General features: G+C 75.5%; 52 protein-coding genes (1 of these 52 only partly in view). 24 read left to right on the top strand and 28 right to left on the bottom strand.

Annotation, left to right across the window (positions count from 1 at the left end):
- From EYB28_RS02945 to EYB28_RS02935, 3 genes are all read left to right on the top strand, one after another.
- On the top strand, positions 1–292 hold the 3' portion of the coding sequence (locus tag EYB28_RS02945; protein WP_205710827.1) for a BCCT family transporter. It extends 1,433 nt beyond the left edge of the window; 292 of the gene's 1,725 nt are visible here — the last part of the coding sequence; the start codon falls outside the window, past its left edge; it ends in the stop codon at positions 290–292.
- A gap of 157 nt (positions 293–449) precedes the next feature.
- Complete coding sequence (locus EYB28_RS02940) at positions 450–1,028, top strand: small multidrug efflux protein (protein ID WP_166844703.1); 579 nt, start codon at positions 450–452, stop codon at positions 1,026–1,028.
- Between the two features lie 96 nt (positions 1,029–1,124).
- Positions 1,125–1,550 (top strand): Hsp20/alpha crystallin family protein, encoded by a 426-nt coding sequence (locus tag EYB28_RS02935; RefSeq protein WP_166844702.1) that lies wholly within the window; start codon positions 1,125–1,127, stop codon positions 1,548–1,550.
- A gap of 68 nt (positions 1,551–1,618) precedes the next feature.
- Here EYB28_RS02935 and EYB28_RS02930 read toward each other — a convergent pair whose 3' ends face one another.
- Complete coding sequence (locus EYB28_RS02930; RefSeq protein WP_166844700.1) at positions 1,619–2,521, bottom strand: LysR family transcriptional regulator; 903 nt, start codon at positions 2,519–2,521, stop codon at positions 1,619–1,621.
- Positions 2,522–2,562: 41 nt separating this feature from the next.
- On the opposite strand from EYB28_RS02930, the gene EYB28_RS02925 reads away from it, so the two are divergent.
- From EYB28_RS02925 to EYB28_RS02915, 3 genes are read left to right on the top strand one after another with little or no spacing between them, the layout of a single operon-like run.
- Positions 2,563–3,462 (top strand): oxidoreductase, encoded by a 900-nt coding sequence (locus tag EYB28_RS02925; RefSeq protein WP_205710826.1) that lies wholly within the window; start codon positions 2,563–2,565, stop codon positions 3,460–3,462.
- A gap of 55 nt (positions 3,463–3,517) precedes the next feature.
- Positions 3,518–4,942, top strand: a complete 1,425-nt coding sequence (locus tag EYB28_RS02920) for an MFS transporter (protein ID WP_166851593.1) — start codon at positions 3,518–3,520, stop codon at positions 4,940–4,942.
- A gap of 22 nt (positions 4,943–4,964) precedes the next feature.
- Positions 4,965–6,173: an NAD(P)/FAD-dependent oxidoreductase gene (locus tag EYB28_RS02915; protein WP_240930363.1), complete on the top strand. Its 1,209-nt coding sequence runs from the start codon at positions 4,965–4,967 to the stop codon at positions 6,171–6,173.
- Between the two features lie 88 nt (positions 6,174–6,261).
- Here EYB28_RS02915 and EYB28_RS02910 read toward each other — a convergent pair whose 3' ends face one another.
- Entirely contained in the window at positions 6,262–7,602 is a 1,341-nt protein-coding gene (locus tag EYB28_RS02910) for a M20 family metallopeptidase (RefSeq protein WP_166844698.1), read from the bottom strand.
- Positions 7,603–7,766: 164 nt separating this feature from the next.
- Between EYB28_RS02910 and EYB28_RS02905 the strand changes: the two genes are divergently transcribed.
- Positions 7,767–8,525, top strand: coding sequence for a class I SAM-dependent methyltransferase (locus EYB28_RS02905; RefSeq protein ID WP_166844696.1), 759 nt, complete (start codon positions 7,767–7,769; stop codon positions 8,523–8,525).
- A gap of 3 nt (positions 8,526–8,528) precedes the next feature.
- On the opposite strand, the gene EYB28_RS02900 is transcribed toward EYB28_RS02905, so the two are convergent.
- Positions 8,529–9,407 (bottom strand): VOC family protein, encoded by an 879-nt coding sequence (locus tag EYB28_RS02900; protein ID WP_166844694.1) that lies wholly within the window; start codon positions 9,405–9,407, stop codon positions 8,529–8,531.
- 150 nt (positions 9,408–9,557) lie between these two features.
- On the opposite strand from EYB28_RS02900, the gene EYB28_RS02895 reads away from it, so the two are divergent.
- Genes EYB28_RS02895 through EYB28_RS02885 form a run of 3 tightly spaced genes read left to right on the top strand, consistent with a single transcriptional unit; the run spans position 9,558 to position 13,369 of the window.
- Positions 9,558–10,157, top strand: coding sequence for a PadR family transcriptional regulator (locus EYB28_RS02895; RefSeq protein ID WP_166844693.1), 600 nt, complete (start codon positions 9,558–9,560; stop codon positions 10,155–10,157).
- A gap of 49 nt (positions 10,158–10,206) precedes the next feature.
- Positions 10,207–11,967, top strand: coding sequence for a sulfatase (locus tag EYB28_RS02890; RefSeq protein WP_166844691.1), 1,761 nt, complete (start codon positions 10,207–10,209; stop codon positions 11,965–11,967).
- 49 nt (positions 11,968–12,016) lie between these two features.
- The gene (locus EYB28_RS02885) at positions 12,017–13,369 is read left to right on the top strand and encodes an MFS transporter (RefSeq protein WP_166844689.1); all 1,353 of its coding nucleotides are present in this window, start codon (positions 12,017–12,019) and stop codon (positions 13,367–13,369) included.
- Between the two features lie 21 nt (positions 13,370–13,390).
- On the opposite strand, the gene EYB28_RS02880 is transcribed toward EYB28_RS02885, so the two are convergent.
- Complete coding sequence (locus tag EYB28_RS02880) at positions 13,391–14,332, bottom strand: ribokinase (RefSeq protein ID WP_370459432.1); 942 nt, start codon at positions 14,330–14,332, stop codon at positions 13,391–13,393.
- Positions 14,329–15,345 carry a LacI family DNA-binding transcriptional regulator gene (locus EYB28_RS02875; protein ID WP_166844687.1) on the bottom strand — a complete coding sequence of 339 codons (1,017 nt, stop codon included), beginning with the start codon at positions 15,343–15,345 and terminating at the stop codon, positions 14,329–14,331. Before EYB28_RS02875 ends, EYB28_RS02880 begins: the two co-directional genes overlap by 4 nt.
- A gap of 149 nt (positions 15,346–15,494) precedes the next feature.
- Between EYB28_RS02875 and EYB28_RS02870 the strand changes: the two genes are divergently transcribed.
- Complete coding sequence (locus EYB28_RS02870; RefSeq protein WP_205710824.1) at positions 15,495–16,736, top strand: endonuclease/exonuclease/phosphatase family protein; 1,242 nt, start codon at positions 15,495–15,497, stop codon at positions 16,734–16,736.
- Positions 16,737–16,788: 52 nt separating this feature from the next.
- Here EYB28_RS02870 and EYB28_RS02865 read toward each other — a convergent pair whose 3' ends face one another.
- From EYB28_RS02865 to EYB28_RS02855, 3 genes are read right to left on the bottom strand one after another with little or no spacing between them, the layout of a single operon-like run.
- On the bottom strand, positions 16,789–17,796 hold the full coding sequence (locus EYB28_RS02865; RefSeq protein WP_166844685.1) for an NAD(P)-dependent oxidoreductase: 1,008 nt from the start codon (positions 17,794–17,796) through the stop codon (positions 16,789–16,791).
- Positions 17,793–20,669, bottom strand: a complete 2,877-nt coding sequence (locus EYB28_RS02860; protein ID WP_240930362.1) for an alpha/beta fold hydrolase — start codon at positions 20,667–20,669, stop codon at positions 17,793–17,795. The genes EYB28_RS02865 and EYB28_RS02860 overlap by 4 nt, the downstream gene beginning before the upstream one ends.
- Entirely contained in the window at positions 20,666–21,688 is a 1,023-nt protein-coding gene (locus EYB28_RS02855; protein WP_166844683.1) for a 3-oxoacyl-ACP synthase III, read from the bottom strand. Before EYB28_RS02855 ends, EYB28_RS02860 begins: the two co-directional genes overlap by 4 nt.
- 250 nt (positions 21,689–21,938) lie before the next feature.
- Between EYB28_RS02855 and EYB28_RS02850 the strand changes: the two genes are divergently transcribed.
- Positions 21,939–23,084 carry a low specificity L-threonine aldolase gene (locus EYB28_RS02850; RefSeq protein WP_166844681.1) on the top strand — a complete coding sequence of 382 codons (1,146 nt, stop codon included), beginning with the start codon at positions 21,939–21,941 and terminating at the stop codon, positions 23,082–23,084.
- On the opposite strand, the gene EYB28_RS02845 is transcribed toward EYB28_RS02850, so the two are convergent.
- Positions 23,077–23,547 (bottom strand): DUF4870 domain-containing protein, encoded by a 471-nt coding sequence (locus EYB28_RS02845; RefSeq protein WP_166844679.1) that lies wholly within the window; start codon positions 23,545–23,547, stop codon positions 23,077–23,079. The two genes, EYB28_RS02850 and EYB28_RS02845, sit on opposite strands and share 8 nt — an antisense overlap.
- A 389-nt stretch (positions 23,548–23,936) precedes the next feature.
- On the opposite strand from EYB28_RS02845, the gene EYB28_RS02840 reads away from it, so the two are divergent.
- The 4 genes from EYB28_RS02840 (at position 23,937) to EYB28_RS02825 (ending at position 27,483) form a co-directional block, all read left to right on the top strand.
- Positions 23,937–24,392, top strand: coding sequence for an SRPBCC domain-containing protein (locus tag EYB28_RS02840; RefSeq protein WP_166844677.1), 456 nt, complete (start codon positions 23,937–23,939; stop codon positions 24,390–24,392).
- Positions 24,389–25,699, top strand: a complete 1,311-nt coding sequence (locus tag EYB28_RS02835; protein ID WP_166844675.1) for a glycoside hydrolase family 3 protein — start codon at positions 24,389–24,391, stop codon at positions 25,697–25,699. The genes EYB28_RS02840 and EYB28_RS02835 overlap by 4 nt, the downstream gene beginning before the upstream one ends.
- A 69-nt stretch (positions 25,700–25,768) precedes the next feature.
- Positions 25,769–26,572, top strand: a complete 804-nt coding sequence (locus tag EYB28_RS02830) for a bifunctional 2-polyprenyl-6-hydroxyphenol methylase/3-demethylubiquinol 3-O-methyltransferase UbiG (protein ID WP_166844673.1) — start codon at positions 25,769–25,771, stop codon at positions 26,570–26,572.
- Between the two features lie 47 nt (positions 26,573–26,619).
- The gene (locus EYB28_RS02825; protein ID WP_166844672.1) at positions 26,620–27,483 is read left to right on the top strand and encodes a CHAD domain-containing protein; all 864 of its coding nucleotides are present in this window, start codon (positions 26,620–26,622) and stop codon (positions 27,481–27,483) included.
- 17 nt (positions 27,484–27,500) lie between these two features.
- Here the strand turns inward: EYB28_RS02825 and EYB28_RS02820 are convergent, their stop codons facing one another.
- From EYB28_RS02820 to EYB28_RS02800, 5 genes are all read right to left on the bottom strand, one after another.
- Positions 27,501–27,803, bottom strand: coding sequence for a hypothetical protein (locus EYB28_RS02820; RefSeq protein WP_166844670.1), 303 nt, complete (start codon positions 27,801–27,803; stop codon positions 27,501–27,503).
- Entirely contained in the window at positions 27,800–28,969 is a 1,170-nt protein-coding gene (locus EYB28_RS02815; protein ID WP_166844668.1) for an inorganic phosphate transporter, read from the bottom strand. The genes EYB28_RS02820 and EYB28_RS02815 overlap by 4 nt, the downstream gene beginning before the upstream one ends.
- 107 nt (positions 28,970–29,076) lie before the next feature.
- Positions 29,077–30,123: a class I SAM-dependent methyltransferase gene (locus EYB28_RS02810; protein ID WP_166844666.1), complete on the bottom strand. Its 1,047-nt coding sequence runs from the start codon at positions 30,121–30,123 to the stop codon at positions 29,077–29,079.
- A gap of 49 nt (positions 30,124–30,172) precedes the next feature.
- A complete protein-coding gene (locus EYB28_RS02805; protein ID WP_166844664.1) occupies positions 30,173–31,885 on the bottom strand; it encodes a helix-turn-helix transcriptional regulator in 1,713 nt (570 codons plus the stop codon).
- A 54-nt stretch (positions 31,886–31,939) separates the two neighbouring features.
- The gene (locus EYB28_RS02800; RefSeq protein ID WP_166844661.1) at positions 31,940–34,168 is read right to left on the bottom strand and encodes a S9 family peptidase; all 2,229 of its coding nucleotides are present in this window, start codon (positions 34,166–34,168) and stop codon (positions 31,940–31,942) included.
- A gap of 448 nt (positions 34,169–34,616) precedes the next feature.
- On the opposite strand from EYB28_RS02800, the gene EYB28_RS02795 reads away from it, so the two are divergent.
- Positions 34,617–34,820, top strand: coding sequence for a cold-shock protein (locus tag EYB28_RS02795; protein WP_166844659.1), 204 nt, complete (start codon positions 34,617–34,619; stop codon positions 34,818–34,820).
- Positions 34,821–35,007: 187 nt separating this feature from the next.
- Positions 35,008–35,751 carry a hypothetical protein gene (locus EYB28_RS02790; RefSeq protein ID WP_166844657.1) on the top strand — a complete coding sequence of 248 codons (744 nt, stop codon included), beginning with the start codon at positions 35,008–35,010 and terminating at the stop codon, positions 35,749–35,751.
- An 8-nt stretch (positions 35,752–35,759) separates the two neighbouring features.
- Here the strand turns inward: EYB28_RS02790 and EYB28_RS02785 are convergent, their stop codons facing one another.
- Positions 35,760–39,539 carry a TM0106 family RecB-like putative nuclease gene (locus EYB28_RS02785; RefSeq protein WP_166844655.1) on the bottom strand — a complete coding sequence of 1,260 codons (3,780 nt, stop codon included), beginning with the start codon at positions 39,537–39,539 and terminating at the stop codon, positions 35,760–35,762.
- Positions 39,540–39,671: 132 nt separating this feature from the next.
- On the opposite strand from EYB28_RS02785, the gene EYB28_RS02780 reads away from it, so the two are divergent.
- The 3 genes from EYB28_RS02780 to EYB28_RS20520 all read left to right on the top strand — a co-directional run bounded on the left by EYB28_RS02780 (position 39,672) and on the right by EYB28_RS20520 (position 42,627).
- Positions 39,672–40,631, top strand: coding sequence for an excalibur calcium-binding domain-containing protein (locus EYB28_RS02780; RefSeq protein WP_166844653.1), 960 nt, complete (start codon positions 39,672–39,674; stop codon positions 40,629–40,631).
- A 185-nt stretch (positions 40,632–40,816) separates the two neighbouring features.
- The gene (locus EYB28_RS02775) at positions 40,817–41,563 is read left to right on the top strand and encodes a response regulator transcription factor (protein ID WP_166844651.1); all 747 of its coding nucleotides are present in this window, start codon (positions 40,817–40,819) and stop codon (positions 41,561–41,563) included.
- Positions 41,560–42,627, top strand: coding sequence for a cell wall metabolism sensor histidine kinase WalK (locus EYB28_RS20520; RefSeq protein WP_205710823.1), 1,068 nt, complete (start codon positions 41,560–41,562; stop codon positions 42,625–42,627). The genes EYB28_RS02775 and EYB28_RS20520 overlap by 4 nt, the downstream gene beginning before the upstream one ends.
- Positions 42,628–42,633: 6 nt before the next feature.
- On the opposite strand, the gene EYB28_RS02765 is transcribed toward EYB28_RS20520, so the two are convergent.
- Together EYB28_RS02765 and EYB28_RS02760 are read right to left on the bottom strand one after the other, a co-directional pair.
- A complete protein-coding gene (locus EYB28_RS02765) occupies positions 42,634–43,470 on the bottom strand; it encodes a hypothetical protein (protein ID WP_166844649.1) in 837 nt (278 codons plus the stop codon).
- Positions 43,467–44,000: an RNA polymerase sigma factor gene (locus EYB28_RS02760; protein ID WP_166844647.1), complete on the bottom strand. Its 534-nt coding sequence runs from the start codon at positions 43,998–44,000 to the stop codon at positions 43,467–43,469. Before EYB28_RS02760 ends, EYB28_RS02765 begins: the two co-directional genes overlap by 4 nt.
- 458 nt (positions 44,001–44,458) lie before the next feature.
- On the opposite strand from EYB28_RS02760, the gene EYB28_RS02755 reads away from it, so the two are divergent.
- A complete protein-coding gene (locus tag EYB28_RS02755) occupies positions 44,459–45,196 on the top strand; it encodes a hypothetical protein (protein WP_166844646.1) in 738 nt (245 codons plus the stop codon).
- 84 nt (positions 45,197–45,280) lie between these two features.
- On the opposite strand, the gene EYB28_RS02750 is transcribed toward EYB28_RS02755, so the two are convergent.
- The 4 genes from EYB28_RS02750 to EYB28_RS02735 all read right to left on the bottom strand — a co-directional run bounded on the left by EYB28_RS02750 (position 45,281) and on the right by EYB28_RS02735 (position 48,555).
- Positions 45,281–46,048, bottom strand: coding sequence for an amino acid ABC transporter ATP-binding protein (locus EYB28_RS02750; protein ID WP_166851581.1), 768 nt, complete (start codon positions 46,046–46,048; stop codon positions 45,281–45,283).
- Positions 46,049–46,095: 47 nt separating this feature from the next.
- Positions 46,096–47,085 (bottom strand): amino acid ABC transporter permease, encoded by a 990-nt coding sequence (locus EYB28_RS02745; protein WP_166844644.1) that lies wholly within the window; start codon positions 47,083–47,085, stop codon positions 46,096–46,098.
- Between the two features lie 13 nt (positions 47,086–47,098).
- On the bottom strand, positions 47,099–48,028 hold the full coding sequence (locus tag EYB28_RS02740) for an ABC transporter substrate-binding protein (RefSeq protein WP_166844642.1): 930 nt from the start codon (positions 48,026–48,028) through the stop codon (positions 47,099–47,101).
- A 137-nt stretch (positions 48,029–48,165) separates the two neighbouring features.
- Complete coding sequence (locus EYB28_RS02735) at positions 48,166–48,555, bottom strand: DUF4440 domain-containing protein (RefSeq protein ID WP_166844640.1); 390 nt, start codon at positions 48,553–48,555, stop codon at positions 48,166–48,168.
- Between the two features lie 64 nt (positions 48,556–48,619).
- Here EYB28_RS02735 and EYB28_RS02730 point away from each other — a divergent pair, with 64 nt between their 5' ends.
- A complete protein-coding gene (locus EYB28_RS02730; RefSeq protein ID WP_166844639.1) occupies positions 48,620–49,051 on the top strand; it encodes a hypothetical protein in 432 nt (143 codons plus the stop codon).
- A 66-nt stretch (positions 49,052–49,117) separates the two neighbouring features.
- Positions 49,118–49,504 (top strand): hypothetical protein, encoded by a 387-nt coding sequence (locus EYB28_RS02725; RefSeq protein WP_166844637.1) that lies wholly within the window; start codon positions 49,118–49,120, stop codon positions 49,502–49,504.
- Positions 49,505–49,538: 34 nt separating this feature from the next.
- On the opposite strand, the gene EYB28_RS02720 is transcribed toward EYB28_RS02725, so the two are convergent.
- From EYB28_RS02720 to EYB28_RS02690, 7 genes are all read right to left on the bottom strand, one after another.
- Positions 49,539–49,706, bottom strand: coding sequence for a methionine/alanine import family NSS transporter small subunit (locus EYB28_RS02720; protein ID WP_166844635.1), 168 nt, complete (start codon positions 49,704–49,706; stop codon positions 49,539–49,541).
- The gene (locus EYB28_RS02715; protein WP_166844633.1) at positions 49,703–51,286 is read right to left on the bottom strand and encodes a sodium-dependent transporter; all 1,584 of its coding nucleotides are present in this window, start codon (positions 51,284–51,286) and stop codon (positions 49,703–49,705) included. The genes EYB28_RS02720 and EYB28_RS02715 overlap by 4 nt, the downstream gene beginning before the upstream one ends.
- Before the next feature lie 127 nt (positions 51,287–51,413).
- A complete protein-coding gene (locus EYB28_RS02710; RefSeq protein WP_166844631.1) occupies positions 51,414–52,679 on the bottom strand; it encodes an FAD-binding protein in 1,266 nt (421 codons plus the stop codon).
- Positions 52,680–52,746: 67 nt separating this feature from the next.
- Positions 52,747–53,979 (bottom strand): winged helix DNA-binding domain-containing protein, encoded by a 1,233-nt coding sequence (locus EYB28_RS02705; RefSeq protein WP_166844629.1) that lies wholly within the window; start codon positions 53,977–53,979, stop codon positions 52,747–52,749.
- The gene (locus tag EYB28_RS02700) at positions 53,976–54,344 is read right to left on the bottom strand and encodes an STAS domain-containing protein (RefSeq protein ID WP_166844627.1); all 369 of its coding nucleotides are present in this window, start codon (positions 54,342–54,344) and stop codon (positions 53,976–53,978) included. Before EYB28_RS02700 ends, EYB28_RS02705 begins: the two co-directional genes overlap by 4 nt.
- 103 nt (positions 54,345–54,447) lie before the next feature.
- Positions 54,448–55,002 (bottom strand): aminoacyl-tRNA deacylase, encoded by a 555-nt coding sequence (locus EYB28_RS02695; protein WP_166844625.1) that lies wholly within the window; start codon positions 55,000–55,002, stop codon positions 54,448–54,450.
- A partial coding sequence (locus EYB28_RS02690) for a hypothetical protein (RefSeq protein WP_205710822.1) occupies positions 54,999–55,541 on the bottom strand: 543 nt, incomplete at its 5' end. The genes EYB28_RS02690 and EYB28_RS02695, both read right to left, overlap by 4 nt.

Here is a 55,541-nt window from a genome sequence, read left to right as displayed (position 1 = left end):
CCTCGGCGGGCTCACCGGCAGGGACGGGCTCGCCGCCCTGCAGCAGGTGATCACCGTCATCGGGCTCCCCATCTTCGCCCTCGTGTTCCTCATGATGTTCGCCCTGATCAAGGCGTTGAGCGCGGAACGCCGTGCCGCGATCGAGGCGCAGTTCGCCGGTGTCCTCGCCAAGCAGGAGAGCGGCCGCGGGCGCCCGAAGGTCGCCGGGCTCCGTCGCAACAGGGACGTCTCCCCGGTGTCGTCACCGGCCGCGCCACCGGCCGAGGAGGAGCAGCCGACTGCCGAGCGGTGAGGGTCGCCGCCCGCCGGGGGCATGACACCTGTCACGGCTGCACCGTGCGAGAGCGACGGAAAGCGGTGACAGGGCACACTTCCGCGCCGCCCGCCCGCACGGTGGACTGGGGTCAGCACCGGGAGAGCCCCTCGTGCCCCACGGACAGGAGCACCGCATGACCGTCGTCGACACCATCCAGAACGTCGTGGCGCAGGTCCCCGACCTCGTGCAGCCGGTCGTCGTCGCCGCGGCGGGCGCGATCCCCTTCGTCGAGGGCGAGGGGGCCGTGGCGATCGGCGTCATCGGCGGCATCGACCCGGTTCTCGCCGGCGTCGCCGCGGTGGTGGGCAACTTCCTGTGCGTGGCCGCGCTCGTCCTGCTCGGCTCCGGCGCCCACCAGGCCGTCTTGACGCGCCGCCAGGCGAGGACCGAGGCGCGGGAGCCCGTCACGGTCGGCGGCGCGTCCGGCTCGCACGCGCCGGTCGACGGCGCCGGGCCGGTCGGCGACGAGCGCCCCGAGGACAGCAGGAAGAGCGCGCGCAGAGCGAAGTTCCAGCAGGCTTACGAGCGCTACGGAGTGCCGGGCGTGAGCCTGCTCGGCCCCCTGCTGCTGCCCACCCAGGTCACGGCCACGATGCTCGCCGCCTCCGGCGTCGGCAAGGGCCGCGTCCTCGTCTGGCAGGCGGTCGCGATCGTCGGGTGGACGACGTTCACCGCGCTCGTGGTCACCGGCGTGATCCAGGTCGTCGGCTGAGGCGCGGGCACGACGTCCGCCCACGGCGAACCCGGAAATTGAGTCGGGGTGGCTCAAGTTGTACCGGTCAGCAGTACTCACCCACAGGAGGACAGCATGACCACCACCCTGACCCGCACCCCGTTCGCCGACGCCTGGTTCCGCGACCTGTGGACCCCGCGTGCCGTCACGCCGGCCGACCAGCGCCCCGTGCCCGCCGCGGACGTCTACCGCGACGGCGAGGACCTCGTCGCCCGCCTCGACCTGCCGGGCGTCGACCCGGCCGAGGACGTCACCGTCGAGGTCGAGGGCCGCCGGCTCGTCGTGCGCGGCGAGCGCAAGGACCAGCGCGACGCCGAGGCCGAGGGCCGACGCATCTCGGAGGTCCGCTTCGGCGCCTTCCGCCGCGTCGTCACCCTGCCCAAGGCCGTGGACGGCGACGCCGTCACCGCGTCCTACGACGCGGGCGTCCTGACCGTCACCGTGGCCGGCGTCTTCGCCGGCACGACGCCGCAGCGCATCGAGGTCACCACCGCCGCATGAGGCGGAGCCCCGACGACGCCCGGCCGCTCCTCGTGGCCGGGCGTCGTCGTGCGTCCGCTGCCGTCTCGTCAGGACATGCTCGTCCCCGCGGCGTCCGCACAGGCGCGGGCGTAGTCCAGCACGAGGGGACGGCGCTCGCCCGCGCGCCAGGCGAGGGCGAACCGGCTCGGTTCGATGCCGCGGACCGGGCGGGTGACGACGCCGCCGAGGCTGATGAGCGGCGCGTTGCCCGCGGCCAGAAGGCAGACGCCGCGACCGTCGACGAGCGCCTCGTAGGTCTCCTCGGTGCTGGCGACCTCCGCCCCGACGCGCGGCGGCCGGCCGTCGCGGGCGTCGAGGGCGAGCCAGTAGTCGCGGAGCGGGCCCGCGGTCCGCGGCAGGGCGAGGAACGGCTCGTCCATCAGGTCGGCGAACTCCACGCTCTCGCGACGTGCCAGGGGGTGCGTCTCGGGCATCCCGACGTGGCGGGGCTCCTCGGCGACGACCACCCAGCGGAACCGGTCGGAGTCCGGGAGCGGCAGCCAGGCGAACGCCGCGTCGCTGCTGCCGTCGGCGAGCCCGGCGGTGGCGTCGTCCCATCCCACCTGGCGCAGCCGGACGGTGACCGCCGGCCGTCGCGCGCTGAAGCGTGAGCGGATCGCCGGCAGCAGTCCGCCGCGTCCGGGGCTGGTGCTCATCCCCACCACGAGGGTGGCCTCCTGCTCCGCCTTGGCCCGCTCGGTCGCGTCGAGGGCGACGGACCACGCGTCGAGGACCTGCCGGGCGTGCGGCAGGAGCGCCTCGCCCACGGCGGTCAGCCGCACCTCGCGCCGGTCCCGTTCGAACAGCGGCGCGCCGAGCCGGGACTCCAGCATCCGGATCTGCTTGCTCAGCGCGGGCTGGGAGACGTACAGGCGCTCGGCGGCGCGCGTGAAGTGCAGCTCGTCGGCCACGGCGACGAAGTACCGGAGATCCCTACCGTGCACATCCATGTCCAACGGTTATCACACCAGGTCTTGGACGTCCTCCGGCGATGCGCGGCAGCCTGCTGGTGCACGGCCCGACCGCCCGGGTGGGGCCCGAGGAGAGGACGCACGTCATGCACAAGGTCTGGCTGATCACCGGCGCCACGAGCGGCTTCGGCCGCGCCATCGCCGAGGCGGCGGTCGCCGCGGGCGACGTCGTCGTCGGCGCTGCCCGGCGCCCGGCGGGCCTCGACGACCTGGTCGCCGCCCACCCCGACCAGGTCGAGGCGATCCGCCTGGACGTCGCCGACACCACCGCCGCCGAGGAGGTCGTGCGCGACGTGGTCGCACGCCACGGACGGATCGACGTCCTCGTCAACAACGCCGGCCGTGGCATGGTCGGCGCCGTCGAGGAGGCCACCGACGCCGAGCTGCGCCAGCTCATGGACCTGCACTTCTTCGGACCGGCGGCCCTCACCCGCGCGGTCCTGCCGCACATGCGCGAGCGCCGGTCGGGCGCCGTCGTCCAGCTGACGAGCATGGGCGGCCGGTTCGCCTTCGCGGGAGTCGGGGCCTACTGCGCGACGAAGTTCGCCCTGGAGGGGCTGTCGGAGGCGCTCGCGGCCGAGGTCGCGCCCCTGGGGATCAAGGTCCTGATCGTCGAGCCGGGCGCGTTCCGCACGGGGTTCGCGGGCGCGGGCGCGCTGATGCGGTCCGAGGCGCTGCCGGCCTACGACGAGTCCGTCGGCCCTGTCCGGGCCGGCCTGTCCGACAGTGACGGCGCACAGCCCGGCGACCCCGCCAAGGCCGCCGACGCCATCCTCACCGCGCTCGAGGCGCCCGACACCCCGTTGCGGCTGCCGCTGGGGAGCGACGCCGCCGACGCCGTCGGGGCGCACCTGGAGGGCCTGCGCAAGGAGCTGGCCGCCTGGGAGGGCCTCACACGCTCGACCGATTTCGACGCCTGACCGGCCGCGCCGGCGACCGTCAGGACCCGTACCCGCACCGGAGGCCTTCGTGTCCATGCCCACCGACGCACGGCGGGACCGCCCCGCTCGGTCCGAGGCCCCGCAGCGCGGGGCCCGCACCGTCGTGGCGGTCGCCTGTCTCGCGTTCTTCCTCATCACCCTGGACGTCAACGTCGTCAACGTGGCGCTGCCGACCATCGCGGGCCGCTTGGGTGTCGACGCGGCCGGGCTCCCGTGGATCGTCGACGCGTACGCCGTGCTGTTCGCCGGGCTGCTGCTGACGGCGGGCGCGGTGGTGGACCGGGCCGGAGCGAGCCGCGCCATGGCCGTCGGGATGGCGGGCTTCGTCGCGGCGTCGGCGGCCTGCGGGCTGGCACCGTCGGGAGGCGCGCTGATCGCGGCCAGGGTCGTCCAGGGGTGCGCGGCGGCGCTCATGTTGCCCGCGTCGCTGTCCCTGGTCCGCCGGGCCTACCCCGACCCGGTGCGCCGCGGCCGCGGGGTCGCCCTGTGGACGGCGGCGGGCGGCGCCGCCGCGGCGGCGGGTCCGGTCGCCGGTGGCGTCCTGACCGCGACGCTGGGGTGGCGCGCGGTCTTCTTCGTGAACGTGCCTCTGGGTGTGGCGGCGCTCGCCGGGCTGCGCGCCGCGCCCCGCACGCCGGGCCGCCCTGCACCGCTCGACCTGCCGGGCCAGGTCACGGCGGTCGTCGCCCTGTGCGCCCTGGTCGCCGCCGTGATCGAGGGCGGGGCGCACGGCGTCACGGCCCCGGTCACGCTCCTGTGCGCCGCAGTGGCCGTCTGCGCCGGGGCCGCGTTCGTCGCCGCCGAGCTGCGCTCGCCGCACCCGGCCGTCCCGCCGCGGCTCGTCCTGGCGCGCGGCATCGCCGTGCCCACCGTCATCGGCTTCGCGCTCAACCTCGTCTTCTACGGGGTCGTCTTCGTCCTCACCCTCGGCTTCCAGGTCGAGCGCGGCGCGTCGGCGCTGGTCACGGGCCTGATGTTCCTGCCGATGACCGGCCTGGTCACGGGGGTCAACGTGCTCGGTGGGCGCCTCGGCGCCCGGTTCGGGCCACGGATGCCGCTCGTCGTGGGGCAGGTCGTCCTGGCGTCCGGTCTCGTCGCGCTGCTGGTCACCGGCGCCGGATCCTCCACCGCCCTCCTGCTGCTGGCCACGGTCCCGGTCGGCGTCGGGGCCGGGCTGGCAGTCCCCGCGCTGACGTCCGCGGTGCTCGATGCCGTCCCCGCCGAGCGGTCGGGCCTCGCCGGCGGGATCCTCAGCTCGGCCCGGCAGGTCGGCAGCGCGATGGGCGTGGCGGTCTTCGGGGCGCTCGTCGCCGGACCGGCCGGGTTCTCCTCCGGGATGCGTCTGGCCCTCGTGGCCGGCGTCCTGCTGCTGGTCGTCACGACCACGGGGACGGCGACGCTCCCCCGGGCCGCCCGCTCGGGGCCCGTCACGCATCGCGTCCCCGCCTCGTCGGCATGACGAACCCACGGAACGAGGAGGCATGATGTCGGACGCAACGCAGGTCGTGGTGGTCGGCGGCGGGTACGCCGGCGTGTTGGCGGCCAACCGGATGACCAAGCGGGACGACGTCGCGGTGACCCTGGTGAACCCGCGGCCGGTGTTCGTCGAGCGGATCCGCCTGCACCAGCGGGTCGCGGGCACGCACGACGCGGTCGTCGACCTGCGCGGCTTGCTGGCCGACCGGGTGCGGCTGGTGGTGGACGCCGTCGAGCGGATCGACGCCGCCGGGCGCACCCTGGCGCTGGCGTCGGGCGGCACGCTCGGCTACGACCACCTGGTCTACGCCGTCGGCAGCGGCAGCGCGGACCCGAGCGTCCCCGGGGCGGCGGAGCACGCGTTCCCGCTCGCGAGCCTGGAGGAGGCCGAGCGCCTCGCCCCGGTGCTGGACGGTGCGGGGCGTGCGGCCGTGGTGACCGTCGTCGGGGCAGGCCCGACCGGCATCGAGACGGCAGCCGAGCTCGCGGAGCGGGGCCGGTCGGTGCGGCTCGTGTGTGGCGGCGACCTCGGACCGTATCTGCACCCGAAGGGCCGCCGGATCGTGGCGGAGCAGCTCGCCCGCCTGGGCGTCGACGTCGTGGCGGGCCCGGGCTCCCTGGTCACCGAGGTCACGGCCGACGCCGTGGTGCTCGCCGACGGGCGCGACCTGCCCAGCGGCGTCACCGTCTGGACCGCGGGGTTCGGGGTGCCGGACCTCGCGCGCCGCAGCGGGCTGACCACCGACGCCGTAGGTCGCCTGCTCACCGACGAGACGCTGACCAGCGTGGACGACGACCGGATCGTCGCGGCGGGCGACTCGGCGGCGCCGTCGGACCTGCCGTTCCGGATGAGCTGCCAGGCCGCCGGCCAGCTCGGCGGCTTCGCCGCCGACACGGTGCTGAGCCGCCTGGCGGGCACCGCGCCGGCGCCGGTGGCCGTGGGCTTCCTCGGCCAGTGCCTCAGCCTGGGCCGCCGGGTGGGTGTCTTCCAGTTCTCGCACCGGGACGACGTCGCCAAGGGCTCCGTCCTGCGGGGCCGGGCCGGCGGACGGCTCAAGGAGCTGGTCTGCTGGAGCACCGTCCAGCAGATGGTCTGGGAGGCGCGCCGGCCGGGCCTCGTCACGTACCCCCGCGCCATGGGCGACCCGACCCGCGCGCGGCGGATCGCCGACCGGTCCGCGCCGGAGGCGGCCGGGGCCACGCAGCCGGCATGACGAGGGCCTCCGGCACGGGCCGAGCAGGCGGTCGACGTCGCGGACGGCGAGCTTCGCGACCATGGCGACGTCGACCGCCCGTTCGGCGTCAGTCGAAGTATGCCGGCACGTCGATCGGTCCACCGGCGGCGGCGAACTCGGCGGCGACGGCGTCCCGCAGGCCGGGGTCGCACAGGTAGTCCAACGCGGTGAGCGCCAGGCCGGCGGCGCCGTCGTCGGCGGCGGTCACGGCCCGCGGGCCGCCGGCGGCCGCGGCGAACCCGGGCGTGTGGAGCGCGACCCCCGGGTCCGAGACCTGGATGAGCGGGTGCATGCCGGGAACGCGGAAGCTGACGTTGCCGAAGTCGGTGGACGCCGCCAGCGTCTCGGACACGACGCCGCCGGGCAGCACGTCCCTCCCCCGCCGCCGCTGGGCCGCCACCCAGCGACGGGTCAGCGCCTGGTTCGTGCGCACCGGGAGCGACGGGTGCGCGCCGTCGTCCCAGTCGATCCGCACCTCGGTGCCGGTCATGAGGGCGGCGCCGCGGGCGAGGTCGTCGAGCCGGCGCGACAGGTCCTTGAGGGTGTCCGGGTACTTGGACCGCGCGTAGAGACGCACCACGGCGCGCTCGGTGATGACGCTGGGCCGGGTGCCGCCCTCCATGATCGTGGCGTGCACGCGGTCGGACGGCGGCATCTGCTGGCGCAGCAGGCCGATGCCCTGGTAGGCGAGGGTCGCGGCGTCCAGCGCGTTGCGACCCATGAACGGCTGGGCCGACGCGTGCGCCGACCGGCCGGTGAACGTCCAGGTCAGGAGCCTGCGACCGAGCCACACCTGGTCGGCGACGTCCGCCGGGTACGGGTGCACCATGATCGCGGCGTCGACGTCGTCGAACGCCCCGCGGCGCGCCAGCACCTCCTTGCCGCTGTGCCCCTCCTCGGCGGGCGTGCCGAGGAGCACCACGCGGCCGGCCGGCGCGCCGGCGGCGGCGAGCGCCGGCTGCAGCGCGAGGAAGGCGCCCACCCCGGCGGCGGCGATGACGTTGTGCCCGCACGCGTGGCCGATCTCCGGCAGGGCGTCGTACTCGGCGCAGATCGCGACGGTCGGGCCGTCTCCGCCGATCTCGGCGCGGAACGCCGTCCCGACGTCGAACGCGCCGGCCTCGGCCCGGACGCCGTGCCGCGCGAGCACGTCGGTGAGCAGGCGGGCGCTGTCGTGCTCCTCGAACGCCGTCTCCGGGTGCGCGTGCAGCGTCGTGACGATCTCGGTGAGCTCCGGCCCGAGGCCCTCGACGGCGCGGTCCACGACGTCGCGCAGACCGTCCGGCGCACCGGCGAACAGCTCGTCGGGCGCTCGCACGCCCTCGACGGCACGCCGCCGCACGTCGGTCTCGGCGGCGACGTGCTCGAGGTAGGCGGTGCTGGGCGGGGGCGGACCGGCGTCGGGCATGCCGCCATCGTACGGACGCCCTTCCTCGTCCAGCCCGGGACGGCGGTCCACCGCTTCTGCCGAGCATGCCCTCCTTCGGTGCCGAGCATGTGGTTGATCCGGGAATGGCGGCCCCATTCCCGGATCAACCACATGTTCGGCAGCAGCGGGCGTAGCGTGCGGGCATGACGGACAACTCCCCGACGGGTCCCGCGCGGGGCGTGCGCCTGTTCGACGACGTCCGCGCGGACGAGGCCGACCGGGCGTACCTGCCCGGGATGAGCCGCGCCTGGCTGATGCCCTGGTACGACGTCCAGAGCCGGCTGCGCCGCGCGGACCGCCTGCACCGCACGACGGTCGAGCTGGCCGGGATCTCCCCGGGGCAGCACGTGCTCGACGTCGGGTGCGGGACCGGCAACCTGCTGCTCGCCGTCCTACGGGCCACGCCGGACGTCGTCGCGACCGGGCTGGACCCCGACGGCGCGGCGCTGCGGCGCGCGGCGCGCAAGGCCCGGCGGCGCGGGTTCGGACGCCGCGGGGACGTCACCCTCGTGCGCGGGTTCGCCGACCGGCTCCCGGCGGCGGACTCCAGCCAGGACCACGTGGTGTCGTCGCTGGCGCTGCACCACGTGCCGATGGACGAGAAGCGGCGCTTCGCCGCGGAGCTGGTGCGGGTGCTGCGCCCGGGCGGGCTCGTCACGATCGCCGACCTCGACGCGCCGCACGACCACGGGCACGACGGGCACGGCGACGCCCACGGCCGGGTCCACGGGCACGGGTCGCGGCACCGCCACGAGATCGGGCAGCATCAGCACCGCGAGGACAACGCGGACGGCGGCATCGAGCGCCTGCTCACGGACGCGGGACTGGCGGACGCGCGCGAGGCGAGGCGCGCGACGTTCATGGACACGCCTGTCCTGTGGGTGCAGGCGCGCCGGCCCTGAGAGTCAGCCCGCGGACGCGGCGGCCTCGGCGTCGAGGAGCTCCTGCGGCGGGGCGAACTGCGAGAGCACGAGCTCGGCCCCGAGGGGGTCGTGCACCCGCGCCTCACGGGTCCATTCCGTGTCGGTGGTCTCCAGGATCGTCGCGCCCCCACGCTCGGCCGCCGCGGCGGACGCGTCCCGGTCGGCGACGGCGAAGACCACCGACCAGTGCGCCGGGCCCTCTCCCGGCAGCACGCCGGCGACGACGTCGGCGAACCCGGGCGGGACGAGCGCCTGGCGTTCGTGGATGCTCGGGTCGACGGTGCGGGCCAGGTGGTCGCCGTACCCGGGCACGCGCGCCATGCCGGCCCCCAGGTCGGGGCTCAGGGCCCAGCCGAGCAGCGGGCCGTAGAACGCCATCGCGCCGTCGACGTCAGGCGTCAGCAGGTTGCTGAAGTTCCAGGTGCCGGCCTCGTTGACCCGCTGCGCCCCGGGACGGGTGCCCGCCTGCCACAGGCGGCTCGGCGCGCCCTCGGGGTCGACGATCCGGGCCATCCACCCGGCGGCCTGGCCGGGCGGGCCCACCTGCTCGGGCGGTGAGCTCAGGACGCCGCCGAGCTCGGGCACCCGGGCGGCCGCTCCCTCGATGTCGTCGACCGCGAGGTACGTGTGCCAGCCGATCTCGCCGTCCCAGCCGGGGTCCGGGGTGGCGATCGCGGCAACGGCGGTCGCGTCCGTGCCGTCGAGCGACGCGACCACGTACCGGCCGGGCAGGCCCGGCGGCAGCTTCTCCGTGAACGCCCACCCGAACAGCGGGCCGTAGAACGCGAGCGCCGCGTCGACGTCCTGCGTCTCCAGGTCGACCCAGCACGGCACGCCGTGCGGGTAGGTGCGCGTCGTCATGCCTCCATCTTGGGCGCCCCCACCGACACCCGCCGCGCGGGGCCCGACCGTTGACAGCTCGATTCCACTTGTGTCATGGTCAATCCATTCCACTAGTGCCATAGATGGCACCCGATCGACACCCACACGGCAGTGGGCGAGGAGACGGCGATGAAGCTCGAGATCATCCTGCTGGGAGTGCTGATCCAGCACCCCTCGACCGGCTACGACCTCAAGAAGTTCATGGACACGAGCGGCCGGTTCATGCGCTCCAACACGCAGATGAGCCAGGTGTACCGCAGCCTCGCGCGGATGGAGGAGCGGGACTGGGTGTGGCACGCCGTCGAGTCACGGCCCGGCGCGCAGGACGCCAAGACGTACCACGTCTCCGCCGAGGGCGAGACGGTCTTCCTCGACTGGCTCACCGGCCCCTACCAGCCGCCGACCCGCTTCGAGGACCCCGAGCTGCTGGTGCGGCTGTCGTTCTCGGGGTTCATGTCCCGCGACGACGTGCTGCGCCTGCTCGACACGGAGATCGAGGCGCGGCAGGCGCAGGTCGCCCGGTTCCGCCACCGCGACCGCAGCACCGACGTCGCCACCACGCTCCCCTACGACGAGGCGCTCGCCCACACCGTCCACGAGTGGTCCCACACCAAGGGGGCCGCCTCGATCGACACGCACATCGACGCGTGTATCGAGCTGCGGGACGAGCTGGCGCGGGACGGCGTCACGATGCCGGACCACCTCCCCGCCGCCGCCGGCGCCCGCTGACCGGGCCGCACCACCCCATCCCCCGTCACCCAGAACCCCGGAGCCCTTCGTGCGCGCCATCGTCCTGATGTTCGACAGTCTGAACCGGCACCTGCTCGCCCCGTACGCGGACACGTTCGTCGATGCCCCGAACTTCGCGCGGCTCGCGTCCAAGGCCGTCACCTTCGACAACTTCTACGCCGGCTCGATGCCGTGCATGCCCGCGCGGCGGGAGATGCACACGGGCCGGTACAACTTCCTGCACCGCTCGTGGGGGCCGTTGGAGCCGTTCGACGACTCGATGCCGCAGATGCTCGGCGAGGCCGGCGTGCACACCCACCTGGTGTCCGACCACCCGCACTACTGGGAGGACGGCGGCGCGACCTACCACACGCGCTACACCACCTGGGAGTTCTTCCGCGGCCAGGAGGGCGACCCGTGGAAGGGCGTCGTCGCGACCTCCGCCCCGGAGGGACTCGGCGGCCGGATGCGGTACCAGGACGCCGTCAACCGCTCCTACATGCCCACCGAGGCCGAGCACTCCCAGACGCGCACCGTGGACGCCGGGCTGCACTTCCTCGAGACCAACGCCGACGCCGACCGGTGGATGCTGCAGATCGAGCTGTTCGACCCGCACGAGCCGTTCTTCACCCACCAGAAGTACAAGGACCTCTACCCCCACGACTACGACGGCCCCGAGTTCGACTGGCCCGGATACCGCAAGGTCACCGAGCCCGCGAGCCAGGTCGAGCACGCCCGCGCCGAGTACGCCGCCCTGGTCTCCATGTGCGACCGCTCCCTCGGGCGGGTCCTGGACGCCATGGACACGCACGGCCTCTGGGACGACACGCTGCTGCTCGTCAACACCGACCACGGGTTCCTGCTCGGCGAGCACGGCTGGTGGGCCAAGTCGGTGCAGCCCTGGTTCAACGAGCTGGTGCACCTGCCGATGTTCCTGTGGGACCCGCGCACCGCCGGCCGCGACACCCGCCGCGGCGCGCTCGCCCAGACCATCGACATCGCGCCCACGGTGCTGCGGTACTTCGACCTCGCCCCCACCCCCGACATGCAGGGCCACGACCTCGCCGCCGTCCTGGGCGACGACCGGCCCGTGCGCGACGGCGCCCTGTTCGGCATCCACGGCGGGCACGTCAACGTCACCGACGGGCGGCACGTGTACATGCGCGCGGCCGACACCCCCGCGAACACGCCGCTCGAGAACTACACCCTCATGCCCACCCACATGCGCGAACGGTTCGCCGTCGACGAGCTCTCGGACTGGACACCCGCCGAACCGTTCACCTTCACCCGGGGACTGCGCACCCTGCGCGTGCCCGTGACGGCCGGCTGGCTCAACTCGCACACCCACGGCACCCTGCTGTTCGACCTCGAGACCGACCCCGGCCAGGACCACCCCCTGGTCGACGACGAGGCCGAGCTGCGCATGGCGGCCCTCCTCGTCGAGCTGATGCGCGACACCGACGCGCCGGCCTCCCAGTACGAACGCCTCGGCCTGCCCGCGACGGGACCCGTGACCCGCGAGCACCTGCGTGTGCGCGCCCACGCCGGCCGCGCCGCCGCCGTCGCCGAACCACTGCCCGCCCTCGACGACCTGCGCGCCCCCGCGCTGCTGCGCGCCCCGCTGCACGAGGTCCTCGCCGACCCCGCCACCCGCGCCGTCGTCGAGCGCCACGCGCCCGACCTCACCCGCACCGAGACGCTCACGCTCCCGACCGGGACCAGCCTCCTCGACCTCGCCGCCCACGCCACCGTGCCGGCGGCGACCCTGCGCGCGATCGACGACGACCTCGCCCGCACCCCCGTCGGCTGACGACGCCCGCCGCCCCTCCCGCTCCCTGACGACGACGACAGGACCCGCCATGACCACCTCGACCGACCCCGCCCCGACCGAGCCCACCGTCCCAGCCTCCGGCGGCCCGGCGACCGACCCCGCCAGGCTCCCCCACCGCTGGCGCAACCTCTTCACCCTCACCGGGTCGACCGCGATCGACAGCACCGAGGGCAGCGTCATCAGCACGATCTTCCCGACGATCGCGGCGTCGCTGGGACTGAACAGCAGCCACCTCGGCACGCTCACCGCCGTCGGCAAGCTGGCCTCCGCGCCGGCCGGCCCGGTGTGGACGTGGCTGGCGGCCCGCACGTCCCGCAAGACCGTCCTGGTGGTCACGTCGCTGCTCGGCGGGGCGTTCGGCGTCGCCGCCGCGTTCAGCCAGGGCTACTGGAGCCTGCTCGTGCTGAACACCCTCATGGCGGCGTCCCTCGTCGGCGGGTCCCCGGTGAGCAACGCCCTCATCATGGACTCGTTCGACGACCGGAACCGCGGCCGCGCGATGTCGTACTTCTACGGGTCGGTCAGCGCTATCGCGGCGTTCATCGGGCCGCTCCTCGGGCTCTTCACGCGGTCCGCGGAAGGCTGGCGGCTCGGCCTGGTCACGATGGGGGCCGTCGCCGTCCTGGCGGGGATCGCCCAGTGGCTCCTCATCAAGGACCCGGGCGTCGGGGCGTCGGAGCCCGAGCTCGCCGGGCTCGACGCCGAGCGGCGCGGCCAGCGGCGGGTCAGCCTGCGCGAGGTGCTCGGCCTGTTCCGTGTCCCGACCTTCTCGGTGATGATGCTGTCGCGCCTGCTGTCGGGACACCTGCTCATCAACGTCTTCGGGGTCACGTTCCTGGTGACCGAGCGCGGGTTCGACAACGCGACCGCCGCGGTGGTGCTCGCTCCGTTCGGCGTCGGCTACCTCGTGGGCACCCTCGGTGGCGGGCAGCTGCTCGGGCTGATCGACCGCGCGTTTCCCGACCGGGGTCGTGTCGCGTACATCCAGGGGGCGCAGGTCGCCTTCGCGGTCGCGGCGTTCCTCGGCACGCAGGTCGCCTACGACAGCATCGCGGTCTACGGCGCGTTCTGGGCGCTCATGGGCGCCGCCCAGGGCATGAACCCGCCGGTCAACCGGCCTATCGTCGCCTCGGTGGTGCTCCCCGAGCTGCGCGGCCAGGCCTTCGCCGTCTTCATCACCGTCTTCGAGACGATCGGGTGGGCGCTGTTCTCCCTGGGCGCCGGCCAGCTCGCCGTCAGCCTCGGCATCCAGCAGGTGTTCCTCGGCGTGCTCGTGGTGCTCATGCTCGTCAACGCGGCGGTGCTGTCGGCGCTCTACCGCACCTACCCCAGCGACGTGCGGGCGGTGAAGCGGATGCTCGCCGCGCGCGCCACGCCCTGACGCCGGGACCCGGCACCGGCATCACCCGAGGACGAGCGGCAGCTCGTCCTCGGGGCCGGGGTAGGACGCCTGCGCCCCTGGCGCGAGCACGGCGAACGCCCCGACGCGGGCGGCCGTCCGGGCCGCGTCGACCAGCCCTTCCCCGGCGGCCAGGCCCCGCGCGAGGGCGCCGACGAAGGCATCCCCCGCCCCGGTCGTGTCGACCGCCCGCACCCGCGGGGACGGCACGTGCACGACGTCGTCGCCCTGGCCGACGAGGGCTCCGCGCGGCCCGACCGTCAGGGCGACGGAGCGCACGCCGCGTTCCAGGAGGCCGCGCACGAGGGCGTCCTCGCCGCCGGCCTCGGTGACGCCGAGCTGACGCGCGACAAGCTGGGCCTCGTGCTCGTTCACCACCAGCGGGTTGGCGGCCAGCAGCACGCGCTCGTCGACGTCGACCACGGGCGCGAGGTTGACGACCAGACGGCCCCGGGCGGCGCTCGCGGCGGCCTCGATCCCCGAGCGGGGGATCTCGCCTTGCAGCACGACGACGTCCGCGCCGGCCACCAGGTCGGCGTGCGCGCCCACCCGGTCGGCGTCGACCGTCGCGTTGGCGCCCGGCACGACGACGATCGAGTTCTCCCCGTCGTCGCTGACCGTGACGACGGCGATCCCCGTGCGCTCACCGCGGACCGCGGCCAGCGCCCCGAGGTCGACGCCGGCGGCGCGCAGCCCGGCGGTCGCGGCGGCGGCGAACTCGTCGTCGCCCACGGCGCCGACGAACGCGACGTCCGCGCCGAGCCGGGCGGCGGCGACCGCCTGGTTGGCGCCCTTGCCGCCGGACGTGACGCTCATGCCGTGCCCGAGCACGGTCTCGCCGGGGGCGGGGTGGGCCGCCGCCGTCACGAGCATGTCGGCGTTGGTGGAGCCGACGACGACCACCCGTCCCGGGGTGGTGCCGGTGGGTGTGCGGGACTGCATCATGCGGGCCTCCTGGCGGGACCGGTGGACCCGCGGACGACGAGGTGGGTGGGCAGGACGGTCGACGTCGCCGCGCGGCCGGCGAGCAGGTCGCGCACCGCGTCCGCGGCGAGCGCGCCCATGCGGGCCGGGTCGTGGGCGACGACGGTGAGCGACGGGGTCGCGAGGGCGAACGCGGGCAGGTCGTCGTAGCCGACGAGCGAGACGTCCGCGCCGACGGCGACGCCCCGCTCGCGCAGGACCGAGAGCGCGCCGAGCGTCATCAGCGAGTCGGCCGCCACGACCGCGGTCGGCGGGTCGGCGAGGTCGAGCAGGCGGCGGGCGCCGGCGGCCCCGCTCGCCTGCTGGAAGTCTCCCTGGACGACGAGCGCGGGGTCGGGGTCGAGCCCGGCGGCGGCCGCGGCGTCGCGGTAGGCGCGCAGGCGCTCGCGCCCCGTGGAGGTCTCGTGGGGCCCGGCGACGAGCCCGACCCGGCGGTGCCCCAGGCCGGCGAGGTGGGTGACGGCCTCGCGCAGGCCGGTGCGGTTGTCCGACGTGATGCTCGGGACGCCGGTGCCGCCGCTGGCGAGCGTGCGGTCCACGAACACGATCGGGATGCCGAGGCCGAGCACCTCCTGCAGCGAGCCCGAGCCGTCGCCCTGCGGGGCGACGACCATCGCGTCGACCCGCTGCGAGACCAGCAGGTCGAGGTACCGGTCCTGCTGGTCGACGGACTCGTCGGCGTTGCACACGAGCGTCGCCATGCCGGCCCGCAGGGCACGGCGCTCGACGGCGTAGGCGATCTCGGCGAAGAACGGGTTGCGCACGTCGGAGACGAGGACGCCGATCGTGCCGGTGCGGGCCTTGCGCAGGGACCGCGCCCGGGCGTCGGGCCGGTAGCCGAGGTCGGCCACGGCCGCCTCGACCCTCTCGCGCGAGGACGGCGAGGTCGCGGGGTGGCCGGACAGCACGCGCGAGGCCGTCGCGACGGAGACGCCGGCGAGCGCCGCGACGTCGCGGATCGTCACCGACCGCATCTCGGCCTCCCTGCCGCCTCGTCGTGCCGTGTAACCGTTTCCATGGAAACGGTTACACGAGGATGTCACACACGCGCGCGACCGGGCAAGCGGCCTGGACTTCATCTCGCGGTCGGCCGTTCGTCACCCTGTCGGCCTACGGTGGCCGGGTGACCCAGCGACGACGCACCCTGACCGCCGGCACTGCCCTCGCCGTGGCCGTGGCCACCGCCGCGGCCCCGCTCGCCGCGCACGCCGCCGGTGGACCGCACTCCCCCGGCCCCGACGAGCCGCTGCGCGTCGCGACGTACAACCTGTCGCTCAACCGCGCCGCGCAGGGCGAGCTGGAGTCCGACCTGTCGACGGGGGACGACCCGCAGGCGGCGACGGTCGCGGAGGTGATCCAGCGCGCCGACCCGGACGTCGTCCTGCTCAACGAGTTCGACTTCGACGCCGCGGGCGCGTCCGTGGACCTGTTCCGCGAGCACTACCTCGAGGTCTCGCAGGGCGGCGCCGACCCGGTGACGTACCCGTACGCGTACACCGCGCCGTCGAACACCGGGGTCCCGAGCGGCCACGACCTGAACGACGACGGGGCGGTGGGCGGCGGCGACGACGCGTTCGGCTTCGGCGAGTTCCCCGGGCAGTACGGGATGGTCGTGCTGTCGAAGTACCCGGTCGCCTCCGACGAGGTGCGCACGTTCCAGCACTTCCTGTGGAAGGACATGCCGGGCGCGCTGCTGCCGGACGACCCGTCCACCCCCGAGCCCGCGGACTGGTTCACGCCGGAGGAGCTGGACGTCGTGCGGCTGTCCAGCAAGTCCCACTGGGACGTGCCGGTCGTCGTCGGCGGGCGCACCGTGCACGTGCTCGCCTCGCACCCGACGCCGCCCACGTTCGACGGCCCGGAGGACCGCAACGGCCGCCGCAACCACGACGAGATCCGGTTCTGGGCCGACTACGTGCAGCCCGGGGCACGGTCGTCGTACGTCTACGACGACGAGGGCGGCCGCGGCGGGCTCGAGCCGGGCGCGCGGTTCGTGATCCTCGGCGACCAGAACGCGGACCCGCACGACGGCGACTCGTACGACGCCGCGATCGACCAGCTCCTGGACCACCCGCGGATCACCGACCCGGCGCCCACGTCGGACGGCGCCGTCGAGGCCGCCGCGCTCCAGGGCGGCGCCAACGGCGAGCACACCGGCGACCCCGCCCTCGACACCGCCGACTTCGCCGACACGGCGCCAGGGAACCTGCGCGCCGACTACGTCCTGCCGTCGAAGCACCTGCGGGTGCGCGACTCCGGGGTCTTCTGGCCGACGACGGACGACCCGCTGTCGCGCCTGACGGGCACCTACCCGTTCCCGTCCAGCGACCACCGGCTGGTGTGGGTCGACCTCAGCCTCCGGTGAGCCCACGGCCCGGCGCTCCCGGGCGCGTCGACCTGCCGAGAGGAGCCCCCGGTCACCCTCGGGGGCCCTGAGCGGCGCCGCCGTAGTGCTCGGCCAGCCGCCGCATCCCCTCGTCGACGCTCACCGACGGGGTCCAGCGCAGGTCGGCGCGGGTGGCGCGCTGGTCGAACCAGTGGGCGGTGGACAGCTGCTCGGCGAGGAAGCGGGTCATCGGCGGCTCGTCGGCGCCGGGCCGCACCCGCCACACGGCCTCGACCAGGCCGCCCGCCGCACGCGCGGCGGCGGCCGGCACGCGGCGCCGCGGGGGCTCGACCCCCGCGGCGCGGCAGATCCCCGCCAGCAGGTCGGCGACGGTGCGGGGCTCACCGTTCGTCAGCACGTACGCGTTCCCGCCGACGACGTCGGGCGCGTCGGCCAGCCGGTCGAGCGCCGCGACGATGCCGTCCGCGGCGTTGTTGACGTAGATCGTGTCGATGAGGGCTGCGCCGTGGCCGAGCAGCGGCAGCGTGCCGCGTCGTGCCCGGTCGACGACGCGCTCCACGAGCTGCGTGTCCCCGGGACCCCACACGAGGTGCGGCCGGACGGCGACGACGCGAGGCCCGTGCGCGGCGGCGTCCCGGCCGAGCGCCAGCAGCTCCGCGGCCGCCTTGGTGCGCGCGTAGTCGCCGCGGGCACGGGCCGGGTCGGCCGGGTCGGCCCCCACGCCCACGAGCGACGACCCGGCGTGCGCGACCGACGGGGAGGAGACCTGCACGAACCGAGCCACGCCGGACCGCTCGGCGGCGTCGAGCAGCGTGCGGGTGCCCTCCACGTTGACGGCGTCGAACGCGCCGGGCTCCCCGGCGAGGGACACCTTGGCCGCGAGGTGGACGACGGCGTCCGCCCCGTCGACGGCGCGGGCGACGGCCGCGGGGTCGGTCAGGGACCCGGTGACGTCGGTGGTCCCGGCGACGCCGGAGGGCCGCCGCTGCAGGGTCCGGACGTCGTCGCCCCGTGCCACGAGAGCGCGGGCGACGGCCCCGCCCAGCAGCCCGGAGGCGCCGGTCACCAGCACCGTCACGGCGCGCTCACCCGCCCACCGGCGAGGATCCCGTCCGCCCAGGCGGCGAGCCGGGCCCGGTCGATCTTCGAGTTGTGCCGCACGTCCGTGGGCATCTGCGGGGCGACCAGCACGGCCGCGAGCGGCACCGGCGACGCCGCGCGCACGGCGTCGGCGAGGTCGTGGGGTGCCAGGCCCGGGCGGCGCGCCGGTGACGCGCCCCGCGGGGCGGCACGCCGGCTCGTCACCGGCTCGACGACGGCGACGGCCTGCTGCCGCCCGGCCGGCCCGACGCCGACCACGGCCGCCCGCCGCACCCCCGGCACCCGCTCCACGTGCTGCTCGGGCCCGACCGGCGCCAGCGGGCCGTCGGCCGTGGTGAGCACGTGCGCGAGGCGCCCCTCGATCCACAGCCGCCCGCCGCCGTCGAGGTGCCCGACGTCGCCGGTGCGGTGCCAGCGCCCCGGCGGGGTGTCCCGCTCCGCGGCGACGTCGGTGAGCCAGAGCCGGTCGTACCGCTCCTTGAGGTGCCCGGCGCGCACCAGCACCTCGCCGAGCATCCCGGGCGCGTCGCTCGGGTCGCCGGTGGCGGCACCGTCGGCGTCGAGCGCGCTGACGAGCACCTCGCCGCCGGCGACGGGGCGGCCCACGCACACGCCGTCGTCGGGCCGGGAGGCCGCGGCCCGGACGCCGTCCAGGGTGATGTCGGTGACCAGCAGGCACTCGGTCATCCCGTAGGGGGTGTGCGCGGTCGCGGCGGGCATGAGGTCGGCGGCCAGGCCCAGCAGGTCGGCGCTGATCGGCGCGCCCGTGGAGAGGAACGTGCGCACGCGCGCGAGCGCGGCCCGGTCGCCGGGGTCGAGCTCGTCGGCCGTCGCGACGACGTTGAGGATCGCCGCGGGCGAGAGGAAGACGATGCGCGCGTCGGAGGCGCGCACCGCGTCCGCGACCGCACGCGCCGTGAGGGTGCGCGGCGCGGACACGTCCATCACGGGCGTCACGGACCGCGTGCCGAGCGCCGGCCCGAGCAGCGCGAACGGGGCGAACCCCGTCACCAGGCCGGTCTCGGGGCCGACGTCGAAGTGGCCCGACAGCGCGTCGCGCAGCGCGGCCAGCTGGGCGTGCGTGTAGACGACGCCCTTGGCGGGCCCGGTCGAGCCGGAGGTGAAGAGCACCGCGGCCTCGTCGTCCGGCCCCGGCTCGGCCGGCAGCGCGACACCCTCGCCGGCCCGCGCGACGTCGACGAGCTCGTGCGTCACGCCGAGGGCGCGCCGCACGGCGCCGGGCAGCGGGTCGGCGGAGATCCGCACGCCCGGCCAGCCGAGCGCCCGCGCGGCGGCGAGCCCCTTGCGCTGCGCGATCACGAACCGCGGCCACGCGCCCCGCTGCGCGCGGGTCATGCCGCGTGCGCCCAGGCCGGCGTCGGCCACCACGACGACGGCACCGATGCGCAGGCACGCGTACACGAGCGCCGTCAGCGTCGGGCCGGGCTCCACCAGCAGCGACACCCGGTCGCCGTGCCGCACCCCGATCCCGTGCAGCCCGGCGGCGATGCGCCGCACCTGCCGGTCCAGCGCCCGCCAGCTCACCGTCAGGTACTCCTGGCCGCGCGCCCGTCCGGCCTCTGACATGTCCAGGACGGCGGGACCCCCGTCGTCGGCCCGCCCGTCCAGCCCCGCCCAGATCGGCACGAACGTGGGCGAAGAAGCCGACGGCGCCGACGCGCCCCCGGAGCCCGGGGCCGCCGACGACACTGACGACGCCGACCCGGTGCACGAGCCGGAGGGGTCGGGGGCCTCGCGCACGGATGTCAATCCCGAAGTGGAGGGCCCCCCAGGGCCCGTGAACGCATCCGTGCGCGAGGGCGCCGACCCCTCCGGCGACAGCGCCCCAGACGGCGACAGCGAGCCCACCACCGACGAGCGCAACCAGCGAAGCAGAGCCGGCGCCCAGTCGACGTCCTCGGCAAGCAGGTGCCCAGCGCCGGCGAAGCGGTGCACGCGGGCCTGTGGCAGCCGGTGGACGAGGTCGTCGAGGTAGCGGTCGGAGAAGATCGGGTCGCGGGGGCCCCACAGCAGCAGCGCGGGCACGTCGAGGGCGGCGACCCCGGCGGCGACGCGGTCGAGCTCCGGGCGGCTCGGGTGGTCGGGGCGGGCCGGGATGTCGGCGACGAACTGCTCGATGCCGGCGCGCGCGGCGGCGGTCCGGTACGGCAGGCGGTAGGCCTGCACGACGTCGTCGGGCAGGCGCGGGTGGGCGAGCGCCAGGGTGGTGTCGAGGAACGCGCGGGTGGTGCTGGTGCCGAGCCGGTGCACGGGGCCGGCGAGCGCAAGGCGCAGCGGCGCGGGGATCGGGTCGTCGTCGCCGTGGTGGACGGCGGTGTTGAGCAGCGCGACGCCGGCGAGCAGGTCCGGGTGGCGGGTCGCCCAGCCGAGGGAGACGACGCCGCCCCAGTCGTGGCCGAGCGTCACGACCGGGCCGGCGTCGGCACCGGACAGGCCGAGGGTGTCGGTGAAGGCGCCGAGGTCGGCGACGCGGTCGGCGAGCGTGCGGCGGGCGCCGGTCCGCGCGGACAGGCCCATCTCGGGCTGGTCGACGGCGACGACGCGCCAGCCGGCGTCGGCGGCGGTGCGCACCAGGTCGCGCCACAGGTACGACCAGGTGGGGTTGCCGTGCACGGCGAGGACGGTGCCGACCGGGGTCACGCCGCGTGCCGCCAGATCGGCACGGTTGTCGAGGTAGTGCCAGCCGGTCGTGCCGCCGGCGCCGGACGACTCGTCGGGCACGGCGAGCACGTGGCTGTACCGCGGGTCGAGGCCCGGCAGGCCGGGCGGGACGGTGTCCGCGTCGCGGGTCACGGCGTCGGTGCCAGGTCGGGTCGCCGGGCCCGTCACCAGGCGAGCTCCATCATCGCCGTGTTGATGCCCGACCCCACCCCCATGAGCAGCACCCGGTCGCCCGAGCGCAGGGACCGCGCCTCCTCGACGAGCGTGATGGGCACCGACGCCGGCCCGACGTTGCCCAGGTAGGGGTACGTGGTGGGCACGCGGTTCCTGTCCAGCCCCACGGCCTCGACGATCGCGTTGGTGTGCACGCGGGAGACCTGGTGGGTGATGTAGCGGTCCATCGACCCCCAGTCCCAGTCGGCCGTCGCGTCCTTCCAGGCGTCCACCACGAGCTCCAGGCCGCCGTCGAGCAGCGCCTGGGCGTCGGTGAACATGCCCTCGGTGCTGCCGACGCACAGCTCGTGGAACTGCGTCGCGGCCCGGGTGACGCCGCCGAGCACGCGGTGCCCGGCGGGGTGCTCGTCCGCGCGCCCCAGCACGGCCGCGGCGGACCCGGACCCGAGCGTGAGGCTCGCGAACTCCCGCATGAAGTCGTCGCGGCCGGCGTCCTCGCGCAGCAGCCGCTCGATCGTCACGTCCTGGATGTCGTCGGCGTCCTCGCCGTCGACGACGACGGCGTAGCGGATCTGCCCCGACTCGATCATCCCGGCCGCGATGCTCATCCCGTTGATGAACCCGAGGCAGGCGTTGGCGACGTCGAAGTTCACGGCGGAGCTGGGCAGGCCCAGCCCGTGGTGCAGACCCACCGCGACCGACGGCTCCAGGTGCTTGCGCGTCACCGACGTGTTGATGAGCAGGCCCACGTCGCTGGGGTCGACGCCCGCCTCGTCCAGGGCCTGCTGCCCGGCGGCGACGGTCGCGGCGTTCACGTCCTCGCCCTCGGCCCAGTTGCGCCGCTCCTTGACTCCGGCGACCCGTTCGAGCAGGGTGCGGGGCAGGCGCAGGCGCTTCAGCGCCCCGGAGAGACGCTGCTGGATCTGCGCCGACGGCGTGACCCGCGAGGGGATCCGGCTGGCCACGGACAGCAGCGCGACGTTGGCGAACCTGGTGGTGGCGTTCCCTGACACACGAGCTCCAGACGACCGGGCACGGGGACTGCCGGCACGACGACAAGACGGTCGGGGCCACGGTCCGCGGCCCGGGCGGCGCGACGAGGGTCCCGACGATCCGCTCCCCGAGGATATGACGCTCGGGGCATCGATACCGTTCCGTCTCCGGAAGTGGTCTCGGACACCCACGAGCTCCACACATCGGGTTCACGCCTGACAGGTCGCGCGGACCGGCAGCGCCGACCCGCGCAACCTCTAACCTGGCCCCGTGACGACGCCCCCGCAGCTTCCCCCGCTGGCCTCCGACAACTACGCCCCCGCGCACCCGGACGTGCTCGCCGCGGTCGCGGCGGCGAACGACGGGTACGCCGGCGCGTACGGGGCGGACCCGTGGACGGCGCGGCTGGACCTGCGGGTCCGCGAGGTGTTCGGCGCGGGAGCGCTCGCGTTCCCGGTGCTCAACGGCACGGGCGCGAACGTCGTGTCGCTGACGGCGCTGTCGCCGCGCTGGGGCGGCGTCGTCGTGGCGGACGTCGCGCACGCCAACACGGACGAGAACGGCGCCCCGGAGCGGGTGGGCGGGCTCAAGCTGCTGCCCTGCGCCTCGGTGGACGGGCGGATCACGCCCGACGACGTCGCCCGGTGGGCCGGGCAGCGCGACGACGTGCACCGCGCGCACCCGGCGGTGCTGTCGCTGACGCAGTCCACCGAGCTGGGCACGGTGTACGCCCTCGACGACCTGCGCGCCCTCGTGCACGTGGCGCACGACCTGGGCATGGCGGTGCACGTGGACGGGTCGCGGCTCGCGAACGCCGCCGCGACGCTCGGCTGCTCGCTGCGCACCCTGACCACGGACGCCGGCATCGACGTCGTCTCCCTGGGCGCCGCGAAGAATGGGGGGATGCTGGGCGAGGCCGTGCTCGTCCTCGGGCCGGACGACGCCCCGGACGCCGCGGCGGCCCGCGCCCGGGAGGCGGTGGCCGCCTCCGTGCCGTACCTGCGCAAGGCGACGATGCAGCTCGCTTCCAAGACGCGGTTCGTCTCCGCGCAGCTGCTCGCGCTGCTCGGCGATCCCGGCACGACGGTCGCGCACGGGCCCGGCGACGAGGCCCCGCTGTGGTGGCGCAACGCCGCGCACGCGAACGCCATGGCCGCGCGGCTCGCCGCCGGGCTGCGGGACGTCGGCGGCCGGGCCGACGGCGTCCGCGTCACGCGGCCCACCGAGGCGAACGCCGTCTTCGCGACGATGCCTCGCCCCACGGCGGACCGGCTGCGCGCCGTCGCCCGCTTCTACGACTGGGCCGACGGGGAGACGGCGGACCGCGTCGAGGTGCGGCTCATGTGCGCGTGGGACACCGCGCCGGAGACGGTCGACGCGTTCGTCGCCGCGGCGGGCGCCGACCCGCTCACTTGATGAACGGGATCGCGATCGGGTAGCGGTACCACTCGTCGCGCGAGGAGGCGACGGCGCCCATGATGCCGAAGACGATCGCGCAGACCCAGGCCGCGAACGCGATCAGCCCGCCGATGAGGATCACGGTGAGGATCCCGCCCACGACGTAGGCGATGAGCACGGTGAGCTGGAAGTTCAGCGCCTGCTTGCCCTGGTCGTCGAGACGCGGGCTGCGGTCCTTGTACACGAGCCAGATGATGAGCGGGGCGAGGAAGCCGGTCACGATCCCGCCCACGTGCGCGATGATCGACCACGTGCGCTCGTCCGACGGCGACACCGGCGGCTGCGGGGCGTACGGCTGCCCGTAGGGCTGCTGGCCCTGCGGCTGCTGGGGGTACGGCGGCTGCTGAGGCTGCTGCGGGGACGCCGGCTGCTGGCCCTGCGGCTGCTGGGGGTCCTCGGGGCTCGGGGTCGTGTCGCTCACGGTTGCTGCTCCTTGTGTCGTCGCCGGCGCGGTGTCGTCGCCGGTGCGGGAGGGCGCGATGCCCCGGCGGAACGTACCGGGCGGGCGGGGGCGGGCGCAGCATCCCGGGCCGCGGTCGTGAGGATTTCACCCGCGGACCGCGGGCGGGACCGGGACCGCGGCGTCGTGATCGCCGAGGTCGCGCAGCCGCCGCACCGGGCTGAGGCCGAGGACGACGGGCCGGCGTGGTGCGCCAGGTCCAGGCCCCGATCACCGACCCCGCGCAGTCCGTCGACGACGCGCTCACGCAGGTCCGGCAGCTGTCGGCCTGACCCGCCCACGGTGCCGGCCGAGGGCGCGCACGGGACTATGGTCGTGCTGGACCGACGAGCCCGACGGAGGGGACCGAGATGACGGCCGAGCACGCCTGGACCGAGCACGAGGCCACGGCCTCGGTGCACATCGCCGAGCCGCCGGAGCGAGTGTGGGCCGAGCTCACCCACCCCGGCGCCAAGTGGATGCTCGGCGCCAACATCGAGACCGACTACCGGCCGGGCAGCCCGATCACCTTCGAGGGCCACTTCTTCGGTCGCGAGTTCGCCGACAAGGGCGAGGTGATCGCCGTCGAGCGCCCGCGGCTGCTGCACTTCACCCACTACTCCCCGCTGAGCGACCTCGACGACGACCCGGCGAACTACCACGACATTCGGATCACGCTGGACCCGGACGACGCCGGCACGCTCGTCACGGTGGAGCAGCGCAACGTCGACACCGCGGAGCACGCCGCCCGGTCGGAGCGGCACTGGACGGAGGCCCTCGCCACCCTCGCCCACCGGGACCGCGCGCCCCGGAACGGGCGCGGATGAGGGGAACACGCGCCCGCACGTCCGCGGTCCTGGGCGCCGGGGCGCTCGCCGTCGGGCTGCTGGCAGGATGCGGACCGGCCGGCGACGAGCCCGCCCCCACCCCCGCGGGCACCGGGGCCTCGGGGAGCGCTGCGGCCTCCCCCTCCGCCACCGGGACCGGCGCGCCGGCCACGACGGGCGCACCGTCGAGCCCCACCTCGAGCCCGACGTCGTCCGGCCCGACGCCCGGCCCGACGGCGTCGAACGACGCACCGGGCGAGGACGACGGGCCCGGCGGCGGGACCGACATCCTCGCCGGCTGGTCGCTGGAGCAGAAGGTCGGCCAGCTCGTGATGGTCGGCGTCGCGGTGGACTCGCCGGCGCAGGTCTCGGCCGACGCGGTGACCGAGCACCACGTGGGGAACGTGTTCCTGCACGGGCGCAGCGAGGCAGGCGTCGACGCCACCCGTGACCTCGTCGAGGAGTACACGGACCTCGCCGGCCGCCGCACGACGCACGGCACGCCGATGCTCGTGGCCACGGACCAGGAGGGCGGGCTCGTGCAGGTGCTGCGCGGGCCCGGGTTCTCCGACATCCCCCGCGCCACCGAGCAGGCCGAGTGGCCCGCGGCCACCCTCCGTGAGCGGGCCGAGGGCTGGGGTGACGAGCTCGCCGCCGCGGGCATCAACCTCAACCTCGCGCCCGTGATGGACCTCGTCGACGCCGACGAGGCCGAGGGCAACGCCCCCATCGGGCACTTCGACCGGAGCTACGGCTTCACGCCCTCCTCCGTGACCCGGTCGGCCAACGCCTTCTCGGCGGGCATGCGGGCCGCGGGCGTCGAGCCCGTGATCAAGCACTTCCCGGGCCTCGGCCGCGTCACGCGGAACACCGACACCGACGCGGGCGTCACCGACACGCGCACGGGCCCCGACGCCGCGTCCGTGGAGGTGTTTGCGAAGGGGATCGACGCCGGGGCGCGCTACGTCATGGTGTCGTCCGCCGTGTACGACAAGATCGACCCCGACGCGCCCGCCGTCTTCTCCCGCGCCGTGGTCGGCGACCTGCTGCGCGACGACCTGGGCTTCGACGGCGTCGTCATCACCGACGACCTGTCGGCGGCGGCCCAGGCCCAGGACTGGACGCCCGGACAGCGCGCCGTGCGCGCCGTGGACGCCGGGGTGGACCTGGTGCTCGCCTCCGCCGACCCGTCCGTCGCCCCGGCGATGGCGGACGCGCTGGTGGCCGAGGCCCGCGACGACCCCGAGTTCGCCGCGAAGGTCGACGAGTCCGCCCGCCGCGTCGTCGAGGCCAAGCGCCAGGGCTGAGCGTCCCGACCTCTCGGCCCACGGCGAACGCCGTTGACCGGGGCGACAGGCGTGGCGTTCGCTGACTCCATGACCACCGACCCCGCCCGCGCCCGGGACGTCGCGTCGTCGTTCGGCACCGACGCCGACCGCTACGACCGTGCCCGCCCCCGCTACCCCGACGCCCTGATCGAGCACGTGGCGGGAGCCGCCCGCGACGTCACCACGCGCCCACGGCCGCTCGTCCTCGACGTCGGGGTGGGCACCGGCATCGTCGCGCGGCAGCTCCGGGCGGCCGGGTGCGACGTGCTCGGCGTGGACGTCGACGACCGCATGGCCGAGGTCGCGCGGCGCGACGGCACCCCGGTCGAGATCGCCCGCTTCGAGGAGTGGGACCGGGCCGGCCGCACCGCCGACGGCATCACCGCCGGGCAGACCTGGCACTGGGTCGACGCCGACGAGGGCGCCGCCCGCGCGGCCGACGCACTGGAGCCCGGCGGGACGCTCACCGTCTTCTGGAACGCGGGCGACCCGCCGCACGCGCTCGCGGCGGCCTTCGCCGCCGCGTTCCAGGAGGTCGTCCCCGACTCGCCGATGGCCGCGGGCATGACCGGGGGCGCCCGCGAGGGCTACCGGGGCCTCGTCGCCCGGGCCGCGGACGGGATCCGGCGCAGCGGGCGCTTCGCCGAGCCGCGGGAGCTGAGCATCGACTGGGAGCGCACCTACACCCGGCGGGAGTGGCTGGACCAGGTCCCGACGACGGGGCTCGCGACGCGCCTCCCCGCCGACACCCTGGAGAGGCTGCTCGACCGGCTCGGTGCGGCGATCGACTCCGCCGGCGGCAGCTTCGTGCTGCAGGGCAGGACCCTGGCACTGGCGGCCCGCCGCTCCTGACGACCGGCCCGCGCGGCGAGCGGCGGCCGCGCGAGGCAGCATCGAGCATGACCCGTTCGGCCGGCGACGTGCTCAGCGCCACGATCCGCGCCCAGGTGGACGTGGTCGTCGGCGCGCGGGACGCCGTGCGCCGCGACACGCCCGACGCCGTGCACCGCCAACGGGTCGCGGTGCGGCGGCTGCGCACCCTGCTGCGCGTGCACCGGGACTGCCTCGCCGCGGACGGCCCGCTCGCGCCCCGCGCCCTGGCCGCGGACCTCGCGGCGTACGCCCGGGTGCTCGGCGACGTGCGGGACGCGGAGGTGCAGCAGGCACGGCTGGCCGAGCTCGCGGACGAGCTCGCCCCGGCGTCCGCGGCCGTGCGGTCGGGGCTCGTCACGCTCGACGACGCGCTGCGGCGACGGCACGCGGCGGCCCGGGCGCGGCTCGTGGCCGCGCTCGACGCGCCCGCGCACGCGGACCTCGTGCGGCGGCTGCGGGCCCTCGCGGCGGGGCCACCCCTGACCGACCGGGCCGCGAGCCCGGCCCGCGACGTCCTGCAGCCCGCGCTCGGGCGGGCGGTTCGGCGGGCGCGACGCCGGGCCGCACCTGTCGCCGCGGCCACCGAGGCCGCGCGGCCCGCGCCCCACGAGGTGCACCGGCTGCGCAAGGCGGCCCGCCGGGCGCGCTACACGGGCGATGTGCTCGCGTCGTTCGGGAGCGGACGGCGGTCGCGACGGTCGGCGCGCACCGCGTCGCGGATGAAGAGGCTGCAGTCGGCGCTCGGCACCGTGCACGACGCCGACACCCTGAGCGGAACGCTCACGGCCCTGCGCGACGGCGGCACCGCGGCGGCCGTCGACGCCTGCGCCGAGCGCGAGACGCGTCGCGCGGAGGCGGCGCTGGCGAGGAGCCGCGGCCTGCTGCCCTGAGCCCTGGTTTCGTTCGGTCAGTGGCCGCCGGAGACCAGGAAGACCAGACCGAACGCGATCGCGCCGACCACGACACCCAGGCAGGCGACCGCCCCGGCGAGCCGCGCCGGCGTCGGCCGGGCGATCGCCACGGGCCCGCGCCGCGCCGCGTCGGCCTCGTCGCTCTCCGGCGTCGGCCCGGCCACCGGGGCGCCGCCCTCCGTCGTCGTGCCCGCCAGGAGGCGCAGGCCCAGGGCGAAGAGGGCGGGGATGCCCGCGCCGACGAGCAGCCCGACGACCAGCACCTGGCCCAGGGCGCCCCACTCGATGAAGGAGCTCATGCGTGCACCGCCTGACGGTTCGTGTCCTCCGCGGAGGGCGCCGCGTCGCCGTCCCAGGAGTCGTTGACGTTGGTGTGGTTCACCGGCTTGCGGCGCGAGGCCATCCAGATGGCGGCCGACGTGGCGATCAGCACCCCGAAGACCACGAGCGTGCCCGCCGTGCCGCCGATGCCGGACTCGAGCCAGTGGCACAGCGCGCCGACCAGGCCCGCCGCCGGGAGGGTGACCGCCCACGCGACGAACATGCGGCCGGCGACGCCCCACCGGACCTTGGCCCCGGGCATGCCGACGCCGGAGCCGAGCACGGACCCGGTCGCGACGTGCGTCGTGGACAGGGAGAAGCCGAAGTGGCTGGACAGCAGGATGACCGCCGCGGACGACGTCTCCGCCGCCATGCCCTGCCGCGAGTCGATCTCCACCAGGCCCTTGCCGAGCGTGCGGATGACGCGCCAGCCGCCCAGGTAGGTGCCGACCGCCATCGCGAGCGCGCAGCTGAGGATCACCCAGAACGGCACCCCGGAGTCGGCGGGGACGGCACCGCCCGCGATGAGGGCGAGCAGGATGATGCCCATCGACTTCTGCGCGTCGTTGGTGCCGTGCGCCAGCGACACGAGCGAGGCCGACCCGATCTGGCCCCACCGGAAGCCGCGGCTGGTCACGTCCTGCGGCACCCCGCGGGTGAGGCGGGCGACCAGCCAGGTGCCCGCCGACGCGACGACGATCGCGACGACCGGCGCCAGCAGCGCGGGGACCAGCACCTTCGACACCACGCCCGTCCACAGCACGCCCGAGGTACCGACGGCGGCCAGCACCGCGCCGACCATCCCGCCGACCAGGGCGTGCGAGGAGCTCGACGGGATGCCGAACAGCCAGGTGACGAGATTCCACACGATGCCGCCGACGAGGCCCGCCAGTACCACCGGCAGCGTGATGACCCCGGCGTCGACGATCCCCTTGGCGATCGTCGCGGCGACGGCGAGGGAGAGGAACGCGCCGACGAGGTTGAGCACCGCGGACAGGGCGACCGCCGTCCGGGGCCGGAGGGCCCGTGTGGCGATGGACGTGGCCATCGCGTTGCCCGTGTCGTGGAAGCCGTTCGTGAAGTCGAAGGCCAGCGCCGTCACGACGACGAGCGCGAGGAGGATCGTCTCGGTCACGACGACCATGGTGGGGCGCGCGCCTGAGAGATTCCTACCGTTGTGCGACGTCCCGGTGAACTGTTACTGGACTGTTCACCTGGTGTTCATCTTCGGGCGGGCACGGCCGGCCCAGGTTACGCCCGCGCGACGACGTACACGTTGAAGGGGTCCTCCGCGAGCTCCTTCGGCTCGACGGCGACGAAACCCGCCTCCCGGACCATCCGCGTGGCACGCTCCACGCCCCACACCGTGCCCAGGCCCTCGCCGCCCTGCCCGAGCGAGACCGCCATGCAGTGCAGCGTCGAGACCGTGTACAGGAAGCTCGCCCACGGCAGGTCGACGTTCTGCTCCAGCCGGCTCGACGCCTTGATGTCGACCATGAGGAACGTGCCGCCGGGCCGCAGCGCGGCGTGGACGCCGGCCAGCACCCGCGCCGGGTGCGCCTGGTCGTGGATCGTGTCGAACGCGGTCACCAGGTCGTACTCCTCCGGGAGCGGCTCCGCGACGTCGTGCACCGCGAACCGCGCGTTCGTCAGCCCCCAGGCGGCCGCCTCGGCGCGCGCCGCCTCGATCGCCTCGGGCGAGAAGTCGTAGCCGGTGAACCGGCTCGCGGGGAACCGCCGGGCCATGAGGTTGATCGCGTGCCCCTGCCCGCAGCCCACGTCGGCGACGTCGAGGCCGTCCTCGAGACGCTCCACGAGCCCCGTGAGCGGCACGACGGTGTCGATCAGCGCGACGTCGTTGACGGCGGCGCTCTCCGCCGCCTGCGCGGCGTGGAACCCGGGGTAGTCGGCGTACGTGGTCCCGCCGCCGCGCCGGAAGCACTCGGCCACCTTCGGCGCGGCGGTCGCGAGCAGGGTCAGCTGCGCCATCGTGCGGGCCAGGTTGTCGACGCCGGACCCGGTCAGGTAGGGCGCCGCGGCCTCGCGCAGCACGTACGTCGCCGGCCCGGGGTCGTAGGCGACCAGGCCGGCGGTGACCATCCCGCCGAGCCACTCGCGCACGTACCGCTCGTCCAGGCCGGCGGCGTCGGCCACCTGCGCGCTGGTCGACGGCGGCAGCACGCCGAGGGTGTCCAGCAGGCCCGTCTCGTGCCCCACCCCGGCCAGCAGCGCGATCGCGCCGTCGTCGAGGATCTGCACGACACGGTCGAGCAAGTCGTCCGTCGCGGTGGTACTCATGTCCGGCTCCTTCGCCTCGTGCCCGGCGTCCGCCGGGACACCCTCGACGCTACGGACGCCGGGGCGGCGCGGCGTCGGGCGGATCGTGCAACCTTCCCGACAGCGCTGCGGCGGATGGTGCAGGCGTGCCGGGTCCGGGGGCCCTCGGGGCGACGCCGTGGTCGCGGGCCCAGCCGGCGGCGGCCGTACGGGACGTCACACCGAGCTTGAGGTAGATGTTCGCCAGGTGCCGCCCCACGGTCTTGGTGCTGATGACCAGCGTGTCCGCGATCTCACGGTTGCTGGCGCCCGACGCCGCGCACGCCAACACCTCCGCCTCCCGCGCCGTCAGCCCGCCCGGCGCCGCCGCGCCCCGGGCGAGCCGGTCGGCGTCCGGGCCGGCGCCGAGGTCCCGGTACACCGCGAGCGCCGTCGCCTCCTCCGCGGTGGCGCGGTCGTGCTCTCCGCGGCCCCGGAGCGCCGCCGCGGTGAGCTCGTGCACCTGGGCGGTCGCGTACCGGAAGCGCTGCGCCCGGTAGGTCCGCACGGCGCGCGCGAGCCGCGTCGACGCCTCGTCCCAGCAGCGGTCCGCGAGGAGCACGCGCGCGGCCGCGGTGTCGGCCGCGGCGCGCAGCCCAGGGCCGGGGAAGGCCGCGGCGACGTCCTCCAGCTCGGCGGCCGCCGCGCGGGCCGCCGGCAGGTCCCCGAGCCCCACCGCGACCTCGACGACGGCGGGCAGGGCGCGGCTGCGCTCGAGCGGCCGCGCGGCGGAGAGCGCGGCCCGCAGCGCCGTCATCGCGGCGTCCGGCCGGCCGGCGGCGGCGAGGAGCAGCGCGGCTCCCGGCTGGGGGTCGATGCCGAGATCGCGGGCCCGGGTGTACGCCTCCTCGGCGCCGCGCACGTCGCCGCGCAGCCGCCGGACGTCGCCGAGGGTGCGGTACCCCTCCCCCGCGACCCACCCGTGCGCGCCGGTCAGCCGCCCGCTCTGCGGGCCGAGCTCCTGCTCGACGGCGCTCCAGCGACCCTCGGCGGCCTGGAGCTGGAGGCGGTGGACCCGGGCGACGCCCGTGAACATGAAGTGGCGGGACAGGGGCGACGCCCAGCGCTCCATCGCGTCCGTCCACGACCGCATGCGGGTCAGGTCGGCGAGCTCGCCGCACAGGTGCACGACGCTGCAGTACACGTCGCCGGACCACAGCGGCCCGACCTGGCCGGCGACCACAGGGAGCATCGCCTGGTCGAGCAGGTCGAAGCCGCCCTCGACGTCCCCGTCGCTCGCGGCCCGCAGGCCCGCCGCCACGAGGGCGAAGCAGCCGAGCGCCGGGTCGTCGTCGAACCTGCCGGCCAGCGCGCGGAGCTCGTCCGACGCCCGCGCGGCCGCGTCCGGGTCGCCGTCGGCCTCGAGCCGGTACCCGAACGCCACGTACGCGACGTACCCGTCGACACGCGCCGGCGGGCGGCCGGCGCGCAGGCGGCGGGCCCGGCCGAGCCAGCCCGAGGCCACCGCCAGGTCCCCCGCCGCGAACCACAGGAGCGCCAGCTCGACGGCGCCGAGCGCGGCCTCCTCCACGGCGCCGGCGGCGAGCCGGGCCCGGTAGAGCGCCTCCGCGGTCGCCATCGACGCGGCCTGGTCGCCGAGCCACCACTGGGCCGTCGCGAGCCTGGCCAGGTCCTCGGCGGGCAACGGGCCGGCCGCCGCCGCGCGCTCCAGGGCGGCCCGCGCCGCCGCCCAGTCACCGGCCGCGTGCGCCGCGCGCGCCTCCGCCGTGTCGTCGTCGCCCACCGTCTCGCTCCGTGCACCACGGTACGCGCGCGCCGGGCGGGCGGAGGGGTGAGATCAGGCCGGTGCGCCGCCCAGCCCGAGCACGTCGAGCGCCCACGCGTTCTCGAACGCGATCTCCTCCCACCGCGCGTACCGCCCGGACACGCCCCCGTGCCCGGCCGACATCTCGATCTTCAGCAGCGCCGGGGCGCCCGCGGCCCGCAGCCGCGCCACCCACTTCGCGGGCTCGACGAACAGCACCCGCGTGTCGTGCAGGGACGTGGTCGCCAGGATCCGCGGGTAGCCCGAGGCGTCGTCGGGCACGTTCTCGTACGGGCTGTACGAGCGCATCAGGGCGTACGCGTCCGGGTCGTGCAGCGGGTCTCCCCACTCGTCCCACTCGACGACGGTCAGCGGGAGGGACGGGTCGAGCATCGACGTGAGGGCGTCCACGAACGGCACGACGGCGAGCACGCCGGCGAACAGCTCGGGCGCCAGGTTCGTCACGGCCCCCACGAGCAGGCCTCCCGCGCTGCCGCCCTCGGCCACCATGCGCCGCGGCGTCGTCCAGCCCGCGTCGACGAGGTGCCGGCCGCAGGCGACGAAGTCCGTGAACGTGTGCGGCTTGGCGGCGAGCTTGCCGCCGTCGTACCAGGCCCGGCCGAGCTCCCCGCCGCCACGCACGTGCGCGACGGCGAACACGACCCCGCGGTCCAGCAGGCTGAGGCGCGGCACGGAGAAGTAGGGGTCGACGCTGGTCTCGTACGCCCCGTACCCGTACAGCACCAGGGGCGCGGGCTCGGCGCGCGTGCCCGCCGCGTCGAGCGTGACGGCGTCGCGCCGCCACACCAGGCTGATCGGGACCCGCGTGCCGTCCTCCGCCGTCGCCCACTCGCGCTGCTGCACGTAGTCGGCAGGGTCGTAGCCGCCCAGCACGGGCTGGCGCTTGCGCACGTGCCGCACGCCGGTGGCGAGGTCGACGTCGAGCACCGTCGTCGGCGTGGCGAACGACGTATGCCGCACGCGCAACAGAGGCTGCGCCCAGTCGGGGTTCGCGTCGGGCGTCACGGCGAACAGCGGCTCGTCGACGTCGATCTCGCTGAGCGGCCAGGGCGAGCCCGTCTCCACCGCGGCGAGGTCGACGACGGCGACGCGCGGCAGCGCGTCGCGCCGCAGGCTGAGCACCACGTGACCGGCGAAGGCGTCCACCCCGTCGAGGCGGACCGCCGGGTCGTGGGGGACGACGGCGCGGGCCGTGGCGGGGTCGAGCAGCCCGGCGCCCGGGGCCGGGACGTCCGTCGCGGCGAGCTCGAAGTTCCGCGCCCCGTCGTTGTGCAGCACCAGCAGCGCGTCGTGCGTGGCGTCCCCGCGGCCGGTGGGCAGCGCCGCGTGCTCGACGGTGTACTCCACGCCGTCACGCCGCTCCCACACCACGCGGAACCGGCCCGTCGGCTCGTCCGCCTCCAGCACCCACGCCTCGCCCGTGGTCTTGGACCCGAGCTCGATCACCAGGTAGCGGCGGGAGCGGGTGAGCCCGACGCCGACCCAGAACCGCTCGTCCGGCTCCGAGAACACCAGGACGTCCTCGCTCGCCGGCGTGCCCACGCGGTGGCGCCACACCTGGTGCGGGCGCCACGCCTCGTCCACCGTGAGGTAGAAGAGGTGGTCGCCGTCCGGGGTGATGACCGCCCCGGGAAAGGTGTCCGGGATCTCGTCGTCGAGGTCCTGACCGGTGGTCAGGTCGCGCACCCGCAGCGTGTACCGCTCGTCGCCGGTGGTGTCGACGGCGTACGCCAGCCGGGTGCCGTCGGCGGAGACGTCGAACGACCCGAGGGCGAAGAAGTCGTGGTCGAGCGCCTCCGCGTTCTCGTCGAGGAGCACCTGCTCGCCCTCGGGGGCGCGCCCGGGCTCGACGACCGGCGGCGTCCACCCGTCGTCCGCCGCGGCCGGGACGCGCGCGTGGACCGCGTACTGCCGGCCCTCCTGCGTGCGGGAGTAGTACCAGGCCCCGCCCAGGCGTGTGGGGACCGACAGGTCCGTCTCCTGGGTGCGCTGCTTCGTCTCCGTGAACAGGGCCTCGCGCAGCGGCGCGAGGTGGGAGAGCTCCGAGCGCGTCCAGGCGTTCTCGGCCCGCAGGTGGTCCAGGACGTCGGGCGAGTCCGCGTCGCGCAGCCACTCGTAGTCGTCGGTGACGACGTCCCCGTGGTGCGTGCGGGTCGCCGGACGTCGGTCGGCGAGCGGCGGCGCCGCCGGGGCGTCGGTGGTCTCGGCGGAGATGTCGGCGGAGGTGTCGGCGTCGTGCACCCGACCACCCTAGGCGTCGCCCCCCCCCGGGCAGAGCCGCTCGGTGCCGAACATGCCCTTGTCAGGTGTCGAACATGTGGTTGGTCCGGGATCCGGGGCTCGAATCCCGGACCAACCACATGTTCGACGGGGCCGATGCTCGGGGACCGGGAAGGCGCCCAGTCCTCCCTGCGGAATCTCGACGCCGTTGTCGAGGGTCACGGTCGGGACGGTGGATTCGATCATGTTCCCGTCGTCGACCACTGGTGCCGGCACGCGCGCTCGCGTACCGTTGTCCTCGTTGCAGTGCCTCGCTCGATCCGGACCGCTCGCGGTTCGCGCCGAGTCGGGTGCGTCATCAGGATGGGCGCGCCCGGTCGGCGGACCTTGGTTTCAAGAGTTGACGACGATTCACCGTGATGCGCGATCTCGACGGTCGGGATCGTCGACACTCTTGAAGGAGTACCGCATGGCTTCCGGAACCGTGAAGTGGTTCAACAGCGAGAAGGGCTACGGCTTCATCGCTCCCGAGGACGGCTCGGCCGACGTGTTCGTCCACTTCTCCGCCATCCAGTCGCAGGGCTACCGCAGCCTCGACGAGGAGCAGCGCGTCGAGTTCGACGTGACGCAGGGCCCGAAGGGCCCGCAGGCGGAGAACGTCCGCCCGCTCTGACCCTCCGCGGGGCCGAGGTGACTCGGCCCTCCGCGTGAGCGCACGGCCCGCATCCCGCTCCGGCGGGGTGCGGGCCGTCGTCGTCCCGGGGCCGGCGCCCGGCCCTGCTCGGTTCGGTGCGGCCCGGCCAGGACCGGCCAGGACCGGCCACGGGAACGCCGCCCGCGGCCCGGACGTTCCTCTCGGTATGGGATTCCTCGACAGGCTGCTGGGCAGGACCCGGGACGAGCGTTCCTTCCACGGCGTCCCGGGACGATCGGGTCACGCGCCGCACACGGGCGAGGCCCCGGACAAGTACGGGTACGCCCCCGAGCCGGGGCAGGAGCCCTTCGGCCCCCCGGCCACGCCGGGCTACGGCGCGTCGGGCGGCGGCACGGCGGGCGGCGGCACGGCACGCCGCGACCCCGACGAGGTCGCCGTGGAGCGCTACCGCTACCTGCTGCGCACGGCCCCGCCGGACGCCGTCGAGCAGGCGCACGCCGAGGCGTTCGCCCGCCTGACGCCCGAGCAGCGCCGGCGGGTGCTCGACGAGCTCGGCGCGGGCGTCCCCCCGGCCGAGCGCGCGACCTCGGACGACCCGCGGTCGCTGGCCCGGATGGCCACCCGCGCGGAGATGCGCGAGCCCGGCACCCTTGAGCGGTCGTTCCGGCAGGACACGGCGCGGGGCCCCGGCTTCGGGTCGATGGTCGGGTCGAGCCTGCTCGGCACCGTCGCCGGCGTCGTCATCGGCTCGGCCGTCGCCAACGCCCTGTTCGGCCCCGCCTTCGGCGATCCCACGCAGGACCTCGCCGGGGACGCGTCCGACACCGGCGCCGACAGCGGGGACACCGGCGCGGACGCCGGCAGCGCCGAGGCGGGCGCGCCGGACGACGGCGGCGGGTTCGGGGACTTCCTCGGCGGCGACGGCGGGTTCGACGTCGGCGGGTTCTGACCGGGCCGTTACCCGCTCGCCTCGCCGAGAGCGAGGAAGGCGCCGAGCTCCTGCAGCCGCCGCACCGACTGCGGCAGGTGCTCGGTGAGGTGGGGTGACCGCACGACGACGGCGGACCACCGTGCCCGGGAGACGGCGACGTTGACGCGGTTGCGGTTCAGCAGGAACCCCGTGCCGCGGGGGGCGCGCTCGGGCGAGGCGGCCGCGAGCGTGAGGATCACGACCACGGCCTCGCGGCCCTGGAACATGTCCACCGTCCCGACCGGAACCTCGGGCAGCCCGGCCGCGTCGAGCTCCTGCCGCACCCGGTGGACCTGGGCGTTGTAGGCCGCGACCACGAGCACGTCGTCCTGCGCCAGCGGCCGGGCCGGGCCCTCGCCGGGGTGCCAGGGACGCCCGAGGACGGCCCGCACCTGCCGCACCACCTCCGCCGCCTCTACGGCAGACGCGACGGCCGACCCGCCGGGGTCCGGCTCCACCAGCACCTGCCGCGCCCCCGGCGCGACGCCGTCCAGACGGCGTGCCGCGGCCCGCGGGTGGGCGTGCAGCCGGCCGTCGTAGGCGAGCTGCGAGACCTCGCGGCACAGGGCCGGGTGCATCCGGTACGAGGCGGGCAGGAAGTAGCCGAACCGGCCCGGCAGCACGTCCTCCTCCCCGGTGAGCCACCCCAGCGCCGACCCCGCCACAGCGGGGTCGGGGTGCGCGCCCCGGCTCACCTGCCCGAGCTGCTGCGGGTCCCCGAGCAGCAGGAGCCGGGAGGCGACCCGCGCGACGGCCACGGTGTTGGCGAGGGAGAACTGCCCCGCCTCGTCGACCACGAGCAGGTCGAGCCCGGCCTCCGGCCACCGCGCGTGCGCGAAGTCCCAGGCCGTCCCGCCGACGAGGCAGCCGTCGCCCGACGTCGCCGCCCAGGCGGCGACGTCCGCGAGCGCCTCGGCGCCCACCTCCGGCCACTCCGTGGCGGCGGGCGTCGCGGCCCCCGCGCGGGGGGTGGTGCGCGCCTTCTTCGCGACCTTGTCCACGCCGACCCCGGCGCGGACCGCCGCGTGGAGGAGGTTCTCGACCACGGCGTGGGACTGCGCGACCACGCCGACACGCCAGCCCGCGGCGACGAGGTCGGCGACGACGCGCGCGGCGAGGGACGTCTTGCCCGTGCCGGGCGGCCCCTGGACGGCGAGGTACGAGCGGTCGAGCCGCCGGACCGCGGCGAGCACCGCGTGCGGGAGGTCGGGCTCGCCGTCGGGGCCCGGGACCGGCTCCGGGAGCGTCGGCGACGCCGGCCCGGCCGGCTCGGGCACCAGCCGTGGCGGGCGGCGCCGCAGCAGGTCGTTCGCCGGGCCGGCGGGAAGCTCGCCGTCCGCGCGCCAGGCCGCGAGCGCCGCGGCGGCCGCGTCCTCGACCGCCTGCTCCTGCGGGCCGGTGGGTACCAGCGCGTCCACGGCGACGCCCACCGGCAGCGCGTCGTACGGCTCCGCGCCGCGGCGCAGCTGCTCGCGCACCACGAGCTCCTGCGTGGCGTCGTCCCGCGTCGTCCCCACGATGCCCGCGCGGGCGTGCGCGCCGCGCACGGACCGGCCCGTGGGCGGCTCGACGCTCGGCGGCACGGGGTCGTCGTACAGCAGCCAGACGGGCGCGCCGTCGACGAGCTCGGACCCCTCGACGGCCCGCCCGGCGAGGGCGACGACGCGGGCCGGGACGGTCCGCCCGGGCTCGACCTCCCAGTCGCGGCGGACCTCGGCCTTCTCCACCACCATCGACGACCGGCGTCCCGGCCACTCGTCGGGCGGCGACTCGAGCCGGGCGAAGTGCTCGTGCCAGGACGGCTTCGCCTCGCGCCGGTAGTAGCCGACGGCCCCGCCGAGCAGCGCGAGGGCGCGGGCCGCCGCCGGCTCCGCGCCGGGTCCGGCGCTCTCGACCGCCGCCCGGACGTCCTCCTCGAGCGCGAGGCGGCGGTCCGTGTCGACGCGGCGGCGCGTGGGCTCGGCCGGCTCGTCCGGCCGCGGCGCGGCGGTCTCCGCGGGCGGGGCCGCCGGCTCACCGACCTGGGCGCGGGCCTCGCGCAGCCAGTCGAGCAGGCGCAGCGTGGAGACGCAGTCGTACCGGTTGTAGGCGAGGATCTGCGCCTGGCGGGCGTCCGCGCCGGCGTGGTCGCCGGAGGCGCGCAGGGCCGCGTACTCCGCGTACTCGACGATCGAGGCGGCGCCGTCGGTGACGCCCTCGCGGCCCGGTTCCGCCCCCATGTAGAGGGGCTCGAGCCTCTTGATGGACCGGGACCGGTGCGAGATGCGCAGCGCGGGGCGCACCACCTTCCACAGGTCCACGAGCACGCCGTCGCGCAGCAGGTCGTCGACCTCGTCCTCGTACGTGCCGTGGCGGGCCGCGATCGACAGCAGGTGGGCGCGCTCGTAGTCGGCGTAGTGGTACACGTGCAGGTCGGGCCAGCGGCGGCGGCGGGCGGCCAGCCAGTCGACGAACGCCACGAGCGCGTCGCGCTCGGCCTCCGGCGTGTCCGCCCACAGCCCGTGGAACGGCGGTGTCCGGTCGTCGGGGTGGTCGTCGCCGAGCGGGGTGACGAGCTCGTCGTCGGGGTCGGCGACTCCGGGGCGGGTCACCCAGCCGAAGAGGTAGTCCAGGCCGTGGCCCGAGCGCGGCTCCCTGCCCTCGGGGTCGCTCCACCAGGGGTCGCCCTCGAAGTCGAAGAACACGTCGCCCGGGCTCGGGGCGGGCAGCCGGTCGACGGCGGAGGGGTCGGGCATGGTCCAGCGCAGCTCGGCGTCCCGGGGACCGTCGGGTCCGTCCGTGCGGTACCGGACCCGGCCGTCGCCCGGCGCGGTCCCGAGCTGCAGGGCGGCCTGGTCGTGCCACCGCGCGAACGCCCCCTCGGGGATCCCGGCGGGCGGCTCCTCCGCGGCCGCGAGCGCGTCGATCGTGGTGACGCCGGCGGCCGCGAGCCGGGCGCGCTGCCCGGCGTAGACGCCGCCGACCAGCAGCACGTCGCGGTGCTCCTCGGCGGACGCCGCGCAGTCGGCGCACACGCCGAGGCGCCCGCAGGCGACGAACCGGGGGTCTCCCCAGGCGACGGGCCCGTCGTCGGCGAGGTGCTCGGCGAGCACCTCCAGCATCCGGTCGCGCCGGGCGCGGTAGACGGGCAGCACCTCCGCGAGCGGGTGGTGCGACGACGCGGGCTCCTCGCCGTGCGCGCCGAGGAGCAGGTGTCCCTGCCCCGTCGGGTCCACGCCCACGGCGGTGAGCTGCTCGGCGTGCGCCGCGAGACGCAGCAGGGCCAGCACCTTGGCCCGGCGCGCGAGCGTCGCCTCCCACACCGCGTACGCGGCCGTCCCGGAGTCACCCGCCCGGCCCGCGCGCACGAGGAAGTCGGCACGGCCCGAGAACCGCCCGTCGAGGAGGACGGCCCCCGCGACGACGTCCGCGCCGCGCTCCAGAGCGGCCAGCGTGCGGGCGTGGGCGGCCAGGAGCTCGTCGGCCGTGGTGGCCCGCGGCTCCTCGATCTCCACGACGCCCCCGGGACCGCCGTCGGCCGGCGCCGGGCCGAACCGGTCCCGGAACGCGTCCAGGGCCCGGCGGCGGTGCGCCGCCCCGAGGGCGGCCGTGCGCTCGAGCATCACGTCCGCGGGGCGTTCGCGCCGCGGAGCCCGCCCCACGAGCTCGTCGGCACGGCGCAGCAGGGCGTGCTCGCACTCCGCGGCGCGCACCACGTCGCCCACGGAGTGCACGAGCGGCGCTCCCGCGATGCCGGGGAACGACGGGCTGCCTGTGACGACGTGCATGCCACCGGTCTACCAGCGGCCGCCGACAGGAGGCGCCCACCAGGGCCGCCAGCCGTGTCCGACTGGTGCGCGACGTGGACCGGCGCCGCCGGTATCCGCCATAGTGGGGCCGCTGGACGACGGAGGAGTGTCATGGCTGTGCGATTCAACCCACCACCGGGGTGGCAGGTGCCCCCGGGCTTTCGCCCGGGCGCCGGGTGGGTCCCGGACCCTGCGTGGCCGCCCGCACCCCCGGGGTGGGAGTACTGGGTCGACGACGCGACGTCCGCGGGCGCGCCAGCACAGGCGCCCGCAGCACGGACGCCCGCCGCCTCCACCGCGCCCCCGGCGCGACCCACCGCCCCGCAGGCTCCCGCCCCGCGTCGGCCCGAGTCCACCGTCGAGGCCACCAGCGTCATGGCGCCGGTGCCCGTCGCCGCCCCCGCCGCGCCCGCGGCGCCTGCGGCGCCCGCGCCGACGGCTCCGGCAGCGCCGGCCGCCCCCGCGCCCTCCCCGAGCGGCACCGGCGACCGCGCGGACGCCCGTCCCGCACCGGGCGGGCACACGGCTGCAGGCGCCCCGCCTGCTGCAGGGCCCGGAGGATCCTCCGGCGCCCGGCCGAGGCGCCGTCGTCCCGGCAACGGGCTCGTCGCAGGCGTCGCCGCGGCCTGCCTCGCGCTCGGCGTCGTCCTCGGCGTGACCGTGTCGGCGATGCGCAGCTCCGACGCCGCCCAGGCGCTCGCCGACGCCCAGCGGAGCCTGCGGGAGGCCCAGCAGCTGAGCGACCAGGCCGCCCAGGACCAGCAGGACATCGCCGACCAGCGCACCCAGCTCCAGAAGCGGGAGGAGGACTTGAAGGCGCGGGAGGAGGAGGCCGCCGCCAAGGAGTCCGAGCTCACCAGCCTGCAGCAGCAGCTCGACGACCAGCAGACGCAGCAGGAGCAGACCGCCCAGGAGCAGCAGGAGCAGCAGCAGGACAGCGCCTGGTTCTACTGGGACTGCAAGGACGCCGAGAAGGCCGGTGTCGCACCGATCCAGCAGGGGCACCCCGGCTACCGGCCCGGGCTCGACTCCAACGGCAACGGGCTCGCCTGCGACGGCGACGACCACTGACGACCGGCGCCGAGGCGCCGTCACCCGTGCTGACGGGGCGCCGCCGTCGCCCGTGCTGACGGGGCGCCGCCGTCGCCCGCGCTGACGGGGCGCCGCCGTTGCCCGTGCTTACGGGGTGGTGACGGGCCGTTCCCGGCGCCCCCGCGCGTGCAGAGCGCGCCCGGTGCCGCGCCTACGCTGGTCGGGTGGCCCGGGTCCTGGTGGTGGACGACGACGTCACCGTCGCGTCCGTGGTGGTGGCGTACCTCGAGCGTGCCGGCATGACGGCCGAGCACGCCGCCGACGGCGCCACGGCGCTCGCCGCGGCGGGCTCCCGGCCGCCGGACGCCGTCGTCCTCGACCTGATGCTCCCCGGCATCGACGGGATGGAGGTGTGCCGCCGGCTGCGCGCCACCCGCCCCGACCTGCCGGTCCTGATGCTCACCGCGCGCGGTGAGGAGGACGACCGGGTGGGCGGACTCGAGGTCGGGGCCGACGACTACGTGACCAAGCCGTTCAGCCCACGCGAGCTGGTGCTGCGGGTGCGGGCCGTCCTGCGCCGGCGGGGCGCTCCCCCGACCGCGGGCGACGGGACGCACGGCGGGGCCGCGCCGGGGACGGGCGGGGTGCTGCGCGACGGCGACCTGGTCCTCGACCCGGCGGCGCACCGGGTGCACCGGGCCGGCGCCGAGCTGACGCTGACGGTCCGGGAGTTCCACCTGCTGCACTGGTTCCTGGCGCACCCCGGGCAGGTGCACGACCGCGAGGCGCTGCTGCGGGAGGTCTGGGGCTGGGAGTACGGCGACCGCTCGACGGTGACCGTGCACGTGCGGCGGCTGCGCGAGAAGGTCGAGGCGGACCCGTCCCGCCCGTCCCGTCTGGTGACCGTGTTCGGCGTCGGCTACCGCTGGGACGCGACGCGGCCGGAGCCCGCCGGGACGGGGGCGCCGTGAGCCCGGTGCTCCAGGGCGTCGCCCTGTCCGCCGGCGTGGCGGCCCTCGTCGGGGCGGCGGGCGCCGTCGGCGTCGCGGTCCTGGCACGACGTCGGCCGGCGGCGGCGACGGCGCTCGCCCCGCTCGTGGTCGTGGCGTCGGTCGCCGCGGGCGTGTACGCCAGCGCCCGGGCCATGTTCCTGTCGAAGGCCGACTCGGCGACCGTGCTCTGGCTGCTGCTGGCGGCGGTGCCGGTGGCGCTCGCGGTCGGGCTGGCGCTCGCCGTGCGCACCCACCGGCTCACCACCGACCACGCGGCGGCGCTGGCCGCCCGGGAACGGGACCGGGCGGTCGAGACCCGGCGCCGCGAGATGGTCGCCTGGGTCTCCCACGACCTGCGCACGCCCCTGGCCGCCGTGCGGGCGCTCACCGAGGCGCTGGAGGACGGCGTCGCGGAGCCGGGCGAGGCGGTCGGGCGCATCGCCGCGGAGAACCGCCGCATGTCGGCGATGGTGGACGACCTGCTCGCCCTGTCCCGCCTGCAGTCGCCCACCCGCGAGCTGCGGCGCGAGCCGGCGGACGTGGGCGACCTCGTCTCGGACGCGCTCGCCGCGGCCCAGCCGCTGGCCGACGCAGACGCGGTCCGGGTCGCCGGCGACGTGGTCGGGGCGCCCGTGGTCGTGGCGGTCGACGCGCAGGACGTGGCCCGCGCCCTGGGGAACCTGCTCGTGAACGCCGTGCGGCACACGCCGGCCGGGGCGGAGGTCCGGGTGCGGGTGTCCCTCTCGGACGGCACCGTGGACGAGGACGGGCCGGGCGCGGTCGTCGAGGTGACCGACACCTGCGGCGGCATCCCCGACGCGGACCTCCCGCGGGTGTTCGACACCGGCTGGCGCGGCACCGCCGCGCGGACGCCCACGCTCGACGCGGCACCGGGCGGCGCCGGGATCGGGCTGTCGATCGTGCGCGAGGTCGCCACGGCGCACGGGGGCGACGTGACGGTCCGCAACGTGGACCTGCCGGAGGGCCGGCGCGGCTGCCGCTTCACGCTGCGGCTGCCGGCCGGCGCCCCCGGCGGCGCCTGACCCGGGTCAGGGGGCTCCCGCGGCCCCTGCCGGTTCGAGGGACACGGTGGCGGTCGTGCCGTCGGCGTAGGTGACCACGGCCGGACCGTCGAACGCCGCGGCGCCGGGGGCCCACAGGGCCCACCAGCCGTCCTCGACCGACGCCTCGACCCGTTCGCCCGAGCCCAGCACGCCGGCGACGCCCACCACGTCGGCCCCGGCACGCCCGAACGCCGACGTCACCGCCCCCTCGCCGGTGCTGCCCTGCGACCACGACGCCGTGCCGGCCTGCAGCACGAGCACGTCCGTCGCACCGGGTGCGGCGCCCCGACCGGTCACGGCATCCGGGACGACGGCGGAGGACGCCACGACGTCGTCGGGGCTCCCGTCGTGGGCGGCGGTGACGAAGCAGTCGCCGTACGCGTGATCCCCCGCGAGCACCACGTACGTGTAGTCGCCGCGAGCCTCCGCCAGCACGGGGTCGACGGGGACCTCCTCGACCGTCGGCCCGTCGGCGTCCTCCGTGCCCGTGATCTCCTGCGCCACCGCGGGGCAGGCGGAGGCTCGGTCCGCGGCCTCGGGCCCGGTCAGCACGGTCGGGACCGCCGTCCACGACGCGTACGCGGGCGCGGACCCGAGCGTCTGCGACAGCACCACCCCGCCGACGGCCGCGACCACCACCGCGGCGGCGGCGCCGGCGACCGCCACGGGGCGGGCCGGCCGCCGCGGGGGCGCCACGGGTGCCGGCGCACGGCGGTCGGACGCGAGGATCTCCCGCAGGGCGGGATCGTCCTCGTGGCCCGGGGACCGCAGGTCGCGGGCCGGGTCGAGCTCGGACAGGTCGAGCAGCATCGGCGACTTCATCGTGCCTCCTGCAGGTTGCGCAGCACGTCGGCCGTCCCGTGCGGCAGGCCGGAGTAGGCGAGCAGGCGCTTGCGGGCGCGGGTCAGGCGGACGGAGAACGTCGAGGGGCGGCAGCCCAGGACCCTGGCGGCCTCGACCGCCGTGAGGCCGTCCCAGGCCACGAGGGCGATCACCTCACGGTCGGCGTCGCTGAGGAGGTCCCAGCCGCGACGCAGGTCCGCCCGCTCCGCGGCCTGGTCGTCGGTGCCCTGCTGGGAGGGCTGCGGCTCCTGCTCCAGCCGGACGCCGAGCGCACGCCACCGGCCGTGCGTGCGCAGGTGCGTGGCCAGCACGTTGCGGGCGACGCCGAACAGCCACGGGCGCGCGTTCTCGGGGACGTCGTCGAGCCGCCGCCAGGCGACCAGGTACGTCTCCGAGACGACGTCGTCGACGAGGCCAGGCGAGACCCGGCGCGCCACGAATCGCGCGACCGGTTCGTGGTGGTCCACCCACAGCCGTGTCAGCCGCTCGCGCGCGTCGGCGTCCTCCACGCTCGTCCTTCCGTCCCGCCCCCCGGCGATCGCCCGCGAGGGCCTTGCCGTCACACCGTAGCGACGGATCGGGACGACGTTCGAGCCGGCGGAGGTACCCGCCGTCACCACGGGCACGTCGCGGGACGGGCCGCCGGAGGGTCCTCGTCACGTCCGACACGCCATCTGACCTGCTTCTTCATGGTCCCCCTGTCTCGGCCGAGCAACGCGACGCCGGGCCTCGCGGCCGTCGGCGCCCACCACCACGCACATTGCCGGCACCGGCCGGATCACTACACCCCGGTCCGGTTCACGTTGGCACCACCCCCGCCCGTCGGTACGCTGCCCACGACTCGTCCCCCGGGTCAGCGACGCTCGGCGACCGCCGTCGAGCACGCCGTCTCCGGCGGCGTGCGTGCTGCCGCACGGGCGCCGCGGGCGTCGGCGTGGAGGACAGAGGGAGCGACATGAACCGACGCATGATTCGCCTACGACACGTCGCCGCAGGGCTGGGCACCGGCGCCCTCGCCCTGGGCATCGCCCTCGTCGGGGCCACGGGCCCCGCGAGCGCCGGCCAGCCCACCGAGACACCGCCAGGAATGCCCGACGACGGCTCCGTCCAGGAGTGGGAGGCGTGGGCCGCCCAGGACCGCGCCGACGCCGAGGCCACCGACTGGGCCGCCGACTCCGCCGCGCGCGGCTGCGAGCTCATCGACGTCACCATCACGGACGAGGTCGATCCCGACTACAACGCGTCCCTGGGCGCGCCGGCCGACCTCGCGACGGCACGGGTCGAGCTGGAGGAGGACTGCTCCGCGGCCAGCATGGCGGTCACCGAGGACGACGCCACGAAGTCCGGTGCCCGCTCGCTCGACGACGGTGCCGCCTACAGCGTCCCGGCAGGCAGCCGGTGCAGCTCGACCTCGGGGCCGGGCACCATGTGCCTGTCCAAGAGCAGCGGCCGGATCTACGCGTCGTGGAAGTACCGCGGCTCCGGCTCGGTGACGGGCTTCATGCGGGTCTACCGGATCTCGTCCAGCTCCAGCGGGTGCCCGACCGGCAGCACGTGGCTGACCGGGTCCGAGCGGACGTGGAGCAGCGGTACCACCCGCACCATCTCCAAGACGGCGGGGTCGTACGGGGCGTACTCCGCGCACTTCTGGAAGAAGACCTGGTACGGCCACTCCGACTGGGGCGGCACCTGCGCCAAGCTGTGACCGGCACGCTCCGGCCGGTCGCACCGTCGCGGCCGGCCGGAGCCCGCACGTCGCGTCAACGACGGGCGCAGCTCCCCGTCGGGCTCAGAGCACGTGGGCCAGGAAGTCGCGCAGGCGCGGCTCGGCCGGGTTCTCCAGCACCTCGCCCGGGCTGCCCTCCTCGACGACGACGCCGTCGTCCATGAAGACGACGTGGTCGGCGACCTCGCGCGCGAACCCGATCTCGTGCGTCACGACGATCATCGTCATGCCGGAGCGCGCGAGGTCCTGCATGACGGCCAGCACCTCGCCGACCAGCTCGGGGTCGAGGGCCGACGTCGGCTCGTCGAACAGCATGATCTCAGGGTCCATCGCGAGCGCGCGGGCGATGGCGACGCGCTGCTGCTGCCCGCCGGACAGCTGTGCCGGGTAGTGGTCGACCCGGTCGGACAGGCCCACGCGCTCCAGCAGCTCGAGCGCGCGGGCGCGCGCCCGGGCCCGCGTGGTGCCGCGGACCTGCACGGGGGCCTCCATGACGTTCTCCAGCGCCGTCATGTGGCCGAACAGGTGGAAGCGCTGGAAGACCATCCCGATCCGCGCGCGCTGCCGGGCGATCCGCTTCGGGTGCAGCCGGTGCAGCACGCCCTTGGCGTCGTACCGGTAGCCCATGAGCTCGCCGTCCACGCGGATCGACCCGGCCGTGATCTGCTCCAGCTCGTTGACGCAGCGCAGCAGCGTCGACTTGCCGGAGCCGGACGGGCCGAGGACGACGGTCACGGAGCCCCGCGCGACGTCGAGGTCGATGCCGCGCAGCACGTGCACGGCGTCGGCGCCGTGGCCGAACACCTTGTGCACGCCGCGCGCCTCCACCATCGCGTGCGCGGTGGCCTGCGCGGGATCCTGCGCCGCGTCCTGCTCGGTCACGGGGTCACCTCCAGGAAGGGGTCGTCCTTCGTCGTGCCGGCGGCGCCGATGAGCGCCTGCTTGCCGGGGCGGCGACGCCGCCCGAACGGGCCGCGGCCCCCGCGCCCGCCGGCGGTGGCGCCGCCGTCGAACCCGCGGCCGTAGTGCCGCTCCAGGTAGTGCTGGCCGACCATGAGCACCGACGTGATGAGCAGGTACCAGAGCGCGGCGACGATGAGCAGCGGGATCGGCTGGTAGATGCGCGCGCCGATGGCGCTGGTGGCGTACGTGAGCTCGAGCGTGAACGGCACCGCCACCACCAGCGACGTCGTCTTCAGCATCGAGATGGTCTCGTTGCCGGTGGGCGGCACGATGACGCGCATGGCCTGCGGCAGCACCACGCGGCGCAGGATCTTGCTCTCCTTCATGCCCAGCGCCCGGGCGGCCTCGCTCTGGCCCGGGTCGACCGACGACAGGCCGGCCCGCACGATCTCGGCGAGGTAGGCCGACTCGTTGAGCGCCAGCCCGACGAGCGCCGCCCAGAACGCCGTGATGACGTCCCGTGTGTCGAAGACGAAGAACTCCGGGCCGAACGGGACGCCCAGGCTCAGGCGGGGGTAGAGCACCGAGATCAGGCCCCAGAACACCAGCTGGGTGTAGATCGGGGTCCCGCGGAAGAACCAGATCCAGAACCAGGCCACGGACTTCATGACCGGGTTGTCGCTGCGCCGCATGATCGCGAGCAGGATCGCGAGCACCACGGCGATCGCCATCGACCCGAACGTCAGCACGAGGGTCCAGCCCACGCCGCGCACCACGACGACGTCCCGCAGGTACAGCCAGACGGTGTCCCAGCGGAAGTTCGGGTTGGTGACGAGAGCGTTGACCGCCATCGCCGCGAGGACGAGGACGACCGCGGCCGAGACCCAGCGGCCCGGCCGGGGAACGGGCCGGGCGTGGATCGGCTCGGGCAGCTCGTGGTCCGACGCCGCCTGCTGCGTGCTCATGGCGCCCTCCGTCTCAGCCCTCGGCCGGGTTCAGCTCCGCGGTGGCCAGCGCCCCGTCGGCGCTGCCCCACGACGCCGCGATCTCGGCGAGCGTGCCGTCGTCCATGAGCTTCTGCAGCGCGCCCTGGATCGCCTCGGCCAGCGCCTGGTCGTCCTTCGCGACGACGACGCCGTACGGGGCGGCATCGGTCACGTCGCCGAGCGGCTCGAGCGCGCCGCCCGACTGCTGCACCGCGTAGGCCGTGATCGGGGAGTCGGCGTACATCGCCTGCAGCTTGCCGCCGGCGAGGTTGGTGGCGACGTCAGCCTGGGAGTCGTAGGGCAGCACGTCCACCGCGTCGGAGCCGGCGTCGGTGCACCCGGCCGAGATCTTCTCGACCTCGTCCTGCTGGATGGTGCCGGTCTGCACGCCCACGGTGACGCCGCACAGGTCCTGCGGGTCGATGCCGTCGGGGTTGCCCTCGGCGACGGCGAACTGCGACCCGGCGCTGAAGTAGCTGATCATGTTCACGGTCTCGAGCCGCTCGGGCGTGATCGTGAACGCGGAGAACCCGGCCTCGTAGCGGGAGCCGATGGCCGGGATGATCGCGTCGAACGTCGACGAGCGGATGTCGGCCTCGAGCCCCAGCGTGGCGGCGACGGCGCCGGCGATGTCCACGTCGATCCCGACCGGCGTCTGCCCGTCCTCCGCCACGAACTCGACGGGCGCGTAGGTGAGCTCGGAGCCGATGGTGAGGGTGCCGTCCTCGGAGACCGCGGCCGGGACGGCGGCGGCGAGCACGTCGTCGGTCTCGACGGCGGACACGTCGAACCCCTCGGCAGGAGCGGCGGTGCCGGCGGCGGCGTCCCCGCCCGTGTCCTGCGAGGCGGTGGTGCAGCCCGTCAGGGCCAGGGCGAGCGCCGAGGTGACGGCGGTCGTGACGAGGGCGGGGCGGGTGCGCATGGTGGCGGCTCCGGGTGTCGGCGAGGGGTCAACGCATGAGTATGCAGCCTCCTGCATGACCCGCCCAAACCGCGTGGTGGTGGGGTTGCTCACGGCCCGGCGCGCGCGACGGCGGGCCGGGTCGCCGGCCGGGCCTGTCAGGCCTGATCGGGGGCTCGGTGCGTGGCCGTGGTCTGCTGGTACAGCGCCAGCCGCGCCTCGCCGTCGACGAGGCGGTACGTGCTCGCCATCGTCGCGTCGAACGGCGCCTCACCGTCCCGCAGCGCGCGTGCCCGGTAGACGAGCGCCGCCGCTCCGTCGCCCACCGGCACGACCCGCGCCTCGGTGAGCGTGTACGAGCTCCACGGCGGGGCGCCGTCGAGCGAGGCGACGACCGCGTCGCGGTCGAGCACGGCACCGTCGACGAGGATCATCAGCCCGTCGTGCGTCATGAGCCGTCCGTAGTGCTCCCCGCCGCGCGAGGTGCACAGCGCGTCCCAGCCGCGATGCTCGAGGTCCAGGAGCCGGTCGAGGGTGAGCTCGTCCATGTCCCGAGGCTAACCGGACCCGCCCCGACGTGCCGGACCGGCACGGCGTCCCTATGCTCCGAGAATGATCAGGTTCCTGGTGCGGACGGCGATCTTCCTGCTCGCGGCGGCGGTCGGCATCCTGCTGACCGACTGGGCGTTCGCGATCTTCGACCTCGAGACGTTCCGCGTGAACTGGAGCGAGCCGCTCGGGTTCGTCCTCGCCGTCGTCGTGTTCGCCGTCGCCCAGGCCGTCCTGTCGCCGTTCCTCGCCAAGGTCGCCCGGAACAACGCCCCCATGCTCACCGGTGTGGTCGGGCTCGCCTCCACGTTCGTCGCCCTCGTCGTCGCGGTGCTGGCCACCGACGGCCTGGAGATCGGCGGCCTGGAGATCGGCGGCGCCGCCGGCTGGATCATCGGACCCGTCGTCGTGTGGATCATGGGTATCCTCGCGGCGTTCCTGCTGCCCCTGGTCCTGCTCAAGAAGGGTGTCGAGAAGGTCCGTGACGACGACTGACGCGCACCGCTCCCGAGAGGTGCCGGCACCGGGTTCGGGCGCCGACACGTGCCGGATGGTCGGGCCATGACGCCGGCGTCGCTCGCCCTGGGTGCCGTGGCAGGTGCCGCGTGCTACGGACTGGCGTTCCTGCTGTCGCCGCGCCACTGGTACGTCCTGACCCGGTTCGTCGCGCTGATGGGCGTCGCCGGGCTCGCTCTCGTGATCGAACGGCTCGTCCCGGGCACCGGGTTCACCGAGGTGTGGCTCGGTGCGTTCGTCACGGTGCTCGTGTGCCAGCCGGTGTCCTGGGCCCACCGAGGCCGCCACGACCCTCTTCTCGCCGGGTCGGGCTTCTGGCACAACGTGGGCCGGCTGATGGTCGACGACCGGCTCGGCCGCTCCCTCGTGCGGAGCGAGCACGGCCGGCCGCGTTCCGCCGACGCGCGGAGGGCCGGCCAGGAACGATCCTGACCGGCCCTCCGTCGTCGTCACCGCGGTGACGGCCTCACGTGTCGTGCTCGATGATGGCGTCGTCCTCGCGGTGGTCGTCCTCGCCGCCCGGCGGGTACGTCGCCCGCTCGGGCCGGGCGCGCAGGGCGACGATGCTGACGATCAGCCCGCCCCACACGATCAGCATGGCGATGATCATGATCACGATCGCCTCGGTGTTCATCGCGAGCTCTCCTTCGTCAGGGCCGGGTCCTCGACGGGCGGGTACGTCGGCCACGCGCTGAACGCCCGCGGGCCACGCCACCGCGGCAGCGTGAACAGGATCGCGCCCAGGAACAGGAGCACCACGGCGCCCCAGCCGGCGTACAGCAGATAGGTCGTGTCGTACTCGCCGTACGGCTCGTTCACCCGCGTGATGACGTACTGCACGAGCATGACGACCAGCATCACCGGGACGATGGCACCCACGCAGACGTACCACCAGCGCCCCAGCGGCGTCGTCGACACCGAGGACATGTGGTACCGGAGCTCGGGACCCATGCGGTACACCCAGATGACGAACACGCACATGAAGACCGCCGAGGCGACGATGCCGATGTTGTTGACGAACGCGTCGACGGTGTCGAGCAGGATCAGCCCGGAGGTGGTGCTGAAGCCCAGCACGGAGACCACGCCGAGCACCACGCCCATCCCGATGGCCGCGCGACGGCGCGAGATGGCGAACTTCTCCTGCAACGCGGCCGCGACCACCTGCAGGATCGAGACCAGGGACGTGAAGCCCGCCATCACCAGCGAGCCGAAGAACAGCGCCCCGAAGATCGCGCCGGCCGGCATCTGGGAGACGATCGTCGGGAACGTGACGAACGCCAGCATGACGCCCTGGAAGTCCAGGTCGGCGACGGTCACCCCCTGCTGCTGGGCGAGGAACCCGAGCGCGGAGAACACGCCGAGCCCGGCGAAGAGCTCGAAGCCGGAGTTGGAGAACGCGACCACCAGGCCGGGGCCGGTCATGTTCGACTTGCGCTTCCGGTAGGACGCGTACGTGATCATGATGCCGAACGCCACGGAGAGCGAGAAGAAGATCTGCCCGTAGGCGGCGACCCACACGTCGGCGTCGCCCAGCGCGCTCCAGTCCGGGGTGAACAGGACGTCCAGACCGTCGGCCGCACCGTCGAGGAACAGCGCCCGCACCACGAGGATGCCGAACGCCACGAGGAGCAGCGGGATGAACACGACGTTCGCGCGCTGCACGCCCTTGACGACGCCCGCGGCCAGGACGGCGATGACCGCGATCCACACCAGCGCCAGCGGGATGAGCACCGCGGCGACGAAGTCGAACGTGAACCACGGGTCCGCGCCGCCCACGTCGGCCACCTGCAGGTAGTCGCCGATGAAGAAGGCCGCGGCGTCGTCGCCCCAGTCCAGCCCGAAGGAATGGACGAAGAAGCTGCCCGCCCACGCGACCACCGCGGCGTAGTAGACGGCGATGAGCACGCAGATCATCACCTGGAACCAGCCCAGGCTCTCCAGCCAGCCCTTGATCCGCCGGAACGCCTGGGGCGCGCCGCCGCGGAACCGGTGGCCGATGGCGTAGTCGAGGAAGAGGATCGGGATGCCGGCGGTCAGCAGGGCGATGAGATACGGCACGAGGAACGCCCCGCCGCCGTTCTCGTACGCGACGCCGGGGAATCGCCAGATGTTGCCGAGCCCGACGGCGGAGCCGATGGCGGACAGGATGAACCCGACCTGACCCGTGAACTGCTCTCGGGGTGGGTGGGTGCCTTGGGGGGATGGTGCGCTCACGGGTGACGAACCTCCATGTTGATCACCACTGCGTCAAACGTGTCTCACGGGCGATGATGCCGCAGTTCACGCCCGCTGGCCAGCATTCGAGACAGCCCGGGCCGGCGTCTTCACCCGAGGCCGTGGCTCAGGAGAGCAGCCGCCCCACGAGCCCGCCGTGCAGGCGGCCGTCCGGGTCGAACGTGAGCGCGAGCTTGCGGAAGTCGTCGAAGCGCGGGAACAGGGCCGCGAGCTCGGGGCCGTCGACGTCGCACACCTTGCCCCAGTGGGGGCGCGCGCCCAGCGGCAGCAGCGCCTCCTCCATGGCCGGCAGCACCGCCCGCACCTCCGCCTCACGGGGCAGCCAGGTGAAGTGCAGGCCCACGGACGGCTCGTCGAACGGGCTGAGCCACAGGTCGTCGGGCGCGATCGTGCGGATCTCGCTCGTGGCCAGCAGCGGCGCGACGCGGGGCCCCAGCCGCCGCATCGCCTCGACGGCGGCGGCGACGTTCCGGCGCGGCAGCAGGTACTCGGACTGCAGCTCGTCCCCCGCCGACGGCGTGTGCTCCAGCCGGAAGTGGCTCAGCCGCTCGTGCCACGGCCCCGGCACCCCGAGCTGCTCCGTGCACGCCGACGGGTCCACGCCCGGCAGCGGGTGCACCGGGACCGCCGACCAGCGCAGGCCGGGGAGCTCGGGCGGGGCGCCGCCGTCGAGCCCGACCACCTGCTTGAACCACACGTGCCGCACGGCGGGCTCGTCCCAGCTCGTGAAGGCGCTCACCGAGTACGCGGCCGACGTGAGCTCGTCGAAGCTCTCCAGGAAGGTGTCCCACGGCAGGTCGGCGGCGACGTCCTGGCGCACCGAGTAGGTCGGCACGGTCGCGAGCTCCAGGCGCGTGACGACGCCGAGGGCGCCCAGCGAGACGACCGCCCCGGGGAAGACGTCCGGGTGCTCCGCCCGGGTCAGGCGGCGCAGCTCGCCGGACGGGGTCATGAGCTCCAGGCCGACGACCGCGCTCGCGAGGCTCTGGTTGCGGTCGCCCGAGCCGTGCGTCGCCGTGGCGACGGCGCCCGCGACCGAGATGTGCGGCAGGGAGGCGAGGTTGGCCAGGCCGCGGCCGGTGGCGTGCAGCGCCCGGGACACCTCGCCGTGGCGCAGTCCCGCGTTCACCGACACGACGCCCGTCTGCGCCCCGTCCGCGTCGAGCACGTCGACCGCGGGGCGGCCGTCGTCGAGCGCGTCGACCTGGACGTGCACGCCGTCCGTGTCCGCGACGTCGTTGAACGAGTGGCGCGACCCGAGCGCGCGAACCCGGCCCGTCCCGGTGAGCGCCTCGGCGAGCTGCTCGAGGGAGGTCGGGCGCACGAGATCGCCCGCCGCGTACGTCAGGTTGCCTGCCCAGTTGCGATGCACGGCCCCTACCCTGCCATCTCGGCCCCCGTGGGCGCGTCCACCCCCGGGAGGATGTCCGGGTCAGTCGTCAGGCCGACGTCCCGTGGCCCGCCGGAGGGCCGGCCTCGGTGGCGGCCGTCGTACCCGCCAGGTAGTCGCGCAGGTCCTCGACCGTCCGGGCGAGGGCCGCCTCCTCGGCGGGCGCCGGGGTGCGGCTCCACTGCACCTCGACGTCGGGCACACCGTCGCGCGGGGCCGCCGTCGGCCACCGCCACCGGCCCGCGACGACGCCGTCCACGGCCGCCGCGTGCACGAACGCCCCCGCGCGGTCGGTCGGGGGCAGGGCGGGGTCGAGCACCACGTGCCGCGTCTCGCGGTAGGACATGAGGAGCTCGTCGTACGCCTGCAGCAGGTCGACGACGGACGAACCGCCCGCAGCCGGCGCACCACGCTGCCCGTCGTCGTCGAGCCACCGCTCCGCCGTCGCCGCGGTCGCGACCAGGCGCAGCCCCTCCAGATCACCGGCGCCGTCGACCTCGACGACCTCCCCCTGGTCGACGAGCACCGCCAGGGCGCGCCGGAGGTCCCGCACGGTCACGTCGCTCCACAGGCGCAGGTCGTTCACCGTGGCGAACGCCCGTCCCGGCAGGTACCGGCGCCACAGCTCGACCACGGCGTCCTCGGCGTCGAACCGCTCGCCCAGGGGCCCGTACCCCGCCGGCACCCGGTCGTCGAACGCCGCGTACGACTGGTGCTGGTACGGGTGGTCGGCCGGCGGCGGCCCGCTGATCACCAGCTGCTCCAGCTCGGCGTGCATGAGCACGTTCGTGAACGCGAGCCCCGGGGCGCCCGGGTCGAGCACGCCGCGGGCCAGCAGCTCGTCCCTGATCTCCGCGCGCGTGCGAGCGCCGTCGGCCACCGCAGCCGCGACGGCGTCGACCCCGGGAGTCAGGTCGTCCAGCCGCCACTGGCGTTCGGTCGACGCCATCAGCTTCTCCACCCGCGGGCGCGTCGACGCGAGCAGCCAACGCGCGTCCGCGGGCCGGACCAGGTGCCAGGTGGGACGCAACACGTGCGTGCGCAGCAGCTCCCCGTCGGCGAGCGCACGGTTCGTCGCGTCGCGGCGAACCGGTCCGGCCTCCGGCGCGACGCGCCGAGACAGCCCCCACAGCGCGGGCTGCAGCTCCTGCGCCTGGACCGCGAGCAGCCCCTCGACGACGTCGGGCACGCCGACGCGGTCCGGGGCGCGCAGCCCCGTCGCCTCGAGGCGGGCGGCGCGCACCAGGGCGCGGTCCGCCCCGCGCCGCGGCGCGGTGCTCACCCGATCCGGCCCGTGGCCTCAGCGTGCTCCAGCGGGATCCGTCCGCCCATCCCGACCATCTCCAGCACCTCGGACACGGCGGGCGACGGCGCGCGCAGGAGCACCGGCGTCGCCGTCTCCTGCCCCAGCATGTACACCTGCAGGATGAACGCGATCCCGGACGAGTCGATGAACGTGACGTCCCGGGCGTCCAGGACGACGGGACGCGTGGTGCCCCGGGCCGCGAGCGCCGCCATCGCGTCGCTCGCCGCCTCGCGCAGCGCGGCGTCCACCTCGCCCCACAGGACGAGGACCGTCGTGTCGCCCTCCGTCCGGGCGGAGATGCCCGAGCTGGGGCCCGGGTCGCTGCTGGTCTCGAGTTCCATGGTGTCGTGCGCTCCCAACGGTGCCGTTCGGCGAGCGGGTCCGCTGTGCTCTCCGGGGGAACAACGAACCCTCACCGAGTCTTCCCTGGTCAGCGACATTCGTCTACTGCTGCGAGATGACGTCCGGGCGAATGTCCGGAGGACCGGGTGATCCCGGGGCCCGGGGATCGGTGACGTCGGCGACCCGGGCGTCCAGCGCCCGGACCAGCGCCGCACCGTCGACCGTCGCGGACACGCCGTGGCCGCCCGCGCCGACCGACACGAGGCCCGCGTCCGCGACGTGGGCGTCCGCGACCACCGGCCACGGGGTGGTCGCGCCGAAGGGGGTGATGGTGCCCCGCTCGTACCCGGTCACCTCGAACGCGACCTGGCGGTCCGGCATCGACAAGCGTGACACGCCGAGCAGGGCCCGCAACCGCGGCCACGCGATCGTGCGGTCCCCGGGGACGAGCACGAAGAGGTAGTCACCGTCGCCCCGGCGCACCACCAGCGTCTTCAGCACCTGCGCCGGGCGCAGGCCCCGGGCCCGGGCCGCCTCCTCGAGCGAGCCCACCGGCCCGTGCCGCACGATCTCGAAATCGATGTCCGCACGCTCGAGCGCCTCCCGGGACCGACGCTCGCCCGGGGTCTCCGTGACGTCGCGGGGGCTGCTCGTCACTCGTCGTCCTCGGACCGCGCCGCCGGGGCGGTGGCGGTGGTCGTCGTCGACCCGTCCTCGCCGTCCTCGCCGTCCGTGTCGCACCCGTCCGCGTCGTCGGTCGCGCCGTCGTCGGTCGTCCCGTCACCGCTCGTGGCGTCGTCGGTTCCGCCGTCGGCCGTGGCGTCGCCGGCCGCGCCGTCGTCGGCCGTGGTGGCCTCGGTCGTGGGGTCCGTGGTGGCGTCGCCGGTCGGTTCGTCCGACGGCGCCGGGCACTCCTCGCCGTCCGTCCCCTCGTCCGTCCCCGGGTCGGACGGCGACGGCTCGGGGTCCGGGGTCTCGCTCGGCTCCTCGGACGGCGAGGGCGACGGCTCCGGCTCGTCCGACGGGGACGGGGAGGGCGACGGCTCCGGCTCGTCCGACGGGGACGGGGAGGGCGACGGCGAAGGGCTCGGCGACGGCTTCGGCGTCGGGTCGGACGGGGACGGCTTCGGCGTCGGGTCGGACGGGGACGGCTTCGGCGTGGGGTCGGACGGGGACGGCTTCGGCGTGGGGTCGGA

It is taken from the genome of Isoptericola sp. BMS4 (assembly GCF_011634835.1).
Taxonomy (GTDB): Bacteria; Actinomycetota; Actinomycetes; order Actinomycetales; family Cellulomonadaceae; genus Isoptericola.
The sequence above is the reverse complement of the archived record's forward strand: the minus strand, read 5'-3'. Positions and strand labels throughout refer to the sequence as shown.

What these genes read in the sequence shown, in the direction of transcription:
- EYB28_RS02940 (WP_166844703.1), top strand. Translation starts at nt 450, where the DNA reads ATGACCGTCGTCGACACCATCCAGAACGTCGTGGCGCAGGTCCCCGAC.
- EYB28_RS02935 (WP_166844702.1), top strand. Translation starts at nt 1,125, where the DNA reads ATGACCACCACCCTGACCCGCACCCCGTTCGCCGACGCCTGGTTCCGC.
- EYB28_RS02930 (WP_166844700.1), bottom strand. Translation starts at nt 2,521, where the DNA reads ATGGATGTGCACGGTAGGGATCTCCGGTACTTCGTCGCCGTGGCCGAC.
- EYB28_RS02925 (WP_205710826.1), top strand. Translation starts at nt 2,563, where the DNA reads ATGCGCGGCAGCCTGCTGGTGCACGGCCCGACCGCCCGGGTGGGGCCC.
- EYB28_RS02920 (WP_166851593.1), top strand. Translation starts at nt 3,518, where the DNA reads ATGCCCACCGACGCACGGCGGGACCGCCCCGCTCGGTCCGAGGCCCCG.
- EYB28_RS02915 (WP_240930363.1), top strand. Translation starts at nt 4,965, where the DNA reads ATGATGTCGGACGCAACGCAGGTCGTGGTGGTCGGCGGCGGGTACGCC.
- EYB28_RS02910 (WP_166844698.1), bottom strand. Translation starts at nt 7,602, where the DNA reads ATGCCCGACGCCGGTCCGCCCCCGCCCAGCACCGCCTACCTCGAGCAC.
- EYB28_RS02905 (WP_166844696.1), top strand. Translation starts at nt 7,767, where the DNA reads ATGACGGACAACTCCCCGACGGGTCCCGCGCGGGGCGTGCGCCTGTTC.
- EYB28_RS02900 (WP_166844694.1), bottom strand. Translation starts at nt 9,407, where the DNA reads ATGACGACGCGCACCTACCCGCACGGCGTGCCGTGCTGGGTCGACCTG.
- EYB28_RS02895 (WP_166844693.1), top strand. Translation starts at nt 9,558, where the DNA reads ATGAAGCTCGAGATCATCCTGCTGGGAGTGCTGATCCAGCACCCCTCG.
- EYB28_RS02885 (WP_166844689.1), top strand. Translation starts at nt 12,017, where the DNA reads ATGACCACCTCGACCGACCCCGCCCCGACCGAGCCCACCGTCCCAGCC.
- EYB28_RS02880 (WP_370459432.1), bottom strand. Translation starts at nt 14,332, where the DNA reads ATGATGCAGTCCCGCACACCCACCGGCACCACCCCGGGACGGGTGGTC.
- EYB28_RS02875 (WP_166844687.1), bottom strand. Translation starts at nt 15,345, where the DNA reads ATGCGGTCGGTGACGATCCGCGACGTCGCGGCGCTCGCCGGCGTCTCC.
- EYB28_RS02840 (WP_166844677.1), top strand. Translation starts at nt 23,937, where the DNA reads ATGACGGCCGAGCACGCCTGGACCGAGCACGAGGCCACGGCCTCGGTG.
- EYB28_RS02835 (WP_166844675.1), top strand. Translation starts at nt 24,389, where the DNA reads ATGAGGGGAACACGCGCCCGCACGTCCGCGGTCCTGGGCGCCGGGGCG.
- EYB28_RS02830 (WP_166844673.1), top strand. Translation starts at nt 25,769, where the DNA reads ATGACCACCGACCCCGCCCGCGCCCGGGACGTCGCGTCGTCGTTCGGC.
- EYB28_RS02825 (WP_166844672.1), top strand. Translation starts at nt 26,620, where the DNA reads ATGACCCGTTCGGCCGGCGACGTGCTCAGCGCCACGATCCGCGCCCAG.
- EYB28_RS02820 (WP_166844670.1), bottom strand. Translation starts at nt 27,803, where the DNA reads ATGAGCTCCTTCATCGAGTGGGGCGCCCTGGGCCAGGTGCTGGTCGTC.
- EYB28_RS02815 (WP_166844668.1), bottom strand. Translation starts at nt 28,969, where the DNA reads ATGGTCGTCGTGACCGAGACGATCCTCCTCGCGCTCGTCGTCGTGACG.
- EYB28_RS02810 (WP_166844666.1), bottom strand. Translation starts at nt 30,123, where the DNA reads ATGAGTACCACCGCGACGGACGACTTGCTCGACCGTGTCGTGCAGATC.
- EYB28_RS02795 (WP_166844659.1), top strand. Translation starts at nt 34,617, where the DNA reads ATGGCTTCCGGAACCGTGAAGTGGTTCAACAGCGAGAAGGGCTACGGC.
- EYB28_RS02790 (WP_166844657.1), top strand. Translation starts at nt 35,008, where the DNA reads ATGGGATTCCTCGACAGGCTGCTGGGCAGGACCCGGGACGAGCGTTCC.
- EYB28_RS02785 (WP_166844655.1), bottom strand. Translation starts at nt 39,539, where the DNA reads ATGCACGTCGTCACAGGCAGCCCGTCGTTCCCCGGCATCGCGGGAGCG.
- EYB28_RS02780 (WP_166844653.1), top strand. Translation starts at nt 39,672, where the DNA reads ATGGCTGTGCGATTCAACCCACCACCGGGGTGGCAGGTGCCCCCGGGC.
- EYB28_RS02765 (WP_166844649.1), bottom strand. Translation starts at nt 43,470, where the DNA reads ATGAAGTCGCCGATGCTGCTCGACCTGTCCGAGCTCGACCCGGCCCGC.
- EYB28_RS02755 (WP_166844646.1), top strand. Translation starts at nt 44,459, where the DNA reads ATGATTCGCCTACGACACGTCGCCGCAGGGCTGGGCACCGGCGCCCTC.
- EYB28_RS02750 (WP_166851581.1), bottom strand. Translation starts at nt 46,048, where the DNA reads ATGGTGGAGGCGCGCGGCGTGCACAAGGTGTTCGGCCACGGCGCCGAC.
- EYB28_RS02745 (WP_166844644.1), bottom strand. Translation starts at nt 47,085, where the DNA reads ATGAGCACGCAGCAGGCGGCGTCGGACCACGAGCTGCCCGAGCCGATC.
- EYB28_RS02740 (WP_166844642.1), bottom strand. Translation starts at nt 48,028, where the DNA reads ATGCGCACCCGCCCCGCCCTCGTCACGACCGCCGTCACCTCGGCGCTC.
- EYB28_RS02735 (WP_166844640.1), bottom strand. Translation starts at nt 48,555, where the DNA reads ATGGACGAGCTCACCCTCGACCGGCTCCTGGACCTCGAGCATCGCGGC.
- EYB28_RS02730 (WP_166844639.1), top strand. Translation starts at nt 48,620, where the DNA reads ATGATCAGGTTCCTGGTGCGGACGGCGATCTTCCTGCTCGCGGCGGCG.
- EYB28_RS02725 (WP_166844637.1), top strand. Translation starts at nt 49,118, where the DNA reads ATGACGCCGGCGTCGCTCGCCCTGGGTGCCGTGGCAGGTGCCGCGTGC.
- EYB28_RS02720 (WP_166844635.1), bottom strand. Translation starts at nt 49,706, where the DNA reads ATGAACACCGAGGCGATCGTGATCATGATCATCGCCATGCTGATCGTG.
- EYB28_RS02700 (WP_166844627.1), bottom strand. Translation starts at nt 54,344, where the DNA reads ATGGAACTCGAGACCAGCAGCGACCCGGGCCCCAGCTCGGGCATCTCC.